The organism is Microscilla marina ATCC 23134 (assembly GCF_000169175.1).
Classification (GTDB): domain Bacteria; phylum Bacteroidota; class Bacteroidia; order Cytophagales; family Microscillaceae; genus Microscilla; species Microscilla marina.
Genome location: NZ_AAWS01000018.1, coordinates 115,344 through 173,014 on the forward strand (window position 1 = coordinate 115,344; position 57,671 = coordinate 173,014).

Below are 57,671 nucleotides of genomic sequence, written 5' to 3' on the forward strand. Positions count from 1 at the left end.
GTTATATCTAACACAAAGCCTGATTTAAGCCTTCGGATCCAAAAGATGAGCTCCGACCTGGAGCAGTTTCAGGAATACGTATACATAGAAAAACACCGGGTAGAAGCGTTGCATATTTATACCAAAGCCGGGCACCGTACTTATCCCTTGTATTACCGCAATGGGATGTTGCAAACCCGCAAGGCAAACCCCACCGATGATGCTTTTCAGAAGGCAGCCGTTAAACACGCCCGTAAAAACCTGACCACCCCTACTAACGAACAGTCGCTCAAGCAAACCAAAGAAGCGCTTGCGATGCAGGAAGAGGCCATGGTGCAGCAAATATGGTTGAACCAAATGCCTTCGTTTAAGTTGGCAGAGTATACCTACGTAGACCTTGACAAAGACCCTAAAGAATATTATCAGCAATACCTGAGCACTATGGTATTGTTGCGCACGGTAGCCCCTTTGCTGAGCACCATCAAAGAAACCAAAGCCTTGCCTACCGATCCGTTTGATGTTTTTCAGTTGAAAATGGCGGCAGAACAGGTAAACACCCTGAGTACCTGGATAGACCAGGCACACACTGCCTTGATATCGCCCGAAATAAGAGACAAAGTGCCCAATATGCGCAATGTTAAGCTGGGTAAACCGCTGCACGAAGTGCTCGACTCAGAGGATGTAACCGCCCTTGCCGGACTCAATATAGACGCCATTGCTGAGGGTTATCGTTCGTCTATGTTGTATATAGGCAAGCAGTGGATGAAAAGAGCCCTGAAGCCAGATGAAAACCGGAAGGTAAAAGACGCCCAAAAAAAGGGCATTGACGAAATAGGGAACCGTCGCAAAAACTTTCACGACTTTGCCAAAGAAAAAGGGCTTGCCGAAAACCAGGAAATCATCAAGGTACCTGCTTTTTTTTACCTCAAAACCGATTGGTATGCCAAAGAGCGGGAAAAAATGTCGAAACCCGCCCAACAATACCTCGACACTCACCAAACCCCCGCCCTGGAAGTGCCTATTCACGTATACAAACAAGTCAATAAGAATGACAATACCTGTACCTGGCACGTAGTGAGTACCTTTAGCCGTACTATGGACACCCACTACTACAAGTCGCTGGAGCTCAAAACTGCCGAAGACCAGAAGACTTACGCCGATTTTCCGCCCATTGCCTTGTTTGAGTTGCTCAACAACGACGACCACCTGCCCCCTGGCTGGCTCATATATAACCTGCCTGATGGCAGCCAGGCTACTCCTATAGAAATTACCACCCATGTAGACGCTGAAGACATTGCCATGTGGGTGGGGTTGATTTTGCTGGCGGCAGGGGTCATCTTCTTTACTGGTGGCTGGGGGTCGGCATTGGTAGTAGGAGGGCTAGAGTTTTCGGCGGCTTCAGCGGCATTTACCCTGGCAACCCTTGCCGGGGGAACTGGTGCCGCCCTGATGCTGCACCGCAAAGGCGAAAACGGCACGCTCACCCAGGAAGAAAAGGTGTTTGCCTGGCTTGATATTGCCTCCGCGCTGTTGGCGGGTCCTTTGTTTTTGGCGGGGGCTGCCGTAAAAGGGGCACGTGCTACCCAAATGTTGCACAATGCCGCCAACTACAACAACATTACCCAGTCGTTTCAGCGCATGGGGGGGGTGTATTGTGCCACCATCAAGCTGGGCGACCTTGCCATAGACAGCACCGTGATGATTATGCTGGCGCCCAAAGCCCTGGAGCAAATCAGCGACATTATGGCGGGGCCAGGCTCTACCGGAGAAAAAACCGTGGCATTGGCGAAAGTATTGCCTTTGCTGGCGCTGCAATATGGCTTGTTTTTGGGTACGTTCAAGGGGCGCGCCAAAGAAATAGGCAACGATGCCAGCCCTGCTTTCAAAAAGATCAAAGAAATGTTGCCCAAGGCATTGGGTGGGGGCAACAAAAACATTGACTCGAAGGCGGTGATAGACCCTACCCTGAAGGTAGACCAAACCAGCGCCCCCGAAATACAAGCCCTGAAAAAAGCAGGCTGGGACACCGAAGCCCTGAACGCGGTGTATAGCCGGGCGGGCGAAAAACGGTTTTTGAAACGAATGGATGCTTTTAACCAGGTAGACGCCCAAGAGCTCAAGGTACTAAAAAAGCTCTACCCCGAAGAAGACCTCCTCTATGCCTTGTATACCCACGGCAGCCTCAAAAAGGCACGCCAGGCACTGGATGCCCACTTTGGCTATGCCAATAGTGAAAGCCTGCTACAGAAGCTGAGGGCGGGCGAAGGGGTAGGCTATAGCCAGGATGTGGCGCCCAAAAAGAAAATATTTGACCAAAAGGTAAAAGATGAAGCCACCGCCAAAAAAACCTATGACGACCAAACCGAGGTAACCGACAAGGCGTTGATCTCGGAAGGTGAAATGGCGAAGGCGTTTGAACAAGCCGAGGCGGTACTGAGCCAGGCACAAACCCGTAAAACCACCTTTGAAAACCTGAAAAAAGGCGAAGAAGAAAAAATTAGCCGCCTTGCCACCGAGGGCGATGCCTTGCGCAAGGGCAACGCTGACCTACAGGGCAAAAATACCGAAACCCTGCAGCAAGACCTCAAGAAATGGCAGGACGAACTGGGCGAAAAACAACGGGAGGTGGCGAAACAAAAGAAGGAGTTGGAAATTGAAAAAGACGTTTTTAAAAATTACAAAAAAGAATTTAATGATAAATACCAAGACTTTGAAAAAACCGTAGAAGCCAAAAAGCTCAAAAAAATCAGCAAGGAACAAGGTAAGTTTGCCAAAAAAATGCGGGACAAAAAAGGACGGTTTAAAAACAGCTTGCGCCTCAAGAAAAAATACGCCAAAACCGTGAAGCGCCTGGAGCGGGAAGCCCAAAACGCCCTGGACAGGTTTAGGTACGACAAACGCACCAAAAAGAAGTTTGACAACTATGTTGCATATCAAGAGAAGGTATTTGCGAAAAAAGCAGGTGAAATAAAACAATTGGAAGATGTCATTATTCCTGGTTTGAAAAAAAACCTTGCTGGTGGAAAAAGTCTAGTCGCCACCAACCAACGCCTGGCAAAACACCAAGAGTCGTTGGCAACCTACAAAGGCGAATTGCAAGGAAGCAAAACCGACGTAAAAAACGCTGAACTTGCCCTGCAACAAGCCAAAAAAGACTGGCAGCTCGCCCAGGACAATCTCAAGACCGCCCAAGTGCTCAAGGGCCGCCACGAAAAAGCCTGGAAACAAGCCCAACTAGACCGGGTAAACGCCGAAACCCTGTACAAAATGCGGATAAGGCAATACCGCCAGCTCAAAACCGCCGCCAACCAAGCCAGTAAGAAGGTGGCACGCCGCCGTTGGTTGATGGAGGGCATCAAACAACGCTACCATTGGCAATACCAATTGGCGGTGTTGTTGCGCCAAGGCTTGGCAAAGCCACCCTTGCGCTACGGACAACCCGGCTACCTCGACCAATGGAAGGGGATATGGAGCATAGCCAAAACCCTGGTGGGCATGGTGCCGGGGCAAGTGGGCGACTACCCCCTAGAGGTACAGGCAACGATCAAGGCGTATAAAAAAGAACTGGACGCTACCTTGCTATTGGCAAGGCAGGGCCTGGCGGCTTATTTTAGGGAGTATACGGTAGAGCTTACCCAAAAAGCCGCCACCCCCGCTGAAGCGTTTGCTATAGTAGCCCAACACCTGCAAAGTCTGGAAAAAGTGACCGATGATTTTCCTAAAGACGCCCTGCAAACGTTGGTAAGTCAACTCATTGCCCTGCAAAAAGACATTGTGGAGGCAGAAAAAGCCTTGTTAACTCCAAAGAAATAGCCATGAAAAGATTGATCATTAGCGTAGCGTTATTTTTTCACTGCATTGTTACTTTTGCTCAAACCCAAGACCTTATGTCATTATCAACTATAGCCGATAGCCTCTATTCAGCCAAAAACTACAAGGCTACCCTAAAAATAGTAGATAAAATACTGGCAAAGGACGCCCACAACTATGAGGCTTACATCACCCGTTCGTTGGTGTATAACGACTTGGGAAACGATGCCAAAGAAGAAGAAGCCCTGAAAAAAGCGGTAGAAGTAGCGCCAAAAGAACTGGAAGTATACCAACGTTATGGTGGTTTTTTATCAGGAAGCAAACGTTTGCCTGATGCTCGTGACATATACCTCCAAGGAATACAACATTTGCCTGATAACGCCAATTTGTATGCCGATTTAGCGAGTGTTTATAAGCGAATGAATGATGATAAAAAAGCATTAGAAATGGTAAACAAAGCCATTATCTTAGATGCTAAAATACCTCGTTATTACTTTTTGCGTGCGTATATTTTTTCGAGTTTAAATAACAACGAGCTTGCTTTGAAAAGCTACACCCAATCGCTTGAACTAGATTCTGATCCATTGACCTACAGCGCCCGCGCAGATTTAAAACTGAAAATGAAGGACTACCAAGGTGCTTTGGCTGACTACACTAAAGCAGAGGAGTTAGACAGTGTAACCTACAAAGGGGCCATTGAGGAGTGTAAACGAAAAATAGGGACAGCTTATGCTTATGATTATGATGTCTGGAAAGAAAAAGATTTGGCAAAAGCATTGGGGTACGCTAGAGAAGCTTTAAAGTGGCCTTTGTCTAAAGAGCTACGGGCTTGGATGGATTCTGCCATTAAATGGGGTACCAAAGAGTTAATAGAACGCGAACAAGCTGCTAAAGACGCCATTATCAATAAAAAGCTTTTGACCGAAGCCGAGATATTTCGTCAGCGGGGCATTGCCCTCATCAAGGCAAAAAAATACCAGGAAGCCGCCCAGGTACTAGAGAAGGGCATGATGGTTTTGATTAAATCGGCGGAACTTGCCATACACCCTTTGTACAATAAAATTTACCTACTACGCAAAGATTGTTTGGCGGCGGTAGAAGAGGCAAAGAAGAAGAATTAAACAAAAAGTTTTAGTATATTTGCAAGCCTTGTTCCAGATTGGGGCAGGGCTTTTTTACTGCCTTGGGTCAATGGTGGGTCGCCCACAAAAGCCTTGTTAACTCCTCAAAAATAGCCACATGAGATTTTTATTTTATAGCATATTATTGATTGTTAGCCCTTTATTTACATTTGCCCAAATGACCCCTTTAGAAAAAGCCGAAACTTATTACAATGCCGACAAATACCGCCAGGCAATTCGCGTATTGACCCAATTGGTAAAAACCAGCCCGGCAAACCACGAAGCGTATTTGTTGTTGGGAGCCTCTTATTGGTACGGTAACAATGAACTCATCAAGGCAGAACAAGCCTTTAAGCAAGCCTTGCGGGTGGCACCCAAAGAACAAATGGTATACGACCGTTACGGCGATTTTCTAGCCACTAACAAACGCTTGGCAGATGCCCAAAAACTGTACGAAGAAGGAGTCAAAAATATGCCACAGGCTGATCGTATGTATTTTCATTTGGGGGTGGTACTACATGAGCAAAAAAAACATAATGATGCATTAGAGCCCTTAAATCAGGCAATATCTCTGAATCCGAATAAAGCAGTGTATCACTACTTCAAAGGGAGGTGTTACGAAGAGTTGAAGCTTTATTCTCAGGCACTTCAAAGTTTTGATCAGTATGTTAAGCTAGAAAGTGATAAGGCTGATAACTATATAACCCGTGGTCGTTTAAAACTAGAAATGAAAGATTACCAAGGCGCTTTGGCTGATCATACCAAGGCAGAGGAGTTGGACAGTGTAGCACACAACGGGGCAGTAGAACAGTGCAAACATGCCATAGAGTGGGATTATTACACTGCCTATAGAAAATGGGAAAAGAAAGACTTGGCAAAGGCATTGGTTTATGCCAGAGAAGGTTTAAAATGGGCTCGCTCTCCTGAGGATATTGCCCGTTATAAACGATGGATTGTCAAAGGGGAAAAAGAATTGGCAGCGCGTGAACAAGCCGCCAAAGATGCCATTATCAATAAAAAGCTTTTGACCGAAGCCGAAATATTTCGTCAGCGGGGCATTGCTTTGATCAAGGCAAAAAAATACCAGGAAGCCGCCTATGTACTAGAGAAGGGCTTGATGGTTTTGATTAAATCGGCGGAGCTTGCTCTGAGCCCTTTGTACGATAAAATTTACCAACTGCGTAAAGATTGTTTGGCAGCAGTAGAAGAGGCGAAGAAGAAAAATTAAACAAAAAGTTTTAGTATATTTGCAAGCCTTGTTCCAGATTGGGGCAGGGCTTTTTTACTGCCCTGAGTCAATGGTGGGTTGCCCACAAAAGCCTTGTTAACTCCTAAAAAATAGCCATGAAAAGATTGATCATTAGCATATTATTGATTGGTAGTCCTTTATTTACATTTGCCCAAATGACCCCTTTAGAAAAAGCCGAAACTTATTACAATGCCGACAAATATCCCCAGGCAATCAGGGTGTTGACCCAATTGGTAAAAACCAGCCCGACAAACCACGAAGCGTATTTGTTGTTGGGAGCCTCTTATTGGTATGGTAACAATGAACTCATCAAGGCAGAACAAGCCTTTAAGCAAGCCTTGCGGGTGGCACCCAAAGAACGAATGGTATACGATCGTTACGGCGATTTTCTAGCCACTAACAAACGCTTGGCAGATGCCCAAAAACTGTATGAAACAGGGATCAAGCACTTGCCACAAGCGGGTTATATGTATTATCATTTAGCGTATGTATCAAAACTCAGGGGAGATACAGTTGGTTCGTTAAAAGCGGTTACAGAAGCAATAAAAAGAGACGCCAATAACTCTTATTATTATTCACTCCGGGGCTCTACGTTCTTTGGAATAAATAAATTGCAAGAAGCTTTGGGAGATTATAACAAGATGGTTGGATTAAATCCAACTGCTTGGAACTATAGTACACGTGCAGATTTGAGGCTTAAAATGAAAGACTACCAAGGCGCTTTGGCTGACTATACCAAGGCGGAGGAGTTAGACAGTGTAAGATACAAGGGGGCAGTAGAACAGTGCAAACATGCCATAGAGTGGGACCATTACACTGCTTATAGAAAATGGGAAGAAAAAGACTTGGCAAAGGCATTGGGTTATGCCAGAGAAGGGTTAAAGTGGGCTCGCTCTCCTGAGGATATTGCCCGTTATAAACGATGGATTGTCAAAGGGGAAAAAGAATTAGCAGCGCGTGCACAAGCCGCCAAAGACGCGATTGTCTATAAAAAACATTTGACCGAGGCAGAGTTATTTCATCAGCGGGGCATTGCCCTCATCAAAGCAAAAAAATACCAGGAAGCCGCCCAGGTACTAGAGAAGGGGTTGATGATTTTGATTACATCGGCTGAGCTTGCCCTGAATCCTTTGTACAAGAAAATTTACCGACTGCGTAAAGATTGTTTGGCGGCAGTGGCTGATCAGAAGAAGAAGGAGTAAAAAAGGTTAAACAAAAAGTTTTAGTATATTCGCAAGCCTTGTTCCAGATTGGGGCAGGGCTTTTTTTCTTCTCAATGCTGGTTTTGCTATCAGGCATTTTCACCAGATTCCTCGTATACTCGGAATGACCAGCAAAAGCCTTATTAACTCCTAAGAAATAGCCATGAAAAGATTAATTGTCAGTGTAGTTTTATTTTTTCACTGCATTGTTACTTTTGCTCAAACCCAAGACCTTATGTCATTATCAACTATAGCCGATAGCCTCTATTCAGCCAAAAACTACAAGGCTACCCTAAAAATAGTAGATAAAATACTGGCAAAGGACGCCCACAACTATGAGGCTTACATCACCCGTTCGTTGGTGTATAACGACTTGGGCAACGATGCCAAAGAAGAAGCAGCCCTGAAAAAAGCGGTAGAAGTAGCGCCAAAAGAACTGGAAGTATACCAACGTTATGGTGGTTTTTTATCAGGAAGCAAACGTTTGCCTGATGCTCGTGACATATACCTCCAAGGAATACAACATTTGCCTGATAATGCAGACTTATATTACCTGCTGTCTAGAGTGTATAAGCAAATGAATGAGCGCACAAAAGCGTTAACTACAATTAATCAAGCCATTGCTCTAGATTCTACGGTATATGAATATTATTTTCGACGTGCCTATATTTTGTCAGCCTTAAGTAAAAATAAAAGTGCATTAAATGATTATAAAAAAGCACTTGAGTTAAAAAATGATGCTTCAATCTATAACGCCCGCGCAGATTTAAAACTGAAAATGAAAGACTACCAAGGTGCCTTGGCTGACTATACCAAGGCAGAGGAGTTGGACAGTGTAACATACAAAGGGGCAGTAGAACAGTGCAAACATGACATAGAGTGGGATTATTACACTGCTTATAGAAAGTGGGAAGAGAAAGACTTGGCAAAGGCATTGGGTTATGCCAGAGAAGGGTTAAAGTGGGCTCGCTCTCCTGAGGATATTGCCCGTTATAAACGATGGATTGTCAAAGGGGAAAAAGAATTGGCAGCGCGTGAACAAGCCGCCAAAGATGCGATTATCTATAAAAAACATTTGACCGAGGCAGAGTTATTTCATCAGCGGGGCATTGCCCTCATCAAGGCAAAAAAATACCAGGAAGCTGCGCGTATACTAGAGAGGGGTTGATGACTTTACTTAACCCGCCTGAGCTTGCCCTGAATCCTTTGTACGATAAAATTTACCAACTGCGTAAAGATTGTTTGGCGGCAGTGGCTGACCAGAAGAAGAAGTAAAAAAAGGTTAAACAAAAAGTTTTAGTATATTCGTAAGCCTTGTTCCAGATTGGGGCAGGGCTTTTTTCTGCTCAATACTGGTTTTGCTATCAGGCACTTTCACCAGATTCCTCGTATACTCGGAATGACCAGCAAAGCCTTGTTAACTCACGCTGTTTTAAGTGTTCCTTTAGGGCACTTGAACCTTATGGATAAAAATGCCACCAGATCTCTCCTGCCGTCGGGATGACACGGCGCTTCGGGTTTTGGGTTGTCATCTCGATTGGTGTTTCTTGGCTCCAGGAAATTAGGGCTCGGAATGACCAGCTTCACAAAAACTTAGGTTTCGGAATACATCAGGTGTAGGTATTGGTCTTTGGTCAGGGGTTGGTCGTTAAAACGCATTGTCCAGGCGATGGCCTCAATAGCATCGTTGTTTTGGGCGGCCTCGTGGGGTACATACAAATAGTACAGCCTGTCGGTAGAGGGGCACTCACATTTGACAAAATAGATGGCTGGTTCGCGCCAGTGCCAAAACCCATCTAACCCCAGCGTTTCAGAAGCTATCTTATACAAGGCGTAGGTGTCGGTGTAGCTATGTGTATAAGGCTTGAGGTCTTTTCCCCAGCGGGTTTGTGTTTTTTTTATACTTTGGCTGTCCAGCAAAGTAGCATCTAATTGTTGGGCGATTATTTCGGGGGCAAACCCACGCAGTACCACCATTCGCTGTTCTACATTGGCAAGCTTCAGGGCTTGCTTTACTTGTATAGGGGCTACGGTATCGTATTGCGTGGCCACTATTTGTTGGTTTTTGGCTTGCGAAAAAAAGCTCAAAACCTCTTCTTTAGGCCTGCCTTGTTGCTTGTAAATACTCATTACAATGTGCAAATCTTCAAACTTTACCCTATTTACATAATATGCCATACCTTAATTTCAAAATAAGAGTTTGTGGATAATGTTACGCTGTTTTGTTTAAGTAAAAGAGCCCAGGCTATATATGCCCAATCTAAAGAATAGCGTTGGCCAGGGTTTTTTCATTGACTGGCTTAGGCAAAAAACCAATCACAAAGTCAAGTTGAAGCACTTTACTCATTTGTTTTTCTGAGGTAGCCCCCGAAATAACCAATACCTTGGTTTGGGGATGTTTGGGATGAAACCTTTTGGTGTACTCTTGTATAAAATCATTGCCATTGCCCAGGGGCATGTTCCAGTCAATGCTGATGAGTTCAGGAAAATCGTTTGAAAGGTCGCATTCTTCTAAATATTGCAAAGCAGTAATGCCACTCATTTTTAGCAAAATCTTATTGCATCCTGTAATTTTAGAAATGAGCTTGTAGTTGAGGTAGATAAATGTTTTATCATCGTCTACTACCAGTATATGTTGATATTTGGCAGTCATAAGTTGTTGATTTGTCAGTGTAAATAATTGATGTATCTAAAACACGGGTCAAATATAAGGATAATAAACTACTGTGTACAATGTATAAGGTTTGACTGCGCGAAAAACTGGTGAACTTGAGCAGGGGAGTAGTTTTCGATTAAAAATTCTTGTACCTTATTTTTCAAAGCTCTTAATTAGTACCCTCAAAACTTATACTAATGCAACACATCTATCTTTGGCTTTATTTGCGCTGGGTATTTTGTCTGAGTGCCTTCTTTTGGGGCAACCCCCTGACCGCCCAACCCAGTGATAGTACCAGACACTATGCTGCCAACAAGGTGAACGAAAGCGTGATATCAATGAGTGATCGCAGCTACATCACTGCCACCGAGGGTTTGGGCAACCTGGATACGCCCCTGTTGTTAGAGACAAGCATAGCACCTACGTATTTCATCAGGTTTGGCAAAAGCGCTAAGCTGGGCATTTCTATTTCTCCCAAGGTGGTGATAAGAATTGCCCGTAAAGAAAGTTTTCCCGTACTTACGCCAAGTTATACGCCCCGGGCGGTATTGTACTGGAGGTTTCGCTCTCCGCTGGCTTACCTCACCCAAAAAAGTGGGCTAAAAAAAATAATTACCCCGCAACACGTTACTTTCCTTACCCTTAGGTTTAACCATCACTCCAACGGGCAGGCGGGCAGTTTCTTTATACCTGGTACCACCGACATTAACTTTGACACGGGTAACTTTACTACCAATTGTATGGAACTGGCATTGAATACGGCCAACTTTGACCCCAAAGTCAAGGCTAATTTTGTGGCGTATGCCAAGGCGGGTTTTGAGCGTCATTTCAATTTTAACCGCGAAGCCGACATGAAGTTTGTCTATTATTGGCAAAGCGTAAACGCTGAGCTGAGGTGTACGGTACATAAGTTTATAAATGTGGCATTTTTGTTTAAGCACATGACAGGCATAGGTACTTTTAAGCCTCAACAGTCTTATGATACCTGGTTGTCTTTTCGTTTGGGCAATTACAGCGATTTTTCGTTTTTTGCCCGCTACTACCACGGCCCCGACTATTATAACCTACGCTATGTAAACCACATTTCGCAAGTGAGCTTTGGTTTACTTGTAGAGCCTTTGAACTTACCCCTGTTCAGGCGTTAGGGGCATTATTTTGTTGCTTTAAAATAACCAAGCCTTGCCAGTTTTAAAACCGACAAGGCTTGGGGTACAAGCTCGTGCTGTGTATTATTTAATCTTTATACAGCATCCAGCCACTTACACTTTTTTGGGCGTCTATCATAAACATAATTTTTGCATTTAAATACACCAAAATAGTGCTTTGGGTACTTGCTACCCGTTTGCCGGGCTCACCGTATTTGTTTAGTACTTTGCTGAGCGGCTCACCTATTTTAATGCCCCTTGCTGTGTTTCCTTCGTAGCCTGGCAAGGTACGTAAAAACGCGCTCTTGGTTTTGGGTATACCAAAACTGGTCACCTCCATTACTGCATAGCCCTCGTCTTTGTCTTGAGCTGTTTTTAGCAAAATTGCGGGGCGTTTTTTGTCTCTTTTGCGAATCTTGATTTTTTGAGCATTTTCAGTCAGCACCTCTAGCATCGAGAGGTCGGCTTCGGCAATGCTTTCTTTAGGGCCAGGCTTTTCTTTTGATTTTACTATCTCAAACCCATAGCCAAAACGGTTGGCTTTTTTGAGTGCTTCCAGGTTGATTTTGGCAATAGTTGGGTTGGCTTTTTGGGCTTTTTTAAACGATTCTTTTGCTTCGTCGGTATCCCCTTCTTTTGCCTGAGCAATCCCTTTGGCTATCCAGGCATTGGCTTCCAGTAGCGCCAGTCCTTGTTTTTTGGCAAGTTTTACGGCTTTGGCAGCATAGCCTATAGCCAGGGTCCTTTCTTCGAGCAATTCATTGACCAAGGCAAGGTTTACATAGCCTGCCACATAGTTTTTGTCGAGGTACACCGCCGACTTAAAGTCTTCCAGGGCCTCTTTTAATAACCTCGTTCTTTTTTCTTGCCTGGTTTCTCCCCCAGCACGGGTGCCCGCATTGTTTAGGCGGGTATCGGTGTCCAGCCCAAAAGGGTAAAAATATTTGAGCGTTGTTTTTTTGAATAATTGAATGGCCTGTTGTGCCAGGGCTACTCCTGAGTTGTTGTATATTTCGCGGCTGGGAAAAGTACTGCCAATATAGCTATAACAAGCCGAAGCACGTTCGTAAGACCTGATCATGGTGAGGTAATTGGCAGCGTCGAACACAGGTACTAGTTTTTGCAGTTTTTTCTGGGTATTTCGTGCGATGCCTATGCGTTCGCTGAGCGAGGGGTACCCTTCTGTTTTTTCTTTCAACCCTATTTTTTTGTACAGTTGAGTCAAAAACTTTTCGCTTACCGCAAGCGTGTTGTAGCCTGCCATATAGCCAAACAAGCCACCAAAATAGTCGGCTTCGGTTTCCATTTCAGCCCGCCTTTTTTCGGTCATATCCAGTTTGTATATTTTTTTGGCTATTTCCAAATCTTTGTTTGCCATACCAAACGACCAACCCCAACCGTGGTCTTTGTAAAAATGAGCCAGCTCGTGTCCTACAATTGCCGCCAATACGTTTAGCGAGTCTTTGCCAAACCCCGCAGCAATGTCATACACGCCTTCTCCTATATTGATAGAGTTGTCCAGTGGGTTGTAATAAGCATTGTAATAAGGTTCACTTTTGTTGTATATAAACTTAAATGTGGGCGCTTTACGCGAGTCTCTGGCTACCCTAGCTACTTGTGTATATATTTTTTTGGCTACTTTTTGCCTTGTGCAATTGTTGGCTAGTTTGTGCTTTTAATTCTGGTACCATACCCATTATCCACAGGGTGCAAATGGTGGCCACGACTGTGTTCAGGCGCTTTTTACTTTGTATTGATATGATCATATAAAGTGTTGATTTGTTTGTATTTTATTGCCAATAGCTTTTCAACGAAGGATGGTTTACAATTGCACAGTTTTATTTACAAAACTCTGTGCTTATTTTTGGAAAAAAATAAACAGTTGAATGAAGCTGTAAAAGGTTGTAGGCATGTTTAAATTTTGGCTAATGCTAAACATGCGTTAATTCATGATACGGCAAAAATACAACACAACTATGACAAAAACATTCTTTATTGTTTTACTTATCAGTATCCAGCATTTATCGTTTGCTCAGGATGTGTACAACGTGATCAACATCAAGGGAAAGGTAAGCCGAAATGGCAAAAACATTCGCCGGGGACAAAAACTCAAGGCCACTGACAAAATTAAATTTGTATCGCCAAGGGCTTTGTTGTTGGTGAGCAGCCAACGTTACGGGCGTATGGTGTTGAGCGCCAAACCTGCTCAAAAAAGCATGAGCGAGGCCGCTTATATCTTAAAAAACCTGGTGTCGAAAGGAAGAGCGAGTGCTCGTGGAGACAAAAAGATGGTTACCAGAGAAATGATTCACTATTATTTTGGCAAAGGGGAACCTCACTTAATTTTGGGGGAGGAAGCAACCGTAAAGGTGAAAAAATCCTTGTTTCCACTGAACAAGAAGTCCTTCTTTTTTATGAGCTACCAATACAAGGGTGAAAAAATAAACAAGAAATTACCTTTTGAAGACAACAGGTTTACGGTAAACAAAGATCGGTTGTTTAGGGTAGAAGGGAAGAAGGTATCAGGAAAAGGGATCAACGATTTTGGCTTATTTTACTACAAAAATGGTGAAGAAGTAATAGACATTGGTCGGGTAAAGCTGTTTTTTTGGGACAATGCCCACCAAAAGAAAATAGATGAGATGGTGAAGTTTATGAAAGCCAATGAGCTCACCCAGAGCGAAATCCAAGACACCGTTTTTGCTTACCTGCAAAAGTATTTTGGTGAACCCAATGGCGATGAGTTTAAAACCTGGTACCAGAAACATTATCAATAATTAATTGACCTTTCGCAGGTCAAAAATTTGTTTTCTATGAAAAAATATCACTCAGCAAAATATGCTTATAAAAAGCAGTGATTCGAGTATCTGTGAGCCGTTACTTTTTGCTTCAGGTCAAAAAGTAACCAAAAACCCCGCAGCTGTAGTTTGTTTTGCCTAAATCTGTTACACTACGCCGAAACAGCTCAAACTCGCCTGCGGCTCAAACAGTGATCTGTTTAGCTAAAGCAGAGCTCGGCGCAGCAAAGCTGCAGCCTCGGTTTTACGGCTTCGCTTCACAGATTCTTAACGGCAACAAACTAAGGCTGAATCTAGCTGACGCACTCGTAAACCAACACTGTAATTCTTTTCAACTAAACAAAAAAAATCACTGCGAAAGGTCAGTAATTAATTGAAGTTGCGAGGTACAAGCGACAAGCTTCAAGTACCAGTTTGTGCGTGCCTGAAATGTATAAATGGCTGGAAGTTAAGTTTTTACAGTTTATATACTGCAACTTGGGTTAATTAAAACTATACCCATACCAGTACTTTGCCTGCTTGGAGGATGAGACACTGATAACCAAAAGTATGACGGTGATTAAACGCTGTCATACTTTGATGCTTTGATCCTTTTTTTATGTGTGATGCGAGTACGCCTTTTCAGGAGCTTTACTTAGTCTAATGGTACCCTAAAACCAATCACCAGCACATCATCGAGCTGTTCTATACTGCTTAGCCAGTTGTTAAATACCTGGTTTATTGCCTGTTGTTGGTCGTGCATAGGCTGGGTGTGTATTTCTACCAAAAGTTTGCGCAAGCTGCTGCGCATAAACTTGCGTTCGTTTGGACCTCCCATCTGATCCTGGAACCCGTCTGAGCATAAGTAAAATACCTGGTCGTCTTCTGGAATCAGTGGAATTGTTTTTTTGCTAAAAGTCTTAAAGTCGGGGCTTTGAAACCCACCTATGCTTGTGCGGTCTGCCTTTACCTCTTGTACTTCGCCATTGTGTATGTATATCATAGCATTTTTGGCACCGGCAAACTCCAGCAGTTGGTTTGTTTTGTCTATCACACACAAATTCATGTCCATTCCATCCTGGTTGTCCAGTTCATCTTGTTTGAGCACCTGCCTCACTTTTTTATTAAGTTGATTTAAAATTTTATCAGGCGATGTTACCTTTTTGCTAATGACAATGTCGTTCATGAGTTGGTTTCCTATCATGCTCATAAAAGCACCCGGTACGCCGTGCCCGGTACAATCAATGGCGGCAATGATGCTTTTTTGGATCATTGTTTCGGGATGGGTGTCAGAGTGAATCCTTACATTGGCAAACCAATAAAAATCACCACTGACAATGTCTCTGGGTTTAAACAAAATAAAAGAGTTAGGTAGCTCAGCCTTTATTTGTGACATAATAGGCAAAATGGCTTCTTGAATCCTCAAGGCATACTCTATGCTGTCAGTAATGCTTTTGTTTTTGTCGGCTACCAGTTCGTTTTGGGCAGCCAGTTCGTCATTGATTACTTTTACCCGGTTACGTTCTTGTTCCAGCTCATAACCCCGGTTTTTGAGTTCTTCTTCCAACTTTTTACTGTTGCTAATGTCAAAACGAATCGCCAGGTACATATACGGTTTGCCGTCGTTGTCTAAAAATGGAATAATGGTCGTATCTACCCAGTAAAACTCCCCATCTTTTGCCTTGTTTTTTATCTCGCTTCGCCATACCTGCCCCTTGGCTATGGTGTTCCATAAATGTTTGATAAACTCTTTGGAGTGGTAGCCGGAGTTTAAGATGCGATGATTTTGCCCAATGAGTTCTTCACGGCTGTATTTTGATTTTTTACAGAACTTATCATTTACATAAGTAATTTTTCCTTTTACATCGGTAATAGCAACAATGGCGGCAGAGTCCAGGGCAAACTTGTAGTCGTTGAGCTTCAGAATCTGATCTTTCAGTTTATCTTCCAGTTTTTTCTGGTAGGTAATATCGTACCCATACTTTACTACTTTGTAAGGCTTGCCATTGAGGTCGAGCACTGGAGTGTAGCTACCTTTGATCCATATTGAATCCCCGTTTTTGTTGATACGCCAAAATTCCCCTTCTATAAACTGCCCACCTTGCAGGGTTGGCCAAAAGTTTTCACATTCGGTTGTGCCAGCGTAGGCATTTTCTATAAATATGCGGTGATGTTTGCCCTGGAGCTCATCACTGGTGTAGCCCATCAGGTCTAAAAACATTTCGTTGGCGTAGAGAATATTACCTGTCAGGTCAAACTCAGCCACTGCAGTAGAGCGGTCAATGGCTTTGAGTTGATTGCTGTTTTTTTGCCGAAGCATCTTTTCTTCGGTTACGTCCATCGCCAGTTTTTTTACTTTATAGAGTTCACCTTTCGCATCTTTTACCGGGGTATAGGTAGCCCTTAGCCACACTTCATTGCCGTGTTTGCTTATATGTTTGAACTCGGCACTATGGCTTTTGCCTTGGCGTAATATGTTCCAAAAATCAGCGTATTCCTGAGATTGAGTGTGTGCTTCTTCGGTAAATATTTGGTGGTGTTGGTCTTTTATTTCGTTTTGGGTATACCCCATAAGGTTTAAAAACAACTGGTTGGCTTTGATAATTTTGCCGTCCATATCAAATTCAATGGCACTAATGGTACTGTCAATGGCGGCAAGGTTGCTGGAGAGTTCTTTTTCTTTGTGAATCATTACCTCCTGCATTGCCTCAAGCTCTTCGTTGTTCTCTTTCAGTACTCGCTGCGACTGTTCAATTTTTTGGAGGTGTCGGGTGTTTTGCAACTCCAGCTTTTTTCTCTCGGTAATGTCAGATACAAACTTGATGATTTTATAAGGTTTGTTGTCTACATCAAGTATAGGGTTATAGATACCCTTTACCCAGATGGGGTCACCATCTTTGTTTACTTGCATGAACTCGCCTTCTATGGCTTTTCCGTTTTTAAGTTGATGCCAAAACTGTTGGTACTCGTCAGCTTGGGCGTCTTGCGCACTTACAAAAAGCCCATGGTGTTTGTGTATTACTTCTTCTTTTTGGTAGCCCATCAATTGCAAAAACTGTTGATTGGCATCGATTACCTGCCCTGCGAGGTCAAACTCTACCACCGCCATAGAGCGGTCAATGGCGGCAAGTTGGTTGCCCAGGTCTACCCGAAGGTTTTTTTCTTCGGTTACATCCATTGCCAGCATGATTACTTTGTAGGGCTTTCCATCACTGTTTTTTACTGGGGTATAAGTAGCCATGAGCCATAGCTCTTTATCGTTGTTTGCCTGCTGTTTGTACTCGGCACTATGGCTTATATTGTTGCGCAAGTCTTGCCAAAATAGCGCATAGTCGTGAGATTGAGCGTATTCTTTGTCTACAAACATGCGGTGGTGTTTGTCTATTATCTCTTCGCTGGTATAGCCCATCAGGTCTAAAAACAACTGATTGGCACGCAGTATTTTACCTTCCAGGTTAAACTCTACCGAGCTAACAGTACTATTGATTGCCTTGACTTGCCCTGAGAGTGCCCCTTCTTTTTGTCGGAGGTCTTCTTGAATGGCGACCAGTTCCTCCATATTTTGGCGCAGCTCTTCTTCTGCGGTTCTTACCTGCTCCAGCTGAAACTCATTTTCTATTTCCAATGTTTTTCTATCAGTAATATCGGCGGTATACTTTACTATTTTATAGGGTTTGCCATCGAGCCCCAATACTGGGTTATAGTTTCCTTTGATCCATTTTTTCTCCCCTTTTTTGTCAATCCGGATAAACTCTCCTTCTATAAATTTGCCTTGACGCAACTGATGCCAAAATTCCTGGTATTCTTTGCTTTGTGCTTCGCCTACCTCCAGAAAAATGCTATGATGTTTGCCTTTGATTTCTTCATTGGTGTAGCCCATCATATTCAAAAACAGCGGATTGGCATCAAGAATGTGCCCGTACAGGTCAAACTCTATGACTGCCGAAGAACGCTGGAGGGCAGTCATTTGGTTGGTAATGTCTTGCCGCATTTGTTTTTCTCTGGTAACATCCATGGCCAGTTTTATCACTTTATAGGGCTTGCCTTCCTGGTTTTTTATGGGGGTATAAGTAGCCCTTAGCCACACTTCTTTGCCCATTTTGTTGCGACGCATATACTCTGCACTGTGGCTATTGCCTTGTCCCAACTCCTCCCAGAAACGGGCATATTCCTGAGACTGGGCGTATTGAGTATCTACAAATATTTGATGGTGTTGCCCTTGTATTTCTTCGAGTGGGTAGCCCATCAGGTCTAAAAACATTTGGTTGGCTGTAATGATATTGCCCTTGGTGTCAAACTCAATCGAACAAATGGTGTGGTTGATGGCTTCGGCACGTGCCGAGAGCGCCGCTTCTTTTTGTAGCAGGGCTTCTTGGGTAGCAATGAGTTCCTCCATATTTTGGCGTAGCTCTTCTTCTACTGCTTTTACCTCTTCTAGTTGAGCCTCGTTTTGTATTTCCAGTGTTTTTTTATCGGTAACATCAGAGGCATATTTTATTATTTTATAAGGTTTGTTGTTTACATCAAGTATAGGGTTATAGATGCCCTTGATCCACTTTTTTTCTCCCTGTTTATTGACCCGGCTAAACTCTCCTTCGATGAACTGACCATTGCGCAGCCGATGCCAAAACTGTTGGTAGGCTTTGCTTTGGGCATAGTGCCCCTCTACAAAGAGTTGGTGGTGTTTGCCTATGACTTCCTCTTTAGTGTAACCCATCAGTTGTAGAAATAAGGGGTTGGCGTCTAAAATATTGCCATTCAGGTCAAATTCTACCATTGCCGATGAGCGTTCTATTGCATCAATCTGGTTTCTTATGTCTTGCTGCAACTTTTTTTCCTGGGTTACATTCATGGCCAGCTTTATTACCTTATAAGCCACTCCATGCTGGTCTTTGATAGGGGTGTAGGTAGCCCTGAGCCAGACTGTTTTGCCTGTTTTGCTCAAGCGTTTAAACTCTTCACTATGACTTTTGCCCGTGCGTAAGTGCTCCCAAAACTTCTGGTATTCCTGGGTGTTGGCGTAAGCTTTGTCTACAAACAATTGGTGGTGTTGGCCTACGAGTTCGTCAATAGAATATTCCATCAGGTCTAAAAACAGCGGATTGGCATCCAATATCTCACCTTGCAGGTTAAACTCAATCGAACAAATGGTGTGGTTGATGGCTTCTACCCGCCCCGACAATGCCTCTTCTTTTTTTACGAGGGTTTCCTGAGTAGCCACCAATTCTTCCATGTTTTGGCGCAAAGCCTCTTCTCTGGCAATCAGTTCAGTCTCTAGTTTTTGGGCTTCTTTGAGTAGTTTTTGGGTTTTGAGGTTGTTTTGAATGCTATTGAGCATGGCCGCTACATTTCTTGTCAACCGCTCCAGTAGTTCGAGGTGTTTTTTTTCAATGCTTTTCAAATACATCAGCTCCACCGCACCATATACCTCATTATTAAATATAAGTGGTACTGCTGCTATGCAACTCCCCGAAATGCTTCCTGTGGTGCCTGTCAATACCAGCGAGCCCTCTTGGATATCGTCCCAAATGATAATTTCCTTGCTTTTTACTGATTGCCCTATCAGTTCTTCACCTATTTTAAACGTCTTGTTTTGGGGTAAACAAGCATATCCTGCCACGGCTTCGATGAGTTGGTTATCGGTATTGAGGCTAAAAAAGGTGCCTTTGAGGGCTTGGGTGAGTTTTGCCAGGTGTAAAATAACTACATCGGCAAAGGTTTCAAGAGGTTGGCCGTAATTGCTTCTTAGTATATCATCAAACTTGGCAAGATTAGAGTCTATCCAAAGGCGTTCTTTCATTTGGCTATTTTCTGCCAAAAGCTGATCTTTTACAGGCACAGGCGCCTGATCTTGTTGCATTTCTTGATGTTGATTCTGCATTCCTCAATGTATTTTCTCAGTTCGTATTTTTAGGGGCGCATATAGCATACCAGAAGAACAACTGTTTGGTGTATCATCTTGTTATAAGGTTGAAGCCTGGTACATCATATTATTTATTGTGTTGTTTTAGAGGTTAAGTACCGAGGCAGAATTAAATATACCTAATGAGTAGGTGTAACAGCCATATTATGAGTGAGTTACCCTTACTTGTATATAGCTAATTACTTGCTGCTACTTATATAGGTAAGCCATCAGTTTTTTGATTCAATAAAGCACTGCAAAGACCAATTGAAAGCTTATGTTGTGGGTTAATAAGAGTATTTGAGTGTGTAGCTCCTTTGGTTAAAACCCCCAACAACTGAGTATCTAAGACAAACATTATGTACATTAAGTAAGTGAAAAAAAAAGTATATTCCAATTTTTGGCAAGCGATAATCCTTGCTTTGTCCCATGTTTTTCAGACAAAATGATTGTCTGGTTTTTATCGCCTGTTTGTCTGATTTTTGTCGGGCTTTTTATTGCTTATCACAGGTTTAGGTAAGAAATTTGGTGCAATGATCTGGCTTATGGAAAAATCAAGGCGTTCGACAGGCATAAAACTGGCCGCAACTATAACAAATGCGTTTTTGTTGATTTATTTTACATTTCAGTTGCTCAATCAACCTTTTGTACATGGCAATGAGGTCCCTTTGATTCAGGGAGTTACTTATTTTAAAAACATAGTACTCAATCTGGAAGATAAGCCCCATCATAAAGACCTGATGTTTATAGATGTGGCCTATGACAAACAAATGATTGAGAAACTGGACACCAATGGGTTTCCTATAGGTAAGCAAGCCATTACTGATCGTAAAAAGCTGGCAAAATTTTTCAAAGTACTCAATCGAAAACCTTCGAATCAGAAGTTTGTGATTTGTGATATTTTCTTTGCCGACCCTGCCACAGTAGACGAGTGTGCAGGAGACACTGCATCAGCTGATGTAGCCCTTAGGGCTGAGCTGGCAAAAATGAAAAATATTGTACTATCTTATCATTTTAAAGAAGATAAAGACAGCCTTGATCTGCCCATTTTTAGAGCACCTCCACGGGGCATTGCCGACTATGCCACTACCAACAATACTTTCCTGAAGTTTAACTTGTTGTACCGCGACTCCATCAAGTCGTCGCCTTTGGTGATGTATGAAACCTTGCACAAGCAGTCGCTCAAAAAAGGTAAATGGTTTTACTGGCTCAGCGGCAAGCGCATACTTAAGTCGTTTATTGTCGATTTTAAGGTGCGTAACTATGATTTATTTGTGTCGAAAAACCGCTATAAAGTAGACAACCTTGATGCTTTACTTACCCTGGATGATGAAGACATTCTGGCACATGTCAAAGACCGGATCATTGTGGTAGGTGATTTTCAGAGCGACAAACACGAAACCATTTATGGCGAAACGGTAGGGCCACTTATTTTACTCAATACCTACCTTGGCTTGCTCAATGGCGACAATGTAGTCACCCCGATGTTTTTAATTTTCTTGTTTGGGTGTTTTTTTTGCCTGTCAATGATGATTTTTTACCCTGCCAATTATCTGGAGCGCTGGCTTAAAAACACCTTCGAAAACACCCAATTTAAATCGGCGATTACTTTGCTTAGCTATATGTCGTTGCTCATTGTTACCTCAGCACTTTCTTTCTTTTTGTTCAACATTCACCTCAGTATTTTGTTGCTTACTATTTATTTGTATGTGCTCAAAAACATTGTACGCTTTATTTACCGCAGGTTAGGTTGGATAGAAAAAAACGGATCAGAAAACGAACAAAAGGCTACCTTGGCTTAGCCAAAAAAAGGAGCAACCATAGTCCTTGTAATGTTTGTTTGTAAAAAAGTGTAGCCCCATTTGAAAACAATGTGCTTGCAATGGAGTTGTTTTGTTGATACTTGTATAAGCCAAGTAAAATATTTGTCAATGATTTTGGCAAGCCCAATGATTAACACAATATGCATTACAGCAAGCTGCCCCGATGAATCAGGATTTAGAAACAGATTCGGTTCATAGATAGCTAATAAATTCGTAGTATATTTATTTTCAGTGGGTTAGGAATTTGTTTGTTGCCTATGAAGGGGTACCAAGAACCTCGTTAGGGCTACTAACTACCACAATTTACTCATGAAAACATTCTTAAAAAAACTCATCCCCAGCCACGTAAAAGAACAAAACCTGAAGTTTTTCCGCATTACTCAGTGGGCATACACGGTAGGTATTTTGGCGCATTCGTCAGCCATTGTGTACTTTGGTACCCAGGGCTACCCAGAAATGATGTGGTTCAATGTATTGGTGAGTGTGCCTTGCTTTGTTACCGCCTGGGTGATCAACCGAAGGGGGTATCATAATCTTGCTTTTGCTTTTGGTTTTTTTGAGTTGTTTGTACACCAAATGCTGGGAGCTTACTTTTTGGGCGCAGCAGCAGGTTGGTATTTTTGGCTTATTTACCTGGCGGCATTGAGTTTTTTTAATCCTCATTGGGGCAACAGTGTCCATTTTCTGCTATTGGCTTGTATAATTGCAGGTTTTTTGGTGATGCTGTTCTTTTTTGCTCAGGGGGTATACCCAGTCAAACCGTGGCTTACCCGTGCTACGTTTATCAATAATGCCCTTTCTTGTTTGGTACTATTGTCTCTACTAATCAATTACTATTCGCGTGCTGCCCACAAGGCCGAGGCAGGTTTGCGCGATGCAGTAGAACAACTTTATGAAAAAAACGAAGAGATAGAGACCCAGCAAGAGCGCATTGTGCAAAGCATTCACTATGCTAAAGTTATTCAGAATGCAGTGCTGCCTACCGATCAGGTGTTGACCGTTAACTTTCCCGCCCATTTTATTTTGTTTCAGCCTACTGGCATTGTCAGTGGCGATTTTTATTGGTTTTCAGACTTGGGCAAACAGGTAGTAGTGGTGTGTGCCGACTGTACCGGGCACGGGGTACCAGGAGGATTTATGAGTATGTTAGGCATATCTTATTTGAGCGAATTGGTCAACCATCAACGGGTAATCGCCCCTGCTCAAATATTGGAAGGCTTACGCCAAAAAATGAAGGATGTCTTGAAAAACGATCACCAGGAAAACCAACCCAAAGATGGGATGGATGTGTCGGTATGCACTTTTGACAAAACCTTGCAAATGGTACAGTTTGCCGGAGCCAATAATGGCATTTTTGTGGTAAACAACGGGCAGTTGGTTGAGCACAAGCCTACCAAAAATCCCATTGGTATGTATCCCAAAGAAATTCCCTTTGTGCAGTCAGACATTGGGCTTGAACCCAATACCCGGATTTATATGTATACCGACGGCTACATAGACCAGTTTGGAGGACCTCAAGGGAAAAAGTTTTTGAAAAAACGCCTGAAAGATGCTTTGTTAAAAGTACAGCATTTGCCTATGTTGGCACAAAAGCAAGCCCTGCATCAAGTGTTTGAAAACTGGCGGGGAGATAGTTTTCAAGTAGATGATTGTACCTTGATTGGTTTGAATGTTTCTTAGAGGCGAGGTGGTAGGAATAAAATCTGGTGATCAACTTTTCTCTTGGCAAAGCCCAAATCGTGTAAAAACGGTTTGGGCTTTTTTATTGATCATCCTAATAAAAGAGTGAGGAATGAATGTAATGACTTGTTTTTTAGTGATATTTTAAAATGTTTTACAGGTCTTTGTGAATTTTATTTAGCTTAAGCTAATTTTTAATTTAGGCTAGTCTAAAATTTTTTATTACATTTGTAAAATAACCAATGTATTTACTGATGGAATATGTAATACAATTGTTGGAAAGGAATAAAAAAAACATTGAAAGGAATATTAGACAGAACAATCTGATGCGGACGAATATGACAAAAGCCACAGAAGAACTGTCTAAGGAATGGTACCAAAATAAATTTACATTCTTAATCTCATCTTTTGAGGCTATACTTTGTTAAAAAATAGCCGAATAGCGCTGCTATTAGCCAATTTTTTGCCGCGTCTAGCAACAAAATATTTTATTAAACTATAGAAATTTATTTTTATACCATTCCTAAGGTATCTGAGCTAAAAAAAGCAATTAAAATTTTAAAACTTAGGAACAATGTTCAAAATAAGTGTCGAGATTGAGGGCGTATACTCGATGCTGGCTGAGGCACTTTTTGCAGTCGTAGCCATAGCTACGGCGAAAAAAGTAACGAAAGTCAGTAAAGAGGATATGTTCTAAATCGGACAGTTATTGCGATCATGTTCCTTAAAAATAAGAAATGATGAATATTGAACAAAAACTCCCTGAATTGCCTTATGACAAAAACGCGTTAAATCCGATTATTTCAGAAGAGACGTTTGACTTTCATTACGGAAAACACCATGCTGCTTATGTCAATAACCTGAAAGGAATGGTAGAAGGAACTGTTTTAGAGGAGGCTGGTGTCAAAGAAGTTATTCAGAAAGCACACCAAGACAAAAACTTAGGTTTATTTAATAATGCGGCTCAACATTGGAACCATAGTTTTTTTTGGCATTGCTTGTCGCCCAATGGAGGAGGAACTCCACAAGGAGAGATCAAAAAAATGATTGACCGCGATTTTGGTTCATTTGATGCTTTTAAAAGTAAGTTTTCCGAAACTGCAGTGAAGTTATTTGGTTGTGGATGGGCTTGGTTGGCTCAAGGTGAACAGGGCAAACTGGAAATTATTCCGATGAAAGAGGCTTATACTCCACTTACCGAAAATAAAACCCCTATTCTTACACTTGATGTTTGGGAACATGCGTATTATATCGATTACCGAAACGCCCGACCAAAATTTGTAGAGGGTTTTTGGGAAATTGTGAACTGGGATTTTGCCAATAAAAACCTTCAGTAGCGATGAGTGATAGCTGTATAAAACATATTGAAGACTATTGGAAGAGCAAAACAGGTGTGTCTAATGAGTTGTTTAACCAAGGAAGTTTCAACGAGGCTTTGTTGGGGTACAAAGAGGCGCTTTACCGGGCTGAGACATTGAACAACCATTTTTTTGATTGTATACGGGTGGGTATTCCATTTATGCAAGTGTATATCATTTCCTGTAATAATATAGCGTATACATACGAGGTTTTAGGGAGTAAAAAGGAAGCAAAATACATGCTAAGGCGGGTACTTTATTATTTAGTTGATTTGCTCAAACATAAGAAAGTCAAGGTAACCTTGGTTCAAACCGAATTGAAACGGGCATATTTGGCTTATCTTCAGTTTGCGGAAAAAAATGAGGATCCTGAAAATAAACATAAGGAAGAATTTCAGCTGCTGAGCCAAGAACTAAACGATGTATTAGCCCAGGTTCCTTAGCTGTGTTCAATCGTTGATTTTTTTGGGTGGGTATTGTGCTAAAGTAAAAAAGGTGTATTGGAATTGACTCCAATACACCTTTTGTCTTTTTATTAAAACAGTGCCTATAACAGGGCAAGTAGTATAAATACAAGACCTACCACAATCAATATCCAACCAATGATGTTGAGCACGGGTAAGAAACTTAAGATCAGTCCAACCAGGATCAATATTACCCCAATTTTCATATTGCCACTTAAGGCTTTGCGTTCATACTTTTCCTGAAGCTTTTTGTTGCCTTTTTTTTCTGCTTTGGCGGCTTTTCTCAAGTATCTCTTTTTGCGTTTTTCGGCTTTTTTAATAGATCTCTTGATCAACCACTTGCCTACACGTGAGTTTAAAAACTTTTTAGCTTTTTTGATTTTTCTTTCTGTACGACGGGCTTTTCGTGCAGTTTTTTTGGCGGCACGCAATTCCTTTTTCGACAATGGTTTGGTAACAGGAGCTTTTGTAGCCACTTTTTTTGCTGGAGCATCTACCACTACTGTTTCAGTTTTTACCGACTCCACATTTTCCGGAGTCGTTACGGGCATTTCTGCCATAGCCTCATCATTTGCCATCAATTGGCTTTGGGCATTACTTACCACAGGAAACACCAACAATGCTCCTAAAGTAATAGATCGTAAAAAGTTTTTGATATGCATACAAAAAGAGTTTAATAGATTAAAAAAAGACTGTATTAAATAACACTATAAATTTCTGTTTTCCAAACAATTAAGTAAGTAAATAGAGTAAAATAAGCAGCAGACCCAACGACGCCAACACAATACCTATGATGTCGAAAGGACTTAGTTTGCCTAGAGCAAAGAAAAACAATGCACCAATAATTACCAGTAAAAGCCCCGTTTTAACATTGCCTCGTCTCTTGTGTTTTTTCAGTTTTGTAACGTCCTTACCTTTGGCAAGCCAGCGCTGTTTTTTTCTTTCATATCTTTTGGCTTGTCTTTTTTGCCTGCGTTCTTGTTTTTTGATGGCACGTTTAACCAACCATTTGCCTATACGGCTATTCAAAAAGCGTTTCATCCGGGCTTTTTTGCGGGCAAGTTTTTGCCGATTTTTTGTTTCACTGCGCAACTCGGCAGGTGTTTTATAAGGCAACGATGGGGCATCAGCTGCTAAGGCTGTGCTCGCCAAAGTGTGCTTATCAAAAGAAACTTTAAATGCGTATGCCGATGATGCATTGATGATTGTAAGCAATACAAAAGCAACAGACAGACGTTGGCATAATTTCTTCATATTCATATATATTGTTATGAGCGGTGAAATAATTGTTTCACCTGTTTTTTACTAAAAAAATGATGGTGATAAGTAAAGGTATATTGTATAGGCAGTTGTTTTAAGGTTAAATAAAGCAAGGTAAATAGGCCCAACAAATAAAATCTTAAAAGTTGAAGTTCGCAAAGTTTTTTAAAAATTTATGCCTTGCTTAGCCATTGCTTTCAGGCAAGGCAACCCCTTTGAAACAACAATCCCCTGACAAAACATTTGGTTTCGTCAGGGGATTGCTCACCTTATTTTACACCATTTTTCAGGGTTATTTCCTTCCGGTTTCGGCGGCAGCCTCCTGATCTATTTTTTTTGTTACCACGATTACTACGGGGCGCAGTGCCACATTTGACACTACCTTGTTCATGCCTGGCTTTAGCACCTCGCTAAAGCTTTTGTCAAACTTGCTGAATTTGTTTTTGGTAACCACCTGTACAAACGAAGGTTTGTCGGCAGGCAATTTTATCTTATACTGCCCATTGATTTTACTTTGGGTCTGAGCAATCACTGTTCCGGTGTTGGAGTCTTTGATGGTCACGGTGGCGCTCATGCCCTTTTGGGTAGAAGCATTGGTCACTATGCCTGCAATCATCAGTTGCTTGGCTACTACCACCTCTTTAGGGGTAAGGGGCACGTTGGATACAACTCGGTTGAGTCCGGTTTTAATGACAGGGCTAAAACTCTTGTTGAAACTATCAAAATCTTTTTGAGTAACTTCCTGAACAAAATTGGGGCTACTTACGGGCAGTTTTATCTTATATAACCCAGTCAGCGGATTGCTTTGCACCTGTTTGATTATTTTGTTGGTTTTGGTATCTCTTATCACAATAGTAGCCTGCATTCCACGCTTGGTTTTTTCGTTGGTTACTACCCCCGTAATGAGCAAACGCTTGCCACTGCTTACTACACCGGGGCTACCTGGACTCAGGGGTACATTAGATACTACTTCGTTGAGTCCGTTTTGGAGCGTAGGGTTAAAACTTTTACTAAAACTGCTGAAGTTTCGTTTTTTTACTTCCTGGGTGAAGTTGGGGCTACTGGTAGGCAGCATGATTACATACTTGCCAGTATAAGAGTTGCTGCGTGCGGTAGTAATCACCCGTTTGGTGCGGGCGTCTTTGATAGTAATGGTGGCACTCATTCCTCTTTTGGTGGAAGCATTGGTTACTATGCCCGAAATCATTAAAGTAACCGAAGGTTTGATTTGAGGATTGGCGTTTTTTACATCGGCATAATAAATATCTCCCTGCCTTACAAAGTAAGCATCTTGCCCCGAAGCAGGCATAATAAAACCATAATCGTCGAGGTAAGTATTGAACGGCGCCCCCAGGTTTACTACTTTACCGTGGCTGCCATCAGGGTTAATGGTTGTTTTTAAAATTTCTAAACCTCCATAACCTCCATAACCATCCGAAGCAAAAAACAAGGTCTTGCCATCAGCTGCCAAAAAAGGTGACCGTTCATTGCCACGGGTGCTAACCGACAGGCGGCGTAAATAAGACCAACGACCATAGCGTCCGCGGCGGCTGATATACAAATCCATTTTGCCATTATACACCCCCACTGCTACAATAAAAGTTCTGCCATCTGCCGACATAGTGGCCCCATCGGTAGCGTAGTTGTTAGGGCCCCGTTTATACCTTTGTTTGAGGGCACGTTCTTTAAAAAACTGATTGATACCTTCGCCCAGACCCTGCGGAAAAGACCAGCGGGTACCTTTAAGCCTGGCTTTGTAATAAGGGCCTCCTTTGCGTTCCCAGGCGCCATACCAACTCTGAAAGTATACTGTTTGCCCATCGGGTGATATATTGGGTTCGTCTTCGCCCGAACGGGAGTTTACCGTGCGTGGCAGGCAAGTAGGGTATCGCCAGTTGCCGTTTACCCGGCGCGAGTACCATATATCACCGTCGTGTTCCCACTTGCCCCGGTAGCGGGTGTAGCGTGGGGTAGACCAGCTTTGTTGCCCCCGTCCCGACATAAAAAATAAGGCTTTGCCATCGGGCGAAATAGACAAGTTGGTTTCACGGTATTTAGAGTTGAGCATGTGCAATGCCTTGATCTTGATTTTGCCAGGGTGTTTCAGAATTTTAGGCACTTGAAACTGTGCCTGGGCTACCTGCCAGGCAAATGTAAAGATCAGTGTGGCAGTAATATATTTTGAATAATTAAGTTTCATAATACGGTGTGTCTAACTAAGGTGTATAATTAATTATACCTCTCATGGGCAAAAAAGTTAACAAACATAAAGTTATTAATTGGCTCTGCCAGTTTCGGCAGCCGCTTCTTCTGCTTTTTTTATTATTTTCTTGGTGACTTTGGTAGGTGTAGGTGGTTTTTTGGCAATTATTTTTTTCTCCTTGGGTTGCAGCACAATATCGGCCTCTACCTTGTTGAGTCCATTGTTTATTTGAGGGTAAAAACCTTTGGAAAAAGTTTCAAACCCTTTTTGTCTTACCGTTTGAATAAAGTTGCGGTCGGTTATTGGAAGCATTGTGGCGTATTGTCCAGTCACTGAGTTGCTGGTAGTACGCGTAATGACCCTGCCGGTTTGGGCGTGCATAAACGTAATGATGACCCCCATTTTTTTGTCGTTTTTGCCGTTTTTTACTACTCCAGTTACCATCAGCGTTGCTATATTGGGTTTAAGCTCAGGGTTGGCGTCTTTGGTATCGGCAAAGTAAATATCGCCTTCACGGATAAAGTAAGCTTCGTTACCTGAGGCGGTCAGGGTAAAGCCATAGTCGTCAAGGTAGGTATTAAAAGGAGTACCCAGGTTTACAACTTTGCTATGGCTGCCATCTTGGTTGATGGTAGTTTTGAATATGTCGAGTCCTCCATACCCCCCGTACCCACTGGAAGCAAAATAAAGGGTTTTGCCATCTGCCGCAAGGGTAGGGGAGCGTTCGTTGCCCATCGTGCTTACAGACAATCGCTTGAGCAAAGACCACCTGCCCCGGCGGCCTTTGCGGCTAATGTATAGGTTCATATTGCCCGAATACGGCCCTACTGCCACAATAAAAGTTTTGCCATCTGCCGACATAGTGGCTCCATCGGTGGCCAGCTCTTGCCCCAGTTCCTGGCGACGCTGAAAAAAAGCATTGATGCCTCCCCCCAAACCTTTGGGACGGCTCCAGTAGTTGCCATACAAACGTGCCGAGTAATAAGGGCCTCCCTTGCGCTCCCAGCCACTGTACCAACTCTGAAAATAAACTCTTTGCCCATTGGGAGATACATTGGGTTCATCTTCACCGTTGTCGGTATTGATAGTGGCAGGCAAAGCGCGTGGCATCAGCCATTTTTTGCCCATTTTCTGCGAGTACCATATATCACCAGAGTACTCTAGTTTGCCTTTCCAGAGGCGCGAAGGTCTGCCTGACCAAGGCTGCCCTCCGCGCCCTGTCATAAAAAACAGGTACTTGCCATCGGGCGATATACATACGTTGGTTTCGCGGTAACGCGAGTTAAGTTGATAAAGGTTTTTTACTTTTATTCGTTTGGGGTGTTTTAATATTTTGGGTGCCCTAAATTGAGCAAAAGTAGTGGTACAGGTAAGCAGGAAGCAAACAAGTATGACCCATTTCCAGACTATTTTCTCATTCATTATACTGTCGCTGTTTTTGGTTTTCAATCTTCAACATATAGAACCATACAAAATTAATTTTCTGTATGTTTTTGTAAAATTAATTTACACTAAAAAAAGAGTATATCAAATCAAGGCAAGTCGTTTAACAATTTTGAACTGTGTACAATTACTTAATAAAAAAAACGAAAATTGTTTTGGCGGATAAATAAAATCGGATATATTGACAAAAACTTACATTGAAGGAACAAATATAATAAAATATTGGGCTTGTAGATTCATTCACTATCTAACACTCAACCCCTGTAGAAATAAATACTAATACGAACTACTTAATACAAATAAAGAACAATGAATATTCACACAAAATTAAGCACAGCTTAACTGTTGTCTCACGGTTGGCTACTTCACGCCTTTTCAAATTTAAGACAAAAAGTTTATAAAATCGCTCCAAAACTTCAGTGGTTTTGGGTAGGGAACAAAGCCTAAGGCTTTGTAATTCTAATCTTTTAGAATGTTACTGCCATCGAGCAAAATGGTACATACATCGATAAGGTTTACTGAGAAGTAAGTTTTTGTCGTAGGTTTACCAATACCTGTTATTTCGATTTACATATTACGGACTGCTGTTATATTTATAAATATAGGCACACATGACAAGATTTTTTACAAAACCATCTCTTACCTTCTTTACCCTAATTTTTTTAAGTACAGTTCAGTTGGTAACTGCCCAAACTGCTGACTTTGCACCACAAATTGTTGCCAATGGGTGCCAGGTGGCAACTTATCGTTTCAATGATGCTACCAGTTATGGAGGAACTGGCAAAACCACCGCCAATGTGTGCTATGAGTGGGATTTTGGCAATGGCAATGGTATTACGAAAGTAATAGCTACTGCCAATAGTGGAGGACGCCCAGTAACCAGTCCGGAAGCTTCTTATACTTCTTCGGGTACCTACAATGTCAGGCTAAGGATTTTTGACCACGATGGAACCAACTGTACCAATACTTTGGTGAGTGAGGTGACCAAAGTAATTGTAGTATACGACGAGCCTTCGCCAAGTTTTACTACTGCTACTACCTTTGGTTGTGTGCCTTATACAGCTACTTTTCAAGACCAAACAGATGTGTCGAGTAATTTGGTAGGAGCCATTGAAGAATGGACCTGGAATTTTGGTGATGGAAATTCTATTACAGTCAATTCGGCAGCTCCGGTAAATCACACCTATACCATCCCTGGTGACTATCAGGTAACCCTGACTGTAAAGACCAATGCCGGAGGCTTGGTGCAGTGTTCGGGGTCACTGGCAAGGCCCAACCTGGTGAGGGTAAGGCATACCCCTACTGCTGGCTTAAACCTAAGCAGTCCCCAACCTTGTGCAGTGCCTTATATAGCAAGTTTTCAAAGTACTTCTACGATCCCATCTACCCCATCGCCACCGGGTAGTATTACTACCTATAACTGGACTTTTTATGACGCTGATGGCACCACAGTGCTGGCCACCAGCAGCGACGAGAACCCAAGCAATGCAGTTACCTATAATGCTTTTGGCACCTATAGGGTTACCTTGCAAGTTACTTCAGCCGATGGTTGTACTGACATAGCCGATGTACCCAATGCGATTGTCATTACCGACCATACCACCGATTTTACTATACCTACCAAACCACCTTGTGTAAACGAAAGTATTACTTTTACCGAAACCTCTTCGGCAGGAGCCACGGGGTATGCCTGGACTTTTGGTGATGGCAACACCTCTACTACTCAAAACGGCACCCATACTTATGCGGCAAGTGGCACCTATAATGTGACCTTGACTACTACCTTTTCGGATGGGTGTACTGAGTCGGTAACCAAACCAGTAACGGTGAATGATTTGCCTGATGCTACTTTTCAGGTATCACCTACAGTAGGTTTGTGCGAAGTACCCAAAGCTTTTACATTTACTCCCAACATTACCGATGCCCCAGGCATTACTTACCAATGGAACTTTGGCGATGGCAATGTATTGGGGGGAGGGTCTTCTACCAGCAGGATAGCAAACCATACTTACACCGATTTTAATACTTATACTGTTACACTTACCGTGACTTTGCCAGGTCCTGAGTTGTGTTCAAGAACCGAAACTTTTAATATTCCAGTACTTGAGCCATCGCTTGACTTTACTTTTTCTCCCGATCCTGCCAAGGGTTGTCAGCCTTTGATGGTGACATTTACTCCTACCAACATTGTAGCCAATGAAGCCATTGCCAGTTATATCTGGACCTTTGGCGATGGCAATACCCAAACTGTAGCAGGGCCTACACCTTCTCCTTATACCCATACGTATACTGCGGGAGGAACTTACAGCGTAGACCTGGAAATTGTGACAACCAATGGTTGTAGAAAAAACATTACCAAAAACAATATTATTTTTGTGGGAGAGCCCCCGGTGATCAATGATGTCACCTTTAGTCGCACGGGTTGTCGTCGCGACGGCACAGGAACGGGCATTACCCTTACGCCTGTTTTTGGGGCGGTTACTGCCGACAGTATAGCCTGGGACTTTGGCGATGGCAATACTTTGGGCGATGGCACTTTGCCTTTTAACACGACTCACTTATTTGACCAAACCGGAAACCTTACAGTTACTTTGCGTGCCTACTTTAATGGTTGCGAGGTGGCAGTTCCTTATACCAAAAATATTCAGATTGATGGACCAGTTTCTAAGTTTGTAACAGTAGATAATATTGGTTGTGCCAGTGGTTCTACCATTACGTTCAACAATATGACTAGTTTGGATGCGCTCAATGGTACCACTACTTATACCTGGGATTTTGGTGACGGTACTGCTCCTCAATCTTTTACCTCAAAACAAGCCGCCCTTACCCATACGTATGCCACCCCAGGCGATTATACGGTAAGGTTAACTTCTACCAATGATGCTGCACCAGTGTGTACTGATTTTATGGAGTTACCGGTCAGAATTACCGCGTCTAATGCTTCTTTTACCGCATCGGCTACCGATATTTGTCGTACTACCCTTGTAACCCTTACCAATACCTCTACCACTACCGGCAACGGTACCATTGTACAATGGCAGTGGGACTTTGGCGATGGTACCTCGGTTACCAATAACAACGGCAACCCGGTAACTCATACTTATGTGCCCAGAGCCACTCCTTATACGGCAGTATTGACCATTACCGAGCAAGATGGTTGTACGTCTACCAGTGCTCCGGTCAACATCAATGTAAGGGGACCCTTGGCAGATTTTAATACGCCGGCTACAGTTTGTCAAAACCAAGCAGCTACATTTACCGATGCCTCCACAGTACAACCCAATACCAACAATATTGTAAGGTGGGAGTGGAACTTTGGTGATCCGGCAAGTGGAATAAATAATACGGCTACTTATACTACTACTACTAACCCTACTCACCAGTTTAGCTCTCCTGGTACTTATACGGTTACTTTGAGAGTGGTAGACAACGATGCTACAGTGGGGCCTTGTGAACACACCATTACCAAACAAATAGAGGTATTGCAACCACCAGTGCCAACCATTGCTACCCCACGTGACACATTTTGTACGGCAGATCCCGGACCTATTGCATTTGATGCTTCGGGTACTACGGGTAATATTGTAAGTTATACCTGGGACTTTGGCGATGGTGGCGCTGGTACTACCTTTGGGGGTACTTCGGCTACTCCCTCGCATACCTACACTGCCGATGGTTTGTATGCCGTTACTGTTACTGTGTTGGATGTGAATGGTTGCTCAGCTTCTGTTTCAAAAAATATTGTGACCATTACTCCTGATGTTGAAATAAGGGCCAATGGATTAACTGCCGACCAAGTGGTGACTTGTCCACCTGGAAATATTACGTTTACTGCTGATCCGTTACCCAATGCCGCTACCACTAAAGTAACGAGCTGGCAATGGGACTTTGGCGATGGGAATGTGGCCAATGTACAAAACCCACCTACCCACACTTATTTGTTTCCGGGTAGTTATACTGTAAAGCTCACTGCAGTGACTGAAGCAGGGTGTACTATAGTAAAAACTTTGGCTAACTTTATATTGGTACAAGGACCAGAGGGAACTTTTACTTTTACTCCTGACGAAGTTTGTTATACTGGCACGGTTGCTTTCCAGATAACTGGCCTTAACAATGTGTCTACTTACCAACTTGACTTTGGTAATGGTACAGCAACGTCAGTAACGCCTGTACCTGGTGGAACCAATTCAAGTACAATTATTAGTGAGGTAGGTACTTACAATGGGCCTGGAGTTTTTACACCTATTTTAACCTTGGTGGATGGTACAGGCTGTACAGTAGCTTATCCTTCCCGCATAGGGCCAGTGACTGCCAGTGGTAACCCTACCGCTAATTTTACCTGGAATAATGGTGCCAGTGGAAGCATTTGTAGAAATGTACAGTTTACTTTTGAGGATGCCAGTACACCCGATGCTCCCTCTGTCCCCAACCCTGTATTACAGGCAAATATTACTACTAGAGAATGGACAATTTATGACGGTACAGGTGGTGGAGCTTCTCCAGTAGCTACTTTGAGTGGTACATCGGCTAATTATACCTTCCCAAGTGCAGGGAGTTTTGATGTTAAATTAAAAGTAACCACTGGTTTTGGTTGTACTGCTGAAATCACCAAAACGGTGACCGTAGTAGAGCCGAATATTACAGCAGCTTTTACTTTTAGCCCCAACAATATTTGCCCCGAAGAACAAGTAAACTTTGATGCCAGTACCTCTACCAGTACCAGTGGTGGGGGAGGACCCTTGCCGCTACAGTATGCGTGGCGCTTTATCAACGATGCTACAGGCACGGTGGTAGGTACCTCAGACATTCAGCAGCCTAGTTTTAAGTTTCCTACAGCAGGTGTTTATAATATAGAATTGACAGTAACCGATGCCGTGGGTTGTACCAATGGATCTACCGTAACCCAAGCCATTACTGTACAACCCAAACCCCAGTTTAGTACGGGACCTTCAGATGCTACCATTTGTTCGGGCGATACGCCAGTTACTTTTAGTGCGACTGTCACTGCGGCTACTTTAGGCGTGGCCGATGTAAATTATCAGTGGCAGGTAGACGATGGCGGCGGGTTCATTGACTTGAACAATAACGCTACTTATTCGGGAACCAATGGTACCTTAAGTGGCGCGTCGGCTACTACCGACCTGGTATTGACTAACCCTGCCATTACTTTGAACGGGTACCGCTACCGTTGTGTGATCCAACAAGTAAATACTACCCAGTGTAGAGACACTACCAATATAGTCACCTTAATTATTAATCAGGCACCTACGCCTGCCAGTGCAGGAACTGACCAAAACCTTTGTGATGTAAACACAACCAACTTGGCGGGTAATGTAGCCACTATAGGTACAGGACAATGGACACAGGTAAGCGGCCCCCCGGCTACTATAGCCAATGCTACTAGTCCTACTACGGCAATCAATGGATTGGGAGCAGGAGTGTATGTGTTTCGCTGGACGATAAGTAATGCCCCTTGTCCACCCTCTACCGATGAAGTCACCATTACCAACTCGCAAAGTGCCAATGCTGGGATTGATCAAATTACTTTATGTAATGCCACCAGTGCTAATCTGGGCGGTAACCAACCGGTAGGAACCGGAGCCGCAGGTACTTGGTCGGTGATTTCAGGACCTAACACGCCTACTTTTACCGATGCCAATGTATACAATACTACAGTCAATGGCTTGGTGGTGGGAGCATACGAATTGGAATGGCAAATAGCCGGAGCCCCAGGTTGTGGAACCACCAGCGACCGGGTGATTATTCAGAATAACAGTATTCCTACTTTTACAGTACAGCCTTCTAACGAGGTGATTTGTCAGGGACAAAACGTTACTTTTACGGTCAATGCTGGAGCCATCAGTTATCAGTGGCAAATAGACGATGGTAGTAACCCAGGTATTTTTGTAAATGTGAGCAATGGAGGGGTATACAGTGGAGCTACCACTGCTTCGCTTACAGTTACTGGGGCGCCTGCTTCTTTAGACAATGCCAAATACCGTTGTGTGGTTACCAATACGGCTACCTCTTGTCAAAACACGTCTAATGAAGTAACCTTAAGAGTAATACTTACCCCCACTACCAATGCTACAGCAAGTGCGGCAAATGTTTGCCAGGGAGATAATGTAACAGTCAACTTGGATGATACAGACGCAGGTTATCAATACCAACTAAGGGTAGGTACTACCCCGGTGGCAGGTGTGGCAACCCTCACTGGTACGAATGCTGCAATGAGTTTTGCTGCTTTTGCTCCTGCTGCCACGGCTACTTATAATGTATTGGTGACAAGTACTGCGATTGGGGGCGAGACTTGCCAAACCCAATTGGCGGGTACCTTTACGGTCACTGTAGACCCCACGCCTTCGGCAGCAGTGATTGGAGGTAATCAAGATATTTGTGGAGCCACTACTGCTACCCTGTCGGCAACTACGCCTACGGTGGGTACTGGGCAATGGACAAGTGCTGGGCTTGCTGTGGTAGACAACCCTGCCAATCCTAATACTACAGTGTCGAACCTGCAAGTGGGTGCCAACCAGTTTACCTGGACAGTTACCAATGGTTCTTGTCCACCTAACACGGCAACAGTAACAATTACTCGCTTTGAAGCACCTACTGCCAATGCCGGACTTGACCAAACAATATGTCCTGATAATCTTAACTTAAACGCCACTAAAACACCAACTGCAGCTGTAGGTACCTGGACAATTATTAGCAAACCTGCTATTTCACCAGACCCTACTTTTGCTGACGCCAATAGTGCTACAACCAACGTAAGTGGCTTGCAAAACGGGAGTTATACTTTCCGCTGGACGGTAGCGAATGGCAATTGCCCAGATGCTACTGATGATGTAGTGATTACGAGGGATGCCGCTGCAGTGACCTCAAATGCTGGAACCGATATTAATATATGTGCGACCACAGCTACTTTAAATGCTACAGCTCCTACTGCCGGAACAGGTACCTGGACCATCGAGTCGGGCGGGGCGGGTGCTACCATTACTAATACTGCTGACCGCACATCTACTGTCACAAACTTGCCTGTGGGAACAACCACTTTGCGTTGGACAGTAGCAAACGCGTGTGGAAATGCTACCGATGATATAATTATTACCCGTTTTGAGGTGCCTACGGCAAACGCAGGGCTTGACCAGACAATATGCCCGGATAACCTTGATTTAAATGCTACTAAAACGCCAGCGATGGCTGTGGGTACTTGGACAATCATTAGCAAACCTGCAGCATCTCCAGATCCTACCTTTGCCGATGCCAACAGTGCTACTTCTAACGTAAGTGGTTTGCAAAATGGAAGTTATACTTTCCGTTGGACAGTAACCAATGGCAATTGTCCTGATGTCATTGATGATGTGGTGGTTACGAGAGATGCTTCTCCAAGTACCTCAAACGCGGGAACTGATATTGATGTGTGTGCTACTACGGCTACTTTGAATGCTACAGTACCTACCAGTGGCACAGGAGTATGGAGCATAGTATCGGGTGGTGCAGGGGCTGTCATTACCAATACTGCAGACAGAACTTCTACTATTACCAACTTACCCATAGGTGCTACTACTTTGCGCTGGACAGTATCAAATGTTTGTGGAAACTCGACGGATGATGTAGTTGTTACTCGTTTTGAAATACCTACGGCAAATGCCGGGCTGGGTGGAAGTATTTGTGTAGATAACTTTACTTTTAATGCTAACAAAACACCTGCGTCATCTACTGGTCTTTGGACAGTTATTGCCAAACCGGGCGCAGCACCCAACCCAACCTTTGCCGATGCTACCAGTGCTACTACCAATGTAAGTGGATTAGCTGAAGGTACTTATACTTTCCGTTGGACAGTAACCAATGGAGTGTGTGCACCCGTTTCATCTGATGTGACGGTGACCCGCGACCCCGCGCCAAGTACTTCTAATGCAGGGGCTGATCAAACGCTTTGTGCGGATAATACCACCTTGAACGCTGCCAACCCAACCAATGGTACAGGGGTATGGAGCATTGTGGCAGGAGGAGCAGGAGCAACCATTACCAATACTGCCGATAGAACCTCTACAATTACCAACTTGCCTTTGGGAGCAACTACTCTGAGCTGGACAGTGACCAATGCTTGTGGCACTTCTACCGATCAGGTAATCATAACCCGTGAAGAAGCACCAGTGGCAAACGCGGGCATCGACCAAACCGTTTGTCCTGACAATGCCATATTAAATGCTACTAAATCGCCTACTGCTGCAATAGGCGCCTGGAGCGTAGTAAGCGGACCAAGCGTGCCTACATTTAGCAGTGCCGCTGACCCTTCTGCCACGGTGAGTGGTTTGGTCACGGGGGTATATGTGCTCCGTTGGACAGTCACAAATAATACTTGCGGGTCGGTGTTTGACGATGTAACCATTACCCGTGACCCAGTGCCGAGCGCTTCTAATGCCGGGGCTGATCAAACGCTATGTGCCGCTACTACCAACCTAAACGCAGTGGCGCCTACCAGTGGTACAGGGGTTTGGTCTATCTCTTCGGGAGGTGCCGGGCTTACCTTTGCCGATGTAAATGACCGCACCACGGTAATTAACAATATTCCTTTGGGTGCCACGGTGCTCACCTGGACAGTGACCAATGCTTGTGGTACTTCTGCCGACCAGGTAACTATTACCCGCGATACCGACCCAACTACCGCCAATGCGGGTACCGATCAAACGCTTTGTGGTACTTCGGGAGTTTTAAATGGCAACACACCTACTTCGGGTACAGGTACCTGGACACTGGTAAGTGGCGGTGGAACTATTGTAAACCCTAATACCCCTAATTCAGCCGTAATTAATTTGCCTGTAGGCAATAATGTATTTCAATGGAATATCACCAATGGTACTTGTGCCACCCCATCTTCCGATCAGGTAACCATTACCCGTGAAGGAAGTGTGACTTTGTCGGATGCCGGACCTAACCAAGTGGTTTGTTCTGGTACAAGCGTGACTTTGGCTGCCAATACCCCTACCAGTGGTACCGGGCAATGGTTTGTCAGTGCGGGTACTGGTACGATTACTAATAATTTAGACCCCAATACCACGGTGACTAGTTTGGGTGCTGGAATTAATACCTTTGAGTGGAGAGTGATAAATTCTTGTGCCACGTCTATTTCTACAGTAGACATAGAGGTAGCCAATAATACTACGGTGGCCAACGCAGGAGGTGACCAAACGCTTTGTGCGAGCACTTCTACTACTTTGAATGGTAACAACCCAACTGTGGGTACCGGACAGTGGCAAATAGTATCGGGACCAGGTACCATTGCCAACCCCAACAGTTCTACGACAGTAGTCAATGGTTTGGTAGTGGGGCAAACCACAGTTTTCCGATGGACTATCACCAATGGTTCTTGTCCTTCTAACCAAGATGACGTAAATGTAACTGTAACTGCGGCTCCTGTAGTAAGTGCAGGAACCCCCAACACGGTGTGTGGAACAGTATCAGTACTCAATGGCTCAGATTTGCAAGCTGGCGAAACTGGACAGTGGACTGTAGAGGCGGGTTCAGGAGTGTTTTTAGATGGTACCGATCCTAAAACCGGGGTTTCGGGACTTACGGCAGGGGCGTTAAACCGCTTCCGATGGACGGTAACCAAAGCAGGTTGTTCGCCAGTATCACAAACAGTAGATATTACCAGCGTAACCCAGCCAATAGTGAATGCGGGTTCTCCTCAAACCATTTGTGCAACCACTGCCACATTAGATGCCACCAATCTTGCTACAGGCGAAACTGGACAATGGACGGTAGAGTCAGGCACGGGGACTTTTCTTGACTTGACCGACCCTAAGTCGCAGGTAAGCGGACTAAGTGCCGGGTTGAACCGTTTTCGTTGGACTGCCACCAATGCGGCTGCCTCAGGTTGTACAGCGTCGGGCACCGTAGATATTACAGTAATCCCCCCCCCTACAGTCAATGCAGGAACTAACCAAACAGTGTGTGCGACTACCACGTTTTTGGACGCAAGTAATTTGGGCGCAGGCGAAACGGGACAATGGACTATAGAATCTGGAACAGCGGTATTTGTAGATGATACTGACCCTAAATCAGGGATTTCAGGTTTGACCTCAGGAGCCACCAATACTTTCCGTTGGACAGTTTCTAAAACAGGTTGTGCGCCAGTTTCAGAAACCGTAAATGTCACGGTAATACCACCACCTACAGTCAATGCAGGTTCTCCACAAACTCTTTGTGCTACTACTACCGTGCTTGACGCGAGTAACTTAGGTACGGGAGAAACCGGAGTATGGAGTGTAGAAGCAGGTACGGGAACCTTCTTAGATGCTACTGATCCTAAGTCAGGAGTTTCGGGTATGACAGCGGGTGTAGTAAACCGCTTCCGTTGGACAGTGACCAAGAGTGGTTGTCCTCCCATTTCTCAAACGGTAGACATTACCGTAGAGGCTACCCCTACTACCGCCAACGCCAATGGTGACCAAAACCTATGTAATGTAACTTCGGCAACAATGAATGCCAATACGCCTACAGTGGGCACCGGACAATGGCAAATCGTATCTGGTCCAGGTACCATTGCAGCGGCTCAATTATCCAGCCCCAACGCAGTGGTGAATAATTTAAACACTACCACCCCTACTGTACTTAAATGGGTGATTAGCAATGGCGGTTGTCCATCTTCTGAAGATCAAATCACAATTACAGTAAATGGCCCGCCTACTACCTCGGTAGCTGGGGCTAATCAGAGCTTGTGTAATGTAACTACCACCGCAATGGCGGCCAATACGCCTGTAATAGGTACGGGTACCTGGACAAAAATATCTGGTCCGGGTGTTATTGGAGCAGCTGAAATAAACAATCCTAGTGCAGCGGTTACTGGCTTGACTCCTGGTACTACTACACGTTTCAGGTGGGTGATTAGCAGTGGAGCTTGTGGTACTTCAGAGTCTTTTGTAGATATTAGCGTAGATGCTTTACCCACGACTGCGGCCATTGCAGGTGGCGACCAAACTTTATGTAATGTAACCACTACTACCATTACTGCCAACTCGCCTACAGTAGGCACCGGACAATGGCAGCTGGTATCGGGTCCGGGTAGCATTACCAATGTCAATGCAGTAAGTACCAGTGTGACTAGCTTGAACAGCACCACCCCTACGATCGTGCGTTGGGTGGTCACCAATGGAGGCTGTACTTCGCAAGATCAAATCAATATTACAGTAAACGCAGCTCCTACCACAGCAAGCATTCCGGCAGGAGACCAAAACTTATGTGATGTTACGACAACGACTGTTACTGGAAACACCCCCACGGTAGGTACAGGTACCTGGACAAAAATATCTGGCCCTGGAACGATTGTATCACCCGGTAATGCTACTACTACAGTCAGTAATTTAAATAGCACTACCCCCACAGTATTAAGGTGGCAAATCACCAATGGCACCTGTAACTCTGATGCTCAGGTAACGATTGCAGTAGATGCAGCCGCTACTGTAGCCACTACCAATGGTGATCAAACCTTATGTGCCACTACTACCGCAAACATTATAGGAAATACGCCCACCGTAGGTACTGGAGCTTGGGTGAAAGTGTCAGGACCTGGAAATATTACAGATATCAACAGTGCCACTACCACCGTTACCGGGCTTACTACGGCTACCCCAACCGTGGTACGTTGGACTATTACCAATGGAGCCTGTAATACCAACGCTCAGGCAACCCTTACGTTAGAAGCAACCCCTACTACTGCGGCAGCAGGTGCCGATCAAGATTTATGTAATGTGACTACGGCCACGCTTGCCGCGAATAACCCCACGGTGGGCACTGGCACCTGGCAAATTGTATCGGGTCCGGGCACGATTGCGGGGGCAGAGTTGAATAACCCGAATGCACCTATTACTGGATTGAGCGCTACTACTCCCACAGTAGCCCGCTGGGTGATTACGAACGGAAGTTGTAGTTCACAAGACGAAGCAACGATTACGGTAAGTCCTGCGCCAACCGTGGCCGCCGTAACAGGTGGCGACCAAACACTTTGTGATGTGACCAGCACGACCATTACTGGAAATACCCCTACGGTAGGTACCGGAGTTTGGGTGAAAGTATCCGGTCCTGGAACAATCACCAATGTAAACAGTGCCACCACAACAGTGACTGGCTTGAATACAACGACTCCAACGTTTGTAAAATGGACGATTAGCAACGGAAGTTGTCCAGTTTCAGAAAACCAAATCAGTATCACAGTGAATGCGGCGCCAACGGTATCAAATGCTGGCACGAACCAAACGCTTTGTAATGTGACTACTGCCACAATGGCGGCTAATACGCCCACGGTAGGTACGGGAGCCTGGGTGAAAGTATCTGGTCCGGGCACGATTGCGGCGGCCGAGGTGAACAACCCCACCGCTCAGATCACTGGCCTAACGGCTGGTTCGACTACTCGTTATCAGTGGGTGATCAGTAATGGGGTTTGTACCAATTCCAGCAGCACGGTAGATATTACCGTAGATGCCTTGCCAACGACGGCAGCGGTAACGGGCGGTAACCAAGACTTGTGTAATGTAACCAGCACGACCATTACTGGAAATACGCCCACGGTAGGTACCGGAATTTGGGTGAAGGTATCTGGTCCGGGCACGATTACTAACGTGAACGCAGCATCTACCACAGTCACTGGTTTGAACAGTACTACCCCCACCGTAGTGAAATGGGTGATCAGCAATGGTAGTTGTACCGATTCTGAGAGCCAGATCAGCATCAATGTAAATGCTACACCCACGGTGGCCAATGCAGGAGGAAACCAAACGTTGTGTAACGTGACTACGGCTACCATTACCGGAAACACGCCCACGGTAGGTACCGGAATTTGGGTGAAGGTATCTGGTCCGGGCACAATTGCGAATGTAAATGCGGCTTCTACCACAGTGAATGGTTTGAACAGCACCACGCCAACTGTGGTGAAGTGGGTGATCAGCAATGGTACTTGCACCGATTCAGAAGATCAAATTACTTTAACTATAGAAGCCCTGCCAACGGTAGCCAATGCTGGAAGCGATCAAACGCTTTGCAATGTGACTACGGCAAATATTACCGGAAACACGCCCACAATGGGTACCGGAATTTGGGTGAAAGTATCTGGTCCTGGAACAATTACCAACGTGAATGCAGCATCTACCACAGTGACAGGCTTGAACAGCACTACTCCTACATTAGTGAAGTGGGTGATCAGCAATGGTAGTTGTACCGATTCGGAAGACCAAATTAGTTTGAGTGTGGACGCTTTGCCAACGGTGGCATCGGTAACTGGCGGCGACCAAACGTTGTGTAATGTAACGACGGCAAATATTGTTGGAAACACGCCTACGGTAGGTACTGGTCAATGGGTGAAAGTGTCTGGTCCAGGAGCGATTGCGAATGTAAACCTGGCAAGCACCAGTGTAACTGGCTTGAATACGACTACCCCAACTGTAGTGAAATGGGTGATCAGCAATGGTACTTGTACCGATTCGGAAGATCAAATCACGATTACGATAGATGCTTTGCCAACGACGGCAGCAGTAACGGGCGGTAACCAAGACTTGTGTAATGTAACCACCACCAACATTACTGGAAATACCCCAACGGTAGGCACTGGTCAGTGGGTGAAGGTATCTGGTCCGGGAACAATTACCAACGTAAATGTAGCGTCTACCACGGTTACTGGTTTGAACAGTACTACGCCTACTGTGGTGAAATGGGTCATCAGCAATGGTAGTTGTACCGACTCTGAGAGCCAGATCAGCATCAATGTAAATGCTACGCCCACGGTGGCATCGGTAACTGGTGGCGACCAAACATTGTGTAATGTGACTACCGCCAATATTGCTGGAAACACGCCTACGGTAGGCACTGGTCAATGGGTGAAAGTATCTGGCCCAGGAGCGATTGCGAATGTAAACCTGGCAAGCACCAGCGTAACTGGCTTGAATACAACTACCCCAACTGTGGTGAAGTGGGTGATCAGCAATGGTAGTTGTACCGATTCAGAAGACCAAATTACGATTACAGTCAATGAAGCTGCCACGATTGCGGCAGCAGGTGCCGATCAAAACTTATGTAATGTGACTACGGCCACGCTTGCTGCGAATAACCCCACAGTGGGCACTGGAGCCTGGCAAATTGTATCGGGTCCGGGCACGATTGCGGGAGCACAGTTGAACAATCCAAATGCTACAGTGACTGGCTTGAGTACTACTACTCCCACAGTGGTACGTTGGGTGATTACGAATGGAAGTTGTAGTTCACAAGACGAAGCGACTATCACAGTAAGCCCTGCCCCAACCACGGCAGCCATAACGGGTGGCGACCAAACACTTTGTGATGTGACCAGCACCACCATTACTGGAAATACCCCGACAGTGGGCACCGGACAGTGGACGAAGGTATCCGGTCCTGGAACAATCACTAATGTAAACAGTGCCACGACAACGGTGACTGGCTTGAACAGTACTACCCCTACTTTTGTAAAATGGGTGATTACGAGTGGAACTTGTAATTCAGAAAATCAAATCAGTATCACAGTGAATGCGGCACCTACGGCATCTAATGCAGGGGTGGATCAAAACTTATGTAACGTGACCAGTACTACGCTTGCCGGGAATAACCCCACCGTAGGTACCGGAACCTGGACAGTAGTTTCTGGCCCTGGAACCATTCTTCCTGCCCAGGTCAATAGCCCTACGGCTACTTTGAGTAATTTGAGCACGACCACACCCACAGTAGTTCGTTGGGTAATATCTACGGGCACAAGCTGTACTTCAAGTGATGATGCCACCATATCGGTAGATGCTACGCCAACGGTGGCATCGGTAACGGGTGGCAACCAAGATTTGTGTAATGTAACCACCACCACCATTACTGGAAATGCCCCCACGGTAGGTACCGGAATTTGGGTGAAGGTATCCGGTCCGGGCACGATTACTAATGTAAATGTAGCGTCTACCACGGTCACTGGTTTGAACAGTACTACGCCTACTGTGGTGAAATGGGTGATCAGCAATGGTAGTTGTACCGACTCTGAGAGCCAGATCAGCATCAATGTAAATGCTACGCCCACGGTGGCATCGGTAACTGGCGGCGACCAAACGTTGTGTAATGTAACCACCACCAACATTACTGGAAACACGCCTACGGTAGGCACTGGTCAATGGGTGAAAGTATCGGGTCCAGGAGCGATTGCAAATGTAAACCTGGTAAGTACCAGTGTAACTGGTTTGAATACGACTACGCCTACTGTAGTAAAATGGGTGATCAGCAATGGTACCTGTACCGATTCAGAAGATCAAATCACGATCACGGTCAATGAGGCTGCTACGATTGCGGCAGCAGGTGCCGATCAAGATTTATGTAATGTGACTACTGCCACGCTTGCTGCGAATAACCCCACGGTGGGCATCGGAACTTGGCAAATTGTATCGGGTCCGGGAACAATTGCGGGGGCGCAGTTGAATAACCCGAATGCACCTATTACTGGATTGAGCACTACGACTCCCACAGTAGTACGTTGGGTGATTACGAATGGAAGTTGTAGTTCACAGGATGAGGCGACTATCACAGTAAGCCCTGCCCCAACCACGGCCGCCGTAACGGGTGGTGACCAAACGCTTTGTGATGTCACCAGTACGACTATTACTGGAAATACCCCAACGGTAGGTACCGGACAGTGGACGAAGGTATCCGGTCCTGGAACAATCACTAATGTAAACAGTGCCACGACAACGGTGACAGGCTTGAACAGTACTACCCCTACTTTTGTAAAATGGGTGATTACGAGTGGAACTTGTAATTCAGAAAATCAAATCAGTATCACAGTGAATGCGGCACCTACGGCATCTAATGCAGGGGTGGATCAAAACTTATGTAATGTGACCAGTACTACGCTTGCCGCGAATAACCCCACCGTAGGTACTGGTACCTGGCAAATTGTATCCGGTCCTGGAACAATTCTTCCTGCCCAGGTCAATAGCCCTACGGCTACTTTGAGTAATTTGAGCACGACTACTCCCACAGTAGTGCGCTGGGTAGTAAGTACAGGTACTGGCTGTAGCTCACAAGACGACGCAACAATTTCGGTAGATGCTACGCCAACGGTGGCATCGGTAACGGGTGGCAACCAAGATTTGTGTAATGTAACCAGCACGACCATTACTGGAAATACCCCCACGGTAGGTACCGGAATTTGGGTGAAGGTATCCGGTCCGGGCACGATTACTAATGTAAATGTAGCGTCTACCACGGTCACTGGTTTGAACAGTACTACGCCTACTGTGGTGAAATGGGTAATCAGCAATGGTAGTTGTACCGACTCTGAGAGCCAGATCAGCATCAATGTAAATGCTACACCCACGGTGGCCAATGCAGGTGGAAACCAAACATTGTGTAATGTGACTACGGCTACCATTACCGGAAACACGCCTACGGTAGGCACTGGTCAATGGGTGAAGGTATCTGGTCCGGGCACGATTGCGAATGTAAATGCGGCTTCTACCACAGTGAATGGTTTGAACAGCACCACGCCAACTGTGGTGAAGTGGGTGATCAGCAATGGTACTTGCACCGATTCGGAAGACCAAATTACTTTGACTGTAAGTCCTACTCCAACTGTAGCCAATGCAGGGGGAGATCAAACGCTTTGTAATGTGGCTACGGCCAATATTACCGGAAACACGCCCACGGTGGGTACTGGTCAATGGGTGAAGGTATCCGGTCCGGGAACGATTACCAATGTGAATGTAGCTTCTACTACTATCACAGGCATTAATAGTACTACGCCTACCGTAGTGAAGTGGGTGATTACGAGTGGCGCTTGTAACTCAGAAGATCAAATTACAGTAACCGTAAGCCCTAACCCAACTGTGGCATCGGTAACTGGCGGTGACCAAACGCTTTGTAATGTAACGACAACCAACATTACCGGAAACACGCCCACGGTAGGCACTGGTCAATGGGTGAAGGTATCCGGTCCGGGAACGATTACTAATGTAAATGCGGCCTCTACCACAGTGACAGGCTTGAATAGTACTACGCCTACCGTGGTACGTTGGGAAATCACGAGTGGGGCTTGTAACTCACAAGATGACATCAATATTACGGTAAGCCCAACACCTACCACTGCGACAGTCACTGGCGGCGACCAAACACTTTGTGCGGTAACTACCGCCAATATCAATGGTAATACGCCAACTGTAGGTACTGGTCAATGGGTGAAGGTATCCGGTCCGGGAACAATTACCAACGTGAATGTAGCTTCTACTACTATCACAGGCATTAATAGCACTACGCCTACCATAGTGAAGTGGGTGATTACGAGTGGTGCTTGTACCTCAGAAGATCAGATTACGGTAACCGTAAGCCCAACCCCCACAGTGGCATCGGTAACTGGTGGCGACCAAACACTTTGTAACGTAACTACGGCGAATATTACTGGAAATACCCCGACGGTAGGTACCGGAGCCTGGGTGAAAGTATCAGGACCAGGTGGCATTACGAATGTGAATGCCGCTTCTACCACGGTTACTGGTTTGAACAGTACTACCCCCACTGTGGTGAAGTGGGTCATTACGAGTGGTGCTTGTACCTCAGAAGATCAAATCACGATTACAGTCAATGAAGCTGCCACGATTGCGGCAGCAGGTGCCGATCAAGATTTATGTAATGTGACTACGGCCACGCTTGCCGCGAATAACCCCACAGTGGGCACTGGCACCTGGCAAATTGTATCGGGTCCGGGCACGATTGCGGGAGCACAGTTGAACAATCCAAATGCTACAGTAACTGGCTTGAGTACTACTACTCCCACAGTGGTACGTTGGGTGATTACGAACGGAAGTTGTAGTTCACAGGATGAGGCAACGATTACGGTAAGCCCTGCGCCAACCGTGGCCGCTGTAACAGGTGGCGACCAAACACTTTGTGATGTGACCAGCACGACCATTACTGGAAATACCCCAACGGTGGGTACTGGAATTTGGGTGAAAGTATCCGGTCCTGGAACAATCACCAATGTAAACAGTGCCACCACAACGGTGACTGGCTTGAATACAACGACTCCAACGTTTGTAAAATGGACGATTAGCAACGGAAGTTGTCCAGTTTCAGAAAACCAAATCAGTATCACAGTGAATGCGGCGCCAACGGTATCAAATGCTGGCACAAACCAAACGCTTTGTAATGTGACTACGGCTACAATGGCGGCTAATACGCCTACGGTAGGTACGGGAGCCTGGGTGAAAGTATCGGGTCCGGGCACGATTGCGGCGGCCGAGGTGAACAACCCCACCGCTCAGATCATTGGCCTAACGGCTGGTTCGACTACTCGTTATCAGTGGGTGATCAGTAATGGGGTTTGTACCAATTCCAGCAGCACGGTAGATATTACTGTAGATGCCTTGCCAACGACGGCAGCGGTAACGGGCGGTAACCAAGACTTGTGTAATGTAACCAGCACGACCATTACTGGAAATACGCCCACGGTAGGTACCGGAATTTGGGTGAAGGTATCTGGTCCGGGCACGATTACTAACGTGAACGCAGCATCTACCACAGTCACTGGTTTGAACAGTACTACCCCCACCGTAGTGAAATGGGTGATCAGCAACGGTAGTTGTACCGACTCTGAGAGCCAGATCAGCATCAATGTAAATGCTACACCCACGGTGGCCAATGCAGGAGGTAACCAAACGTTGTGTAACGTGACTACAGCTACCATTACCGGAAACACGCCCACGGTAGGTACCGGAATTTGGGTGAAGGTATCTGGTCCGGGAACGATTGCGAATGTAAATGCGGCTTCTACCACAGTGAATGGTTTGAACAGCACCACGCCTACTGTGGTGAAGTGGGTGATCAGTAATGGTACTTGCACCGATTCAGAAGATCAAATTACTCTAACTATAGAAGCCCTGCCAACGGTAGCCAATGCTGGAAGCGATCAAACGCTTTGTAATGTGACTACGGCTACTATTACTGGAAACACCCCAACAGTGGGTACCGGAATTTGGGTGAAGGTATCCGGTCCTGGAACAATTACCAACGTGAATGCCGCATCTACCACAGTGACAGGCTTGAACAGCACTACTCCTACATTAGTGAAGTGGGTGATCAGCAATGGTAGTTGTACCGATTCGGAAGACCAAATTAGTTTGAGTGTGGACGCCTTGCCCACGGTGGCATCGGTAACTGGCGGCGATCAAACGTTGTGTAATGTAACGACGGCAAATATTGTTGGAAACACGCCTACGGTAGGTACTGGTCAATGGGTAAAAGTGTCTGGTCCGGGAGCGATTGCGAATGTAAACCTGGCAAGCACCAGTGTAACTGGCTTGAGTACAACTACCCCAACTGTAGTGAAATGGGTGATCAGCAATGGTACTTGTACTGATTCGGAAGATCAAATCACGATTACAGTCAATGAAGCAGCCACGATTGCTGCAGCAGGCACCGATCAAAACTTATGTAATGTGACTACGGCCACGCTTGCCGCGAATAACCCCACGGTGGGCACTGGCACCTGGCAAATTGTATCGGGTCCGGGCACGATTGCGGGGGCAGAGTTGAATAACCCGAATGCACCTATTACTGGATTGAGCGCTACTACTCCCACAGTGGTACGTTGGGTGATTACCAACGGAAGTTGTAGTTCACAAGACGAAGCAACGATTACGGTAAGTCCTGCCCCAACCACGGCAGCCGTAACAGGTGGCGACCAAACACTTTGTGATGTGACCAGCACGACCATTACTGGAAATACCCCTACGGTAGGTACCGGAGTTTGGGTGAAAGTATCCGGTCCTGGAACAATCACCAATGTAAACAGTGCCACCACAACAGTGACTGGCTTGAATACAACGACTCCAACGTTTGTAAAATGGACGATTAGCAACGGAAGTTGTCCAGTTTCAGAAAACCAAATCAGTATCACAGTGAATGCGGCGCCAACGGTATCAAATGCTGGCACGAACCAAACGCTTTGTAATGTGACTACTGCCACAATGGCGGCTAATACGCCCACGGTAGGTACGGGAGCCTGGGTGAAGGTATCGGGTCCGGGCACGATTGCGGCGGCCGAGGTGAACAACCCCACCGCTCAGATCACTGGCCTAACGGCTGGTTCGACTACTCGTTATCAGTGGGTGATCAGTAATGGGGTTTGTACCAATTCCAGCAGCACGGTAGATATTACCGTAGATGCCTTGCCAACGACGGCAGCGGTAACGGGCGGTAACCAAGACTTGTGTAATGTAACCAGCACGACCATTACTGGAAATACGCCCACGGTAGGTACCGGAATTTGGGTGAAGGTATCCGGTCCGGGCACGATTACTAACGTGAACGCAGCATCTACCACAGTCACTGGTTTGAACAGTACTACCCCCACCGTAGTGAAATGGGTGATCAGCAATGGTAGTTGTACCGATTCTGAGAGCCAGATCAGCATCAATGTAAATGCTACACCCACGGTGGCCAATGCAGGAGGAAACCAAACGTTGTGTAACGTGACTACGGCTACCATTACCGGAAACACGCCCACGGTAGGTACCGGAATTTGGGTGAAGGTATCTGGTCCGGGCACAATTGCGAATGTAAATGCGGCTTCTACCACAGTGAATGGTTTGAACAGCACCACGCCAACTGTGGTGAAGTGGGTGATCAGCAATGGTACTTGCACCGATTCAGAAGATCAAATTACTTTAACTATAGAAGCCCTGCCAACGGTAGCCAATGCTGGAAGCGATCAAACGCTTTGCAATGTGACTACGGCTACTATTACTGGAAACACCCCAACGGTGGGTACCGGAATTTGGGTGAAGGTATCCGGTCCGGGAACAATTACCAACGTGAATGCAGCATCTACCACAGTGACTGGCTTGAACAGCACCACGCCTACATTAGTGAAGTGGGTGATCAGCAATGGTAGTTGCACCGATTCGGAAGACCAAATTAGTTTGAGTGTAGACGCCTTGCCAACGGTGGCATCAGTGACTGGTGGTGACCAAACATTGTGTAATGTGACTACCACCAACATTGTTGGAAACACTCCGACAGTAGGCACTGGAGCCTGGGTGAAAGTATCTGGTCCGGGAGCGATTACCAACGTGAATGTGGCCTCTACCACGGTCACTGGCTTGAACAGCACCACTCCAACTGTGGTGAAATGGGTGATCAGCAATGGCACTTGTACCGATTCTGAGAATCAAATCACGATTACGGTCAATGAAGCAGCCACGATTGCTGCAGCAGGCACCGATCAAAACTTATGTAATGTGACTACTGCAACGCTTGCCGCGAATAACCCCACGGTGGGCACTGGCACCTGGCAAATTGTATCAGGCCCAGGCACGATTGCGGGAGCACAGTTGAACAATCCAAATGCTACAGTGACTGGCTTGAGCGCTACGACTCCCACAGTGGTACGTTGGGTGATTACGAATGGAAGTTGTAGTTCACAAGACGAAGCAACGATTACGGTAAGTCCTGCGCCAACCGTGGCCGCCGTAACAGGTGGTGACCAAACACTTTGTGATGTGACCAGCACGACCATTACTGGAAATACCCCAACGGTGGGTACTGGACAGTGGACAAAGGTATCGGGTTCGGGCACGATCACCAATGTAAACAGTACTACTACTACAGTAACTGGTTTGAATAGCACCAACCCCACGGTAGTACGCTGGGTAATCACAAGTGGGGCTTGTAGTTCACAAGATCAGATGACGATCACAGTAAACGCTGCTCCAACCGTAGCCAATGCAGGAGTTGATCAGAATTTATGTAATGTGACTACAGCAACACTTTCGGCAAATACTCCAACAGTAGGTACCGGAACCTGGACAGTAGTATCTGGCCCTGGAACGATTGCGGGGGCACAGTTGAACAACCCAAATGCGCCTATTACAGGTTTGAACAGTACTACCCCAACAGTAGTACGCTGGGTAGTAAGTACAGGTACTGGTTGTAGCTCGCAAGACGATGCAACGATTTCGATAGATGCTTTGCCAACCACGGCATCGGTAACTGGCGGTAACCAAGACTTGTGTAATGTAACTACCACCACCATTACTGGAAATACCCCGACAGTGGGCACCGGAATTTGGACGAAGGTATCCGGTCCGGGCACGATTACTAACGTGAACGCAGCATCTACCACGGTCACTGGTTTGAATAGTACTACCCCTACTGTGGTGAAATGGGTAATCAGCAATGGTAGTTGTACCGGCTCTGAGAGCCAGATCAGCATCAATGTAAATGCTACACCCACGGTGGCCAATGCAGGAGGTAACCAAACGTTGTGTAATGTGACTACGGCTACCATTACCGGAAACACGCCCACGGTAGGTACCGGAATTTGGGTGAAGGTATCTGGTCCGGGCACGATTGCGAATGTAAATGCGGCTTCTACCACAGTGAATGGTTTGAACAGCACCACGCCAACTGTGGTGAAGTGGGTGATCAGCAATGGTACTTGCACCGATTCAGAAGATCAAATTACTTTAACTATAGAAACCCTGCCAACGGTAGCCAATGCTGGAAGCGATCAAACGCTTTGTAATGTGACTACGGCAAATATTACCGGAAACACGCCCACAGTGGGTACCGGAGTTTGGGTGAAAGTATCCGGTCCTGGAACAATTACCAACGTGAATGCAGCATCTACCACAGTGACAGGCTTGAACAGCACCACGCCTACATTAGTGAAGTGGGTGATCAGCAATGGTACCTGTACCGACTCGGAAGACCAAATTAGTTTGAGTGTGGACGCTTTGCCCACGGTGGCATCGGTAACTGGCGGCGACCAAACGTTGTGTAATGTAACGACCGCCAATATTACCGGAAACACGCCCACCGTAGGTACTGGCCAATGGGTGAAAGTATCAGGTCCGGGAGCGATTGCGAATGTAAACCTGGCAAGCACCAGTGTAACTGGCTTGAGTACAACTACCCCAACTGTAGTGAAATGGGTGATCAGCAATGGTACTTGTACTGATTCGGAAGATCAAATCACGATTACAGTCAATGAGGCTGTCACGATTGCAGCAGCAGGTGCCGATCAAGATTTATGTAATGTGACTACGGCCACGCTTGCCGCAAATAACCCCACGGTGGGCACTGGCACCTGGCAAATTGTATCGGGTCCGGGAACAATTGCGGGGGCGCAGTTGAACAACCCGAATGCACCTATTACTGGATTGAGCGCTACTACTCCCACAGTAGTACGTTGGGTGATAGCCAATGGAAGTTGTAGTTCACAAGACGAAGCAACGATTACGGTAAGCCCTGCACCAACCACGGCCGCCGTAACAGGTGGCGACCAAACACTTTGTGATGTGACCAGCACAACCATTACTGGAAATACCCCAACGGTGGGTACCGGAATTTGGGTGAAAGTATCCGGTCCTGGAACAATCACCAACGTAAACAGTGCCACCACAACGGTGACTGGCTTGAATACAACGACTCCAACGTTTGTAAAATGGACGATTAGCAACGGAAGTTGTCCAGTTTCAGAAAACCAAATCAGTATCACAGTGAATGCGGCGCCAACGGTATCAAATGCTGGCACAAACCAAACGCTTTGTAATGTGACTACAGCCACGATGGCAGCGAATACTCCGACAGTAGGCACCGGGGCTTGGGTGAAAGTATCTGGTCCGGGCACGATTGCGGCGGCCGAGGTGAACAACCCCACCGCTCAGATCACTGGCCTAACGGCTGGTTCGACTACTCGTTATCAGTGGGTGATCAGTAATGGGGTTTGTACCAATTCCAGCAGCACGGTAGATATTATCGTGGATGCTTTGCCAACCGCTGCCAATGCAGGCACCGACCAAACATTATGTGGAGTGACTACGGCCACAATGGCGGCGAATACGCCTACGGTAGGCACTGGAACCTGGTCAGTAGTATCTGGACCAGGAACGATTGCTGCTCCACAGTTAAATAATCCAAATGCGACCGTCACTGGTTTAAGTACTACCACGCCGACTATATTGAAGTGGGTGGTGACCAATAGTACTTGTAATTCTGAAGACCAGGTAACTATTACAGTAGATGCGACTCCAACCGTAGCCAATGCTGGCGGGAATCAACAATTATGTGGAGTCAATATGACTACTACCGCAACTCTGGCAGCGAATGCTCCAACCGTAGGTACAGGAGCCTGGACAGTACTGTCAGGGTCGGGAAGCTTTGGGAATGCCAACGTACCAACTACTACAGTGTCAGGTTTATCTTATGGAGCCAACGTATTCCGTTGGACCATCAGCAATGGAGCTACTTGTACACCATCTACGGCTGATGTGACGATTACCTTGTTTCAGCCACCAACCACTGCCAATGCTGGGTTGAATCAAAGCTTATGCGGACCAAATACCACTACTACGGCAAATCTGGCGGCAAACACACCCACGGTAGGTACTGGTGCTTGGACTGTAGTATCTGGCACGGGTTCATTTAGTAATGTCAATGCCGCCAATGCGACGGCATCAGGCTTGTCTTATGGGGCGAACGTATTCCGTTGGACAGTGAGTAACGGTACTTGTACACCATCTGCTTCTGATGTGACGATTACCTTGTTTGAGCCACCAAGCACGGCAAATGCTGGCAGCAACCAAAGCCTATGTGGACTCAACACTACTACTACGGCTACGCTCAATGCTACTAACCCAGCGGTGGGTACTGGTACTTGGACTATAGTATCTGGTACAGGGTCGTTTAGTAATGTCAATGCGTCTAATGCGACGGTTTCGGGCTTATCTTATGGCGCTAATGTATTCCGCTGGACAGTAACTAATGGCAATTGTACTGGAACTGTTGCTGATGTGACGATTACCTTGTTTGAGCCACCAAGTACGGCCAATGCCGGGGTAAGTCAAACTTTGTGTGGAGTAAACACCAGTACCACCGCAAGTATTACCGCCAACACACCTACAGCTGGTACCGGAACCTGGACAGTAATTTCGGGAAGCGGTGTATTTGCCAATGCCAACACGCCTAATACGACTATTTCGGGCTTGTCTTACGGAGCCAATGTGTTCCGTTGGACCATCAGCAATGGTACTTGCACGGCGTCTAGCGCTGATGTAACCATTACATTGAACCAGCCACCTACTGCCGCCAACGCTGGGGCAGATCAGATTTTGTGTGGCTTGACTGGCGCTACCACTACTACGCTTGCCGCGAATAACCCCACAGTAGGCACGGGAACCTGGACGGTGGTATCTGGTACAGGGTCATTTAGTAATGCCAATGCGTCCAATGCGACGGTTTCTGGCTTGTCTTACGGTACCAATGTATTCCGCTGGACAATTAGTAATGGTAATTGTACCCCGTCTGTATCTGATATCACCATTACGTTGAATCAGCCGCCTACCACTGCCAATGCCGGGGCACCACAAACAGTGTGTGCTACCACTGCCACGTTGAATGCCAATACCCCAGCGGTAGGCACGGGAATGTGGACGCTGATTTCCGGAAGTGGAGCTGTTACCAACGCCGCAAGCCCTATTACTACAGTTACTAATCTGGGGGTAGGCATTAACACCTTCCAGTGGACGATTAGCAATGGCAATTGTACCAATAGCACGGCTACGGTAACTATTACCCGCGAAGCAACTCCAACCACGGCAAACGCTGGCGCAGACCAAAGGGTGTGTGGAACTTCGGTGACCTTGAATGGTAACACCCCTACGGCTGGCACGGGTCAATGGACGCTGGTAAGTGGCAGTGGTACCATTTCTAATGCGGCAAGTCCTAACACTTCGGTGTCTAACCTGGGCATAGGAGTCAATGTATTCAAGTGGACAATATCTAACGGGTCTTGCCCGGTTTCTGAATCAAATGTAAACATTACCAGAGATGCTCCACCTACTACCTCTATTGCTGGGGGCAACCAAACAACTTGTGCCACTACTGCCAACCTTACGGGAAATACGCCAACTACTGGTACTGGGCAGTGGAGCATTGTAAGTGGGTCAGGTATCATTACTGATCCTGGTAACCCCAATACTCAGGTGTCTAACCTGGGAGTAGGAATAAATATTTTCCGTTGGACAATTACCAATACCTGTAGCAGTTCTTCGTCAAGCATTAGCGTTACCAAAGAAGCTACCCCAAGTACCGCCAATGCTGGTACCAACCAGGTGGTTTGTGTCAATACTGCTACCTTGACGGCTACTTCGCCAACGGTAGGTACGGGAATGTGGACAGTAGTGGCAGGAACAGCCACTGTAACTAACCCTGCAAGTCCTAACTCTGGAGTCACTGGGTTGAGTGTAGGAGTCAATACCTTCCAATGGACAGTTTCTAACGGAAGTTGTACACCATCGGTGGCCAATGTGAGCATTGTAAGAGAGCAGGAGCCTACCATTGCGAGCGCAGGACCTGATCAAACACTTTGTGGAGCCACTACTGCTACTTTTGCTGCCAATAGCCCCACAGTGGGCACCGGACGTTGGACACAGGTAAGTGGTCCGGGTACGGCCAACATTATCAATCCGGGGGCAAACGTGTCTGGAATCACTGGTTTGGTAGCTGGTGCTTATACTTTCCGTTGGACAATTACCAATGGAAGTTGTACGGCAAGTACTGACGATATGGTAATGAATGTGATTGCAGCACCTGTTACTACGGTTAATTTGCAAGTAAGCGACGCTACCTTCTGTATAGATCAGCGTCCAGCTGTATTCAATATCACAGTAAGCAATACCGAAGCTGGTGTAACCTATGAGTTAAGAAGCGGGGCTACTGTGATCACCTCGCAAGTAAGCGCGGGTGGAACACTTACATTTAGCAATTTACCAACCCCTACTGCCTCGACAGCTTATGATGTATATGCCACTCCTGCGGCAGTAGGTGGGGCCTCTTGTCCATCCGAGAAGTTGGCTGACCGGGCGCAGGTAACCATTGATAACTGTAACACACCAGTGGCAAATAACCTGACCCTGAAAACAGACAACTGTACAGACATTAACCTGAACTTGTTGCCCGATTCAACCAATCAGGCACAAGGCGGCGTCACCTTTGCTGTCACCGAAGCCAGAGACTTTGTAACGCCTACGGGAGGGATTGTCAATATGAGCGCCAATGGCACATTTAAGTATGAACCACGCACTGCCTTTATTGGGCGCGATAGTGTGTCTTACCAAGTGTGTAACTCTAACGGTAGTTGTGCCAATGGCAAAATCTATATCAGCATTGAGGCTTGTACCAATGATGCCCCCGAAGCCAAAGATGATGTGTACACCATTGACAATGCAAGGTGCTCACGGGCAATGTATTGCTAAATGATGTGGATGTCAACACCAATACCTTGAAAATAAGCATGGTAGGCTCATTATTAACCAATCGTCGTGGAGTAGTTATACTTGAAGCAGACGGTGGGTTTACTTACACGCCTCCTGAGGATTTTGTGGGAATTGACACCCTGGCTTATCAGGTATGTGATGACGCTTATATTAGTAAGTGTGACAGTGCCTTGCTCATCGTGAATGTGACTGAATGTGGACAAATATTTATTCCAAATGGCTTCTCGCCAAATGATGATGGTAAGAACGATACTTATGTGATTTTGGGAGTGGAAAAATACCAGG

Annotated in this window: 21 protein-coding genes (2 of these 21 cut by a window edge); 13 read left to right on the top strand and 8 right to left on the bottom strand. The window is 45.4% G+C overall.

The annotated features are described in order from the left end of the window. The 5 genes from M23134_RS18050 to M23134_RS18070 form a co-directional block, all read left to right on the top strand. Positions 1 to 3,792, top strand: partial view of a hypothetical protein gene (locus M23134_RS18050; protein WP_004156029.1) — the 3' portion only. Its footprint begins 1,047 nt before the window's first position; 3,792 of the gene's 4,839 nt are visible here — the last part of the coding sequence; its start codon lies off the left edge, out of view; the stop codon is at positions 3,790 to 3,792. 2 nt (positions 3,793 to 3,794) lie between these two features. Next, positions 3,795 to 4,910, top strand: a complete 1,116-nt coding sequence (locus tag M23134_RS18055) for a tetratricopeptide repeat protein (protein WP_004156031.1) — start codon at positions 3,795 to 3,797, stop codon at positions 4,908 to 4,910. 118 nt (positions 4,911 to 5,028) lie between these two features. Next, positions 5,029 to 6,138 carry a tetratricopeptide repeat protein gene (locus M23134_RS18060; protein WP_004156034.1) on the top strand — a complete coding sequence of 370 codons (1,110 nt, stop codon included), beginning with the start codon at positions 5,029 to 5,031 and terminating at the stop codon, positions 6,136 to 6,138. A 116-nt stretch (positions 6,139 to 6,254) separates the two neighbouring features. After that, complete coding sequence (locus M23134_RS18065; protein ID WP_004156036.1) at positions 6,255 to 7,361, top strand: tetratricopeptide repeat protein; 1,107 nt, start codon at positions 6,255 to 6,257, stop codon at positions 7,359 to 7,361. Between the two features lie 163 nt (positions 7,362 to 7,524). Beyond that, positions 7,525 to 8,529, top strand: coding sequence for a tetratricopeptide repeat protein (locus M23134_RS18070; RefSeq protein ID WP_004156038.1), 1,005 nt, complete (start codon positions 7,525 to 7,527; stop codon positions 8,527 to 8,529). A gap of 425 nt (positions 8,530 to 8,954) precedes the next feature. On the opposite strand, the gene M23134_RS18075 is transcribed toward M23134_RS18070, so the two are convergent. Both M23134_RS18075 and M23134_RS18080 read right to left on the bottom strand, forming a co-directional pair. Next, positions 8,955 to 9,539, bottom strand: coding sequence for a hypothetical protein (locus tag M23134_RS18075; RefSeq protein ID WP_004156039.1), 585 nt, complete (start codon positions 9,537 to 9,539; stop codon positions 8,955 to 8,957). A gap of 82 nt (positions 9,540 to 9,621) precedes the next feature. Next, positions 9,622 to 10,014 (bottom strand): response regulator, encoded by a 393-nt coding sequence (locus M23134_RS18080; RefSeq protein WP_004156040.1) that lies wholly within the window; start codon positions 10,012 to 10,014, stop codon positions 9,622 to 9,624. Positions 10,015 to 10,214: 200 nt separating this feature from the next. On the opposite strand from M23134_RS18080, the gene M23134_RS18085 reads away from it, so the two are divergent. After that, on the top strand, positions 10,215 to 11,162 hold the full coding sequence (locus M23134_RS18085) for a hypothetical protein (RefSeq protein ID WP_004156045.1): 948 nt from the start codon (positions 10,215 to 10,217) through the stop codon (positions 11,160 to 11,162). A gap of 88 nt (positions 11,163 to 11,250) precedes the next feature. On the opposite strand, the gene M23134_RS18090 is transcribed toward M23134_RS18085, so the two are convergent. After that, complete coding sequence (locus M23134_RS18090) at positions 11,251 to 12,789, bottom strand: hypothetical protein (RefSeq protein ID WP_394330664.1); 1,539 nt, start codon at positions 12,787 to 12,789, stop codon at positions 11,251 to 11,253. Positions 12,790 to 13,138: 349 nt separating this feature from the next. Between M23134_RS18090 and M23134_RS18095 the strand changes: the two genes are divergently transcribed. Then, entirely contained in the window at positions 13,139 to 13,939 is an 801-nt protein-coding gene (locus M23134_RS18095; protein ID WP_045113809.1) for a hypothetical protein, read from the top strand. Positions 13,940 to 14,594: 655 nt separating this feature from the next. On the opposite strand, the gene M23134_RS38420 is transcribed toward M23134_RS18095, so the two are convergent. Then, positions 14,595 to 19,820, bottom strand: coding sequence for a PAS domain S-box protein (locus M23134_RS38420; protein ID WP_053337322.1), 5,226 nt, complete (start codon positions 19,818 to 19,820; stop codon positions 14,595 to 14,597). 566 nt (positions 19,821 to 20,386) lie between these two features. Here M23134_RS38420 and M23134_RS18105 point away from each other — a divergent pair. The 4 genes from M23134_RS18105 (at position 20,387) to M23134_RS18120 (ending at position 25,145) form a co-directional block, all read left to right on the top strand. Next, a complete protein-coding gene (locus M23134_RS18105; RefSeq protein WP_157558535.1) occupies positions 20,387 to 21,643 on the top strand; it encodes a CHASE2 domain-containing protein in 1,257 nt (418 codons plus the stop codon). 330 nt (positions 21,644 to 21,973) lie between these two features. Further along, the gene (locus M23134_RS18110; protein WP_004156062.1) at positions 21,974 to 23,344 is read left to right on the top strand and encodes a PP2C family protein-serine/threonine phosphatase; all 1,371 of its coding nucleotides are present in this window, start codon (positions 21,974 to 21,976) and stop codon (positions 23,342 to 23,344) included. 737 nt (positions 23,345 to 24,081) lie between these two features. Continuing rightward, complete coding sequence (locus M23134_RS18115) at positions 24,082 to 24,681, top strand: superoxide dismutase (protein WP_004156073.1); 600 nt, start codon at positions 24,082 to 24,084, stop codon at positions 24,679 to 24,681. Positions 24,682 to 24,683: 2 nt separating this feature from the next. Next, positions 24,684 to 25,145, top strand: a complete 462-nt coding sequence (locus M23134_RS18120; protein ID WP_004156074.1) for a hypothetical protein — start codon at positions 24,684 to 24,686, stop codon at positions 25,143 to 25,145. Between the two features lie 104 nt (positions 25,146 to 25,249). Here M23134_RS18120 and M23134_RS18125 read toward each other — a convergent pair whose 3' ends face one another. The 4 genes from M23134_RS18125 to M23134_RS18140 form a co-directional block, all read right to left on the bottom strand. Continuing rightward, positions 25,250 to 25,828: a hypothetical protein gene (locus tag M23134_RS18125; protein WP_004156080.1), complete on the bottom strand. Its 579-nt coding sequence runs from the start codon at positions 25,826 to 25,828 to the stop codon at positions 25,250 to 25,252. Positions 25,829 to 25,898: 70 nt separating this feature from the next. Beyond that, positions 25,899 to 26,420: a cupredoxin domain-containing protein gene (locus M23134_RS18130; RefSeq protein WP_045113812.1), complete on the bottom strand. Its 522-nt coding sequence runs from the start codon at positions 26,418 to 26,420 to the stop codon at positions 25,899 to 25,901. A gap of 298 nt (positions 26,421 to 26,718) precedes the next feature. After that, entirely contained in the window at positions 26,719 to 28,626 is a 1,908-nt protein-coding gene (locus tag M23134_RS18135) for a TolB-like translocation protein (RefSeq protein WP_004156083.1), read from the bottom strand. 75 nt (positions 28,627 to 28,701) lie between these two features. Next, positions 28,702 to 30,051 (bottom strand): TolB family protein, encoded by a 1,350-nt coding sequence (locus M23134_RS18140; protein WP_045113813.1) that lies wholly within the window; start codon positions 30,049 to 30,051, stop codon positions 28,702 to 28,704. A gap of 632 nt (positions 30,052 to 30,683) precedes the next feature. On the opposite strand from M23134_RS18140, the gene M23134_RS18145 reads away from it, so the two are divergent. Both M23134_RS18145 and M23134_RS18150 read left to right on the top strand, forming a co-directional pair. Next, positions 30,684 to 57,365, top strand: coding sequence for a PKD domain-containing protein (locus tag M23134_RS18145; protein ID WP_045113814.1), 26,682 nt, complete (start codon positions 30,684 to 30,686; stop codon positions 57,363 to 57,365). Then, positions 57,341 to 57,671, top strand: partial view of a T9SS type B sorting domain-containing protein gene (locus M23134_RS18150; RefSeq protein WP_053337323.1) — the 5' portion only. It continues 191 nt past the right edge of the window; only the first 331 of its 522 coding nucleotides appear in the window; it begins with the start codon at positions 57,341 to 57,343; the stop codon falls past the right edge of the window. The genes M23134_RS18145 and M23134_RS18150 overlap by 25 nt, the downstream gene beginning before the upstream one ends.

What these genes read in the sequence shown, in the direction of transcription:
- M23134_RS18105 (WP_157558535.1), top strand. Translation starts at nt 20,387, where the DNA reads ATGGAAAAATCAAGGCGTTCGACAGGCATAAAACTGGCCGCAACTATA.
- M23134_RS18135 (WP_004156083.1), bottom strand. Translation starts at nt 28,626, where the DNA reads ATGAAACTTAATTATTCAAAATATATTACTGCCACACTGATCTTTACA.
- M23134_RS18130 (WP_045113812.1), bottom strand. Translation starts at nt 26,420, where the DNA reads ATGAAGAAATTATGCCAACGTCTGTCTGTTGCTTTTGTATTGCTTACA.
- M23134_RS18095 (WP_045113809.1), top strand. Translation starts at nt 13,139, where the DNA reads ATGACAAAAACATTCTTTATTGTTTTACTTATCAGTATCCAGCATTTA.
- M23134_RS18145 (WP_045113814.1), top strand. Translation starts at nt 30,684, where the DNA reads ATGACAAGATTTTTTACAAAACCATCTCTTACCTTCTTTACCCTAATT.
- M23134_RS18080 (WP_004156040.1), bottom strand. Translation starts at nt 10,014, where the DNA reads ATGACTGCCAAATATCAACATATACTGGTAGTAGACGATGATAAAACA.
- M23134_RS18070 (WP_004156038.1), top strand. Translation starts at nt 7,525, where the DNA reads ATGAAAAGATTAATTGTCAGTGTAGTTTTATTTTTTCACTGCATTGTT.
- M23134_RS18075 (WP_004156039.1), bottom strand. Translation starts at nt 9,539, where the DNA reads ATGGCATATTATGTAAATAGGGTAAAGTTTGAAGATTTGCACATTGTA.
- M23134_RS18140 (WP_045113813.1), bottom strand. Translation starts at nt 30,051, where the DNA reads ATGAATGAGAAAATAGTCTGGAAATGGGTCATACTTGTTTGCTTCCTG.
- M23134_RS18060 (WP_004156034.1), top strand. Translation starts at nt 5,029, where the DNA reads ATGAGATTTTTATTTTATAGCATATTATTGATTGTTAGCCCTTTATTT.
- M23134_RS18085 (WP_004156045.1), top strand. Translation starts at nt 10,215, where the DNA reads ATGCAACACATCTATCTTTGGCTTTATTTGCGCTGGGTATTTTGTCTG.
- M23134_RS38420 (WP_053337322.1), bottom strand. Translation starts at nt 19,820, where the DNA reads ATGCAGAATCAACATCAAGAAATGCAACAAGATCAGGCGCCTGTGCCT.
- M23134_RS18065 (WP_004156036.1), top strand. Translation starts at nt 6,255, where the DNA reads ATGAAAAGATTGATCATTAGCATATTATTGATTGGTAGTCCTTTATTT.
- M23134_RS18055 (WP_004156031.1), top strand. Translation starts at nt 3,795, where the DNA reads ATGAAAAGATTGATCATTAGCGTAGCGTTATTTTTTCACTGCATTGTT.
- M23134_RS18110 (WP_004156062.1), top strand. Translation starts at nt 21,974, where the DNA reads ATGAAAACATTCTTAAAAAAACTCATCCCCAGCCACGTAAAAGAACAA.
- M23134_RS18125 (WP_004156080.1), bottom strand. Translation starts at nt 25,828, where the DNA reads ATGCATATCAAAAACTTTTTACGATCTATTACTTTAGGAGCATTGTTG.
- M23134_RS18115 (WP_004156073.1), top strand. Translation starts at nt 24,082, where the DNA reads ATGATGAATATTGAACAAAAACTCCCTGAATTGCCTTATGACAAAAAC.
- M23134_RS18120 (WP_004156074.1), top strand. Translation starts at nt 24,684, where the DNA reads ATGAGTGATAGCTGTATAAAACATATTGAAGACTATTGGAAGAGCAAA.